Source organism: Lysinibacillus sp. FSL W8-0992, assembly GCF_038008685.1.
Classification (GTDB): Bacteria; Bacillota; Bacilli; order Bacillales_A; family Planococcaceae; genus Lysinibacillus.
Genome location: NZ_JBBOZQ010000001.1, coordinates 1,499,461 through 1,557,131, shown reverse-complemented (window position 1 = coordinate 1,557,131; position 57,671 = coordinate 1,499,461). Strand labels below are relative to the sequence as shown.

General features: G+C 38.2%; 53 protein-coding genes (2 of these 53 only partly in view). 20 read left to right on the top strand and 33 right to left on the bottom strand.

Going from position 1 to position 57,671, the window contains the following annotated elements; translation table 11 throughout:
* The 3 genes in view from yhaM to NSQ74_RS07530 are tightly spaced (each overlapping or abutting the next) and all read right to left on the bottom strand, a layout consistent with a single transcriptional unit that may run on beyond the window.
* Nucleotides 1–81 carry the start of a 3'-5' exoribonuclease YhaM gene (gene yhaM, locus NSQ74_RS07540; protein WP_340822449.1) on the bottom strand. 858 nt of this gene lie to the left of the window's left edge, so the window shows 81 of its 939 coding nt (coding positions 1–81); its start codon is at nt 79–81; its stop codon lies beyond the left edge, outside the window.
* Nucleotides 78–2,978, bottom strand: a complete 2,901-nt coding sequence (locus NSQ74_RS07535; RefSeq protein ID WP_340822448.1) for an ATP-binding protein — start codon at nt 2,976–2,978, stop codon at nt 78–80. Before NSQ74_RS07535 ends, yhaM begins: the two co-directional genes overlap by 4 nt.
* Nucleotides 2,975–4,189, bottom strand: a complete 1,215-nt coding sequence (locus tag NSQ74_RS07530; RefSeq protein ID WP_340822447.1) for a metallophosphoesterase family protein — start codon at nt 4,187–4,189, stop codon at nt 2,975–2,977. Before NSQ74_RS07530 ends, NSQ74_RS07535 begins: the two co-directional genes overlap by 4 nt.
* A 304-nt stretch (nt 4,190–4,493) precedes the next feature.
* Between NSQ74_RS07530 and NSQ74_RS07525 the strand changes: the two genes are divergently transcribed.
* Nucleotides 4,494–4,679 carry a YhzD family protein gene (locus NSQ74_RS07525; protein ID WP_173479813.1) on the top strand — a complete coding sequence of 62 codons (186 nt, stop codon included), beginning with the start codon at nt 4,494–4,496 and terminating at the stop codon, nt 4,677–4,679.
* Nucleotides 4,680–4,929: 250 nt separating this feature from the next.
* Here the strand turns inward: NSQ74_RS07525 and NSQ74_RS07520 are convergent, their stop codons facing one another.
* A complete protein-coding gene (locus tag NSQ74_RS07520; RefSeq protein WP_340822446.1) occupies nt 4,930–5,712 on the bottom strand; it encodes an enoyl-CoA hydratase in 783 nt (260 codons plus the stop codon).
* A 139-nt stretch (nt 5,713–5,851) separates the two neighbouring features.
* On the opposite strand from NSQ74_RS07520, the gene trhO reads away from it, so the two are divergent.
* Complete coding sequence (trhO, locus tag NSQ74_RS07515; RefSeq protein WP_340822445.1) at nt 5,852–6,814, top strand: oxygen-dependent tRNA uridine(34) hydroxylase TrhO; 963 nt, start codon at nt 5,852–5,854, stop codon at nt 6,812–6,814.
* Between the two features lie 157 nt (nt 6,815–6,971).
* Here the strand turns inward: trhO and NSQ74_RS07510 are convergent, their stop codons facing one another.
* Nucleotides 6,972–8,624 carry an FAD-binding dehydrogenase gene (locus tag NSQ74_RS07510; protein WP_340822444.1) on the bottom strand — a complete coding sequence of 551 codons (1,653 nt, stop codon included), beginning with the start codon at nt 8,622–8,624 and terminating at the stop codon, nt 6,972–6,974.
* 804 nt (nt 8,625–9,428) lie between these two features.
* Here NSQ74_RS07510 and serA point away from each other — a divergent pair.
* A complete protein-coding gene (gene serA, locus NSQ74_RS07505) occupies nt 9,429–11,036 on the top strand; it encodes a phosphoglycerate dehydrogenase (RefSeq protein WP_340822443.1) in 1,608 nt (535 codons plus the stop codon).
* Nucleotides 11,037–11,196: 160 nt separating this feature from the next.
* On the opposite strand, the gene NSQ74_RS07500 is transcribed toward serA, so the two are convergent.
* The 11 genes from NSQ74_RS07500 to NSQ74_RS07450 all read right to left on the bottom strand — a co-directional run bounded on the left by NSQ74_RS07500 (nt 11,197) and on the right by NSQ74_RS07450 (nt 22,613).
* Nucleotides 11,197–12,672 (bottom strand): aldehyde dehydrogenase, encoded by a 1,476-nt coding sequence (locus tag NSQ74_RS07500; RefSeq protein ID WP_340822442.1) that lies wholly within the window; start codon nt 12,670–12,672, stop codon nt 11,197–11,199.
* A 13-nt stretch (nt 12,673–12,685) separates the two neighbouring features.
* Nucleotides 12,686–12,883, bottom strand: coding sequence for a 2-hydroxymuconate tautomerase (locus tag NSQ74_RS07495; RefSeq protein WP_340822441.1), 198 nt, complete (start codon nt 12,881–12,883; stop codon nt 12,686–12,688).
* A gap of 16 nt (nt 12,884–12,899) precedes the next feature.
* Nucleotides 12,900–13,691, bottom strand: a complete 792-nt coding sequence (locus tag NSQ74_RS07490) for a 2-keto-4-pentenoate hydratase (RefSeq protein WP_340822440.1) — start codon at nt 13,689–13,691, stop codon at nt 12,900–12,902.
* Between the two features lie 20 nt (nt 13,692–13,711).
* Complete coding sequence (gene dmpG / locus NSQ74_RS07485; RefSeq protein ID WP_340822439.1) at nt 13,712–14,725, bottom strand: 4-hydroxy-2-oxovalerate aldolase; 1,014 nt, start codon at nt 14,723–14,725, stop codon at nt 13,712–13,714.
* 14 nt (nt 14,726–14,739) lie between these two features.
* On the bottom strand, nt 14,740–15,624 hold the full coding sequence (locus NSQ74_RS07480; protein WP_340822436.1) for an acetaldehyde dehydrogenase (acetylating): 885 nt from the start codon (nt 15,622–15,624) through the stop codon (nt 14,740–14,742).
* Nucleotides 15,625–15,626: 2 nt separating this feature from the next.
* Nucleotides 15,627–16,415 carry a 2-keto-4-pentenoate hydratase gene (locus NSQ74_RS07475; RefSeq protein WP_340822434.1) on the bottom strand — a complete coding sequence of 263 codons (789 nt, stop codon included), beginning with the start codon at nt 16,413–16,415 and terminating at the stop codon, nt 15,627–15,629.
* 10 nt (nt 16,416–16,425) lie between these two features.
* Nucleotides 16,426–16,905 carry a flavin reductase family protein gene (locus tag NSQ74_RS07470; protein WP_340822433.1) on the bottom strand — a complete coding sequence of 160 codons (480 nt, stop codon included), beginning with the start codon at nt 16,903–16,905 and terminating at the stop codon, nt 16,426–16,428.
* Between the two features lie 103 nt (nt 16,906–17,008).
* Nucleotides 17,009–17,974, bottom strand: coding sequence for a catechol 2,3-dioxygenase (locus tag NSQ74_RS07465; RefSeq protein WP_340822431.1), 966 nt, complete (start codon nt 17,972–17,974; stop codon nt 17,009–17,011).
* Between the two features lie 22 nt (nt 17,975–17,996).
* On the bottom strand, nt 17,997–19,535 hold the full coding sequence (locus NSQ74_RS07460) for a 4-hydroxyphenylacetate 3-hydroxylase N-terminal domain-containing protein (RefSeq protein ID WP_340822429.1): 1,539 nt from the start codon (nt 19,533–19,535) through the stop codon (nt 17,997–17,999).
* 169 nt (nt 19,536–19,704) lie between these two features.
* Nucleotides 19,705–21,489, bottom strand: a complete 1,785-nt coding sequence (locus NSQ74_RS07455) for a XylR N-terminal domain-containing protein (RefSeq protein WP_340822428.1) — start codon at nt 21,487–21,489, stop codon at nt 19,705–19,707.
* Nucleotides 21,490–21,824: 335 nt separating this feature from the next.
* Nucleotides 21,825–22,613 carry an HAD family hydrolase gene (locus NSQ74_RS07450; RefSeq protein ID WP_340822427.1) on the bottom strand — a complete coding sequence of 263 codons (789 nt, stop codon included), beginning with the start codon at nt 22,611–22,613 and terminating at the stop codon, nt 21,825–21,827.
* A 300-nt stretch (nt 22,614–22,913) separates the two neighbouring features.
* On the opposite strand from NSQ74_RS07450, the gene NSQ74_RS07445 reads away from it, so the two are divergent.
* Together NSQ74_RS07445 and NSQ74_RS07440 are read left to right on the top strand one after the other, a co-directional pair.
* Nucleotides 22,914–23,405: a hypothetical protein gene (locus tag NSQ74_RS07445; protein ID WP_340822426.1), complete on the top strand. Its 492-nt coding sequence runs from the start codon at nt 22,914–22,916 to the stop codon at nt 23,403–23,405.
* 7 nt (nt 23,406–23,412) lie between these two features.
* The gene (locus NSQ74_RS07440; protein ID WP_340822425.1) at nt 23,413–23,670 is read left to right on the top strand and encodes a hypothetical protein; all 258 of its coding nucleotides are present in this window, start codon (nt 23,413–23,415) and stop codon (nt 23,668–23,670) included.
* Nucleotides 23,671–23,827: 157 nt separating this feature from the next.
* Here NSQ74_RS07440 and NSQ74_RS07435 read toward each other — a convergent pair whose 3' ends face one another.
* From NSQ74_RS07435 to NSQ74_RS07420, 4 genes are all read right to left on the bottom strand, one after another.
* The gene (locus NSQ74_RS07435; RefSeq protein WP_340822424.1) at nt 23,828–24,073 is read right to left on the bottom strand and encodes a DUF3006 domain-containing protein; all 246 of its coding nucleotides are present in this window, start codon (nt 24,071–24,073) and stop codon (nt 23,828–23,830) included.
* Nucleotides 24,060–25,235, bottom strand: coding sequence for an MBL fold metallo-hydrolase (locus NSQ74_RS07430; RefSeq protein WP_340822423.1), 1,176 nt, complete (start codon nt 25,233–25,235; stop codon nt 24,060–24,062). The genes NSQ74_RS07435 and NSQ74_RS07430 overlap by 14 nt, the downstream gene beginning before the upstream one ends.
* A gap of 126 nt (nt 25,236–25,361) precedes the next feature.
* The gene (locus NSQ74_RS07425; protein ID WP_340822422.1) at nt 25,362–26,708 is read right to left on the bottom strand and encodes a GntP family permease; all 1,347 of its coding nucleotides are present in this window, start codon (nt 26,706–26,708) and stop codon (nt 25,362–25,364) included.
* Nucleotides 26,709–27,848: a glycerate kinase gene (locus NSQ74_RS07420; protein ID WP_340822421.1), complete on the bottom strand. Its 1,140-nt coding sequence runs from the start codon at nt 27,846–27,848 to the stop codon at nt 26,709–26,711. It lies immediately after the preceding gene.
* A gap of 205 nt (nt 27,849–28,053) precedes the next feature.
* Between NSQ74_RS07420 and NSQ74_RS07415 the strand changes: the two genes are divergently transcribed.
* Nucleotides 28,054–29,127 (top strand): CdaR family transcriptional regulator, encoded by a 1,074-nt coding sequence (locus NSQ74_RS07415; RefSeq protein WP_340822420.1) that lies wholly within the window; start codon nt 28,054–28,056, stop codon nt 29,125–29,127.
* Nucleotides 29,128–29,371: 244 nt separating this feature from the next.
* Here NSQ74_RS07415 and NSQ74_RS07410 read toward each other — a convergent pair whose 3' ends face one another.
* A complete protein-coding gene (locus tag NSQ74_RS07410) occupies nt 29,372–30,877 on the bottom strand; it encodes a coproporphyrinogen III oxidase (protein ID WP_340822419.1) in 1,506 nt (501 codons plus the stop codon).
* Nucleotides 30,878–31,066: 189 nt separating this feature from the next.
* On the opposite strand from NSQ74_RS07410, the gene NSQ74_RS07405 reads away from it, so the two are divergent.
* The gene (locus NSQ74_RS07405; protein WP_340822418.1) at nt 31,067–31,447 is read left to right on the top strand and encodes a hypothetical protein; all 381 of its coding nucleotides are present in this window, start codon (nt 31,067–31,069) and stop codon (nt 31,445–31,447) included.
* A gap of 68 nt (nt 31,448–31,515) precedes the next feature.
* Here NSQ74_RS07405 and NSQ74_RS07400 read toward each other — a convergent pair whose 3' ends face one another.
* The 3 genes from NSQ74_RS07400 to NSQ74_RS07390 all read right to left on the bottom strand — a co-directional run bounded on the left by NSQ74_RS07400 (nt 31,516) and on the right by NSQ74_RS07390 (nt 33,820).
* On the bottom strand, nt 31,516–32,178 hold the full coding sequence (locus NSQ74_RS07400; protein WP_340822417.1) for a ribonuclease H family protein: 663 nt from the start codon (nt 32,176–32,178) through the stop codon (nt 31,516–31,518).
* A gap of 136 nt (nt 32,179–32,314) precedes the next feature.
* Nucleotides 32,315–32,659 carry a YlbF family regulator gene (locus NSQ74_RS07395; protein WP_340822416.1) on the bottom strand — a complete coding sequence of 115 codons (345 nt, stop codon included), beginning with the start codon at nt 32,657–32,659 and terminating at the stop codon, nt 32,315–32,317.
* Nucleotides 32,660–32,677: 18 nt separating this feature from the next.
* Complete coding sequence (locus tag NSQ74_RS07390; protein ID WP_340822415.1) at nt 32,678–33,820, bottom strand: DUF445 domain-containing protein; 1,143 nt, start codon at nt 33,818–33,820, stop codon at nt 32,678–32,680.
* A 220-nt stretch (nt 33,821–34,040) separates the two neighbouring features.
* Here NSQ74_RS07390 and NSQ74_RS07385 point away from each other — a divergent pair, with 220 nt between their 5' ends.
* The 4 genes from NSQ74_RS07385 to NSQ74_RS07370 all read left to right on the top strand — a co-directional run bounded on the left by NSQ74_RS07385 (nt 34,041) and on the right by NSQ74_RS07370 (nt 37,576).
* Nucleotides 34,041–34,244 (top strand): YheE family protein, encoded by a 204-nt coding sequence (locus NSQ74_RS07385; RefSeq protein ID WP_340822414.1) that lies wholly within the window; start codon nt 34,041–34,043, stop codon nt 34,242–34,244.
* A 170-nt stretch (nt 34,245–34,414) separates the two neighbouring features.
* Entirely contained in the window at nt 34,415–34,825 is a 411-nt protein-coding gene (locus tag NSQ74_RS07380; RefSeq protein WP_340822413.1) for a hypothetical protein, read from the top strand.
* 423 nt (nt 34,826–35,248) lie between these two features.
* Nucleotides 35,249–36,592, top strand: coding sequence for a hemolysin family protein (locus NSQ74_RS07375; RefSeq protein ID WP_255639588.1), 1,344 nt, complete (start codon nt 35,249–35,251; stop codon nt 36,590–36,592).
* A 75-nt stretch (nt 36,593–36,667) separates the two neighbouring features.
* The gene (locus NSQ74_RS07370) at nt 36,668–37,576 is read left to right on the top strand and encodes a cation diffusion facilitator family transporter (protein ID WP_340822412.1); all 909 of its coding nucleotides are present in this window, start codon (nt 36,668–36,670) and stop codon (nt 37,574–37,576) included.
* A 72-nt stretch (nt 37,577–37,648) separates the two neighbouring features.
* Here the strand turns inward: NSQ74_RS07370 and NSQ74_RS07365 are convergent, their stop codons facing one another.
* A complete protein-coding gene (locus NSQ74_RS07365) occupies nt 37,649–38,389 on the bottom strand; it encodes an effector binding domain-containing protein (protein WP_340822410.1) in 741 nt (246 codons plus the stop codon).
* Between the two features lie 91 nt (nt 38,390–38,480).
* A complete protein-coding gene (locus NSQ74_RS07360; protein WP_340822409.1) occupies nt 38,481–39,407 on the bottom strand; it encodes a helix-turn-helix transcriptional regulator in 927 nt (308 codons plus the stop codon).
* A 410-nt stretch (nt 39,408–39,817) separates the two neighbouring features.
* On the opposite strand from NSQ74_RS07360, the gene NSQ74_RS07355 reads away from it, so the two are divergent.
* A complete protein-coding gene (locus NSQ74_RS07355) occupies nt 39,818–40,939 on the top strand; it encodes a response regulator (protein WP_340822408.1) in 1,122 nt (373 codons plus the stop codon).
* A gap of 971 nt (nt 40,940–41,910) precedes the next feature.
* Here the strand turns inward: NSQ74_RS07355 and NSQ74_RS07350 are convergent.
* Both NSQ74_RS07350 and NSQ74_RS07345 read right to left on the bottom strand, forming a co-directional pair.
* Nucleotides 41,911–42,558: a response regulator transcription factor gene (locus NSQ74_RS07350; protein ID WP_340822407.1), complete on the bottom strand. Its 648-nt coding sequence runs from the start codon at nt 42,556–42,558 to the stop codon at nt 41,911–41,913.
* A gap of 13 nt (nt 42,559–42,571) precedes the next feature.
* Nucleotides 42,572–43,687 carry a GAF domain-containing sensor histidine kinase gene (locus NSQ74_RS07345; protein ID WP_340822406.1) on the bottom strand — a complete coding sequence of 372 codons (1,116 nt, stop codon included), beginning with the start codon at nt 43,685–43,687 and terminating at the stop codon, nt 42,572–42,574.
* Nucleotides 43,688–43,922: 235 nt separating this feature from the next.
* Between NSQ74_RS07345 and NSQ74_RS07340 the strand changes: the two genes are divergently transcribed.
* From NSQ74_RS07340 to NSQ74_RS07330, 3 genes are all read left to right on the top strand, one after another.
* Nucleotides 43,923–44,348, top strand: a complete 426-nt coding sequence (locus NSQ74_RS07340) for a disulfide oxidoreductase (RefSeq protein ID WP_340822405.1) — start codon at nt 43,923–43,925, stop codon at nt 44,346–44,348.
* A 248-nt stretch (nt 44,349–44,596) separates the two neighbouring features.
* Complete coding sequence (locus NSQ74_RS07335) at nt 44,597–45,433, top strand: RluA family pseudouridine synthase (RefSeq protein ID WP_340822404.1); 837 nt, start codon at nt 44,597–44,599, stop codon at nt 45,431–45,433.
* 288 nt (nt 45,434–45,721) lie between these two features.
* Complete coding sequence (locus tag NSQ74_RS07330; RefSeq protein WP_340822402.1) at nt 45,722–47,896, top strand: 5'-nucleotidase C-terminal domain-containing protein; 2,175 nt, start codon at nt 45,722–45,724, stop codon at nt 47,894–47,896.
* Between the two features lie 50 nt (nt 47,897–47,946).
* On the opposite strand, the gene NSQ74_RS07325 is transcribed toward NSQ74_RS07330, so the two are convergent.
* Nucleotides 47,947–48,777 carry an aldo/keto reductase gene (locus tag NSQ74_RS07325; RefSeq protein WP_340822401.1) on the bottom strand — a complete coding sequence of 277 codons (831 nt, stop codon included), beginning with the start codon at nt 48,775–48,777 and terminating at the stop codon, nt 47,947–47,949.
* 515 nt (nt 48,778–49,292) lie between these two features.
* On the bottom strand, nt 49,293–49,463 hold the full coding sequence (locus NSQ74_RS07320; protein WP_173479841.1) for a hypothetical protein: 171 nt from the start codon (nt 49,461–49,463) through the stop codon (nt 49,293–49,295).
* Between the two features lie 419 nt (nt 49,464–49,882).
* Between NSQ74_RS07320 and NSQ74_RS07315 the strand changes: the two genes are divergently transcribed.
* Both NSQ74_RS07315 and NSQ74_RS07310 read left to right on the top strand, forming a co-directional pair.
* On the top strand, nt 49,883–50,728 hold the full coding sequence (locus tag NSQ74_RS07315; protein WP_340822400.1) for a VOC family protein: 846 nt from the start codon (nt 49,883–49,885) through the stop codon (nt 50,726–50,728).
* A gap of 12 nt (nt 50,729–50,740) precedes the next feature.
* Nucleotides 50,741–51,775, top strand: a complete 1,035-nt coding sequence (locus NSQ74_RS07310) for an LLM class flavin-dependent oxidoreductase (RefSeq protein WP_340822399.1) — start codon at nt 50,741–50,743, stop codon at nt 51,773–51,775.
* Nucleotides 51,776–52,004: 229 nt separating this feature from the next.
* Here the strand turns inward: NSQ74_RS07310 and trmL are convergent, their stop codons facing one another.
* The gene (gene trmL, locus NSQ74_RS07305) at nt 52,005–52,478 is read right to left on the bottom strand and encodes a tRNA (uridine(34)/cytosine(34)/5-carboxymethylaminomethyluridine(34)-2'-O)-methyltransferase TrmL (protein WP_340822398.1); all 474 of its coding nucleotides are present in this window, start codon (nt 52,476–52,478) and stop codon (nt 52,005–52,007) included.
* 14 nt (nt 52,479–52,492) lie between these two features.
* Nucleotides 52,493–53,623 (bottom strand): tRNA epoxyqueuosine(34) reductase QueG, encoded by a 1,131-nt coding sequence (gene queG, locus NSQ74_RS07300; protein ID WP_340822397.1) that lies wholly within the window; start codon nt 53,621–53,623, stop codon nt 52,493–52,495.
* A gap of 59 nt (nt 53,624–53,682) precedes the next feature.
* Between queG and NSQ74_RS07295 the strand changes: the two genes are divergently transcribed.
* The 3 genes from NSQ74_RS07295 (at nt 53,683) to NSQ74_RS07285 (ending at nt 56,751) form a co-directional block, all read left to right on the top strand.
* Nucleotides 53,683–54,372 (top strand): B3/B4 domain-containing protein, encoded by a 690-nt coding sequence (locus tag NSQ74_RS07295; protein ID WP_340822396.1) that lies wholly within the window; start codon nt 53,683–53,685, stop codon nt 54,370–54,372.
* Nucleotides 54,373–54,386: 14 nt separating this feature from the next.
* Complete coding sequence (locus tag NSQ74_RS07290; protein ID WP_340822395.1) at nt 54,387–54,896, top strand: hypothetical protein; 510 nt, start codon at nt 54,387–54,389, stop codon at nt 54,894–54,896.
* A 277-nt stretch (nt 54,897–55,173) separates the two neighbouring features.
* Complete coding sequence (locus NSQ74_RS07285) at nt 55,174–56,751, top strand: catalase (RefSeq protein WP_340822393.1); 1,578 nt, start codon at nt 55,174–55,176, stop codon at nt 56,749–56,751.
* 200 nt (nt 56,752–56,951) lie between these two features.
* On the opposite strand, the gene NSQ74_RS07280 is transcribed toward NSQ74_RS07285, so the two are convergent.
* On the bottom strand, nt 56,952–57,671 hold the 3' portion of the coding sequence (locus NSQ74_RS07280; protein WP_340822391.1) for a S66 peptidase family protein. 183 nt of this gene lie beyond the right edge of the window; 720 of the gene's 903 nt are visible here — the last part of the coding sequence; its start codon lies off the right edge, out of view; it ends in the stop codon at nt 56,952–56,954.

Sequence of the window (57,671 nt, the reverse complement as noted above, 5' to 3'; positions counted from 1 at the left end):
GGTAACCCCTTTTGTCGATTGTTTAATTAATAAAAATTGATCAACTGATTCTCCAACTTGGAGCGTCGTAATACCTTTCATGTTGACGTCACTCCCCTTTCATTTGCTAGTGCTCCTAGATCGACAATTTGCTCTTTTTGCCAAAGTGCGAGCATCTCTTCATGGCAAGTAAAATATAAAATTTGACGTTCATATCCTACTTCTTTCATTAATTGTACCATTTTGTTTGTACGGTTTCGATCAAAATGGACAAAAGGATCATCCATTATAAATGGAAATGGCGCTGACGTTGCAAGGGTTTTCGCTAATGCCATTCGCAATGAAATATAGACCTGCTCCTTTGTAGCTTGTGATAATTCTGCTACATGATAGCGTAAGCCAGAAACTGCTTGCGCCTCAAAATAGCCTTCCTCATGAATGAAAAGTTTATCGTAACGACCACCTGTTAACGAATGGAATATAGCATTTACCTGTGTAAGTACATGTGGTAATTTTTCTTCACGCAAACGGAATAATGTTTCATGAATAGCTGTTGCTAACGCTTTTTTAGTAGCCCATTGCTCCATTAGCTGTTGCAACAATGCCTTTTCTTGCTCAAACTGCTGCAACAGTAGACCATATTGTTCATCGTTAAGCAAATGTTCCTTTTCAATCTGCAAGGCAGCCCGCTCTTCTAAGCAATGTTCAATTTCTATTCGAACGGCATTGCGTACTTCTTCCAGTGCTTGTATTTTTTCATGAAGTTGATCCGCACTTAAAAAGCTTTCTTGCTGTTGCATATCTAATGAGGCTAATTGATATTGAATCGCTTGTAGTTCGGACTGAAGCTTTTGCTGATGTTGAAATTGTTCATATGCCTCGTAAAATGCGTTTTCTGATTCTACATTTGCGTCATGAAATAATTTTGCTATTTCCGATTCATAGTTTTCCAAAAGCGGTTGTACTTCTTGTTTTTTTGAATGTATTTGAGCGAGTTGTTCCTTTGTTTGCAACATTTGTTGTTGCTCCTTCTGAATTGCTAAATATGTTGAGCGTAGATGTACAAAGATTTCCTGCTCACTATACTCATTCTTTAAAACTTGCTGTAGCGTTTCATAAAGCTCATTTTTTTCAGATTGTATAGCATGTAAAAGCTTATATATGCTTGTTTTTTTGACTACCAACTCTTGTACACCACGAATACGCATAAATAACTCTGGTAAAAGTGACCGCGGTACACTTCCCTCTAAGCGAAAACGTTCCAAAAAGCTTTGCAGCATATGTGTTGCCTCGGCGCTTACTTGCTCAGCTTGTTGAATTTTATGTTCAAGCTGTGCATACTGTCGTTCTTTATCAAGCTGTTGCTCGTTAGCTAGCATCCAACGATCTTCAAGCCGTTGTTTTTTCACAAGTAACACTTGAACAATATTTTCTTCTTGCTCTAGTTCTCTCAGTAATTGGCTATTATGCTCAGGAGGCCCATCATCAGCTTGTTTCGCTTGTTTTAAATACAATAAGAATACTAGCGATAAGATGGCACCAATAACCATTACCGCCCAATTCTTTTCTAAAATACCGTAAATAAGCGCAACAATACTTATAGCTAACACAAGGATAACAAAAAGTGTTGGCTGCTTCTGTTTTGAGCGTTGCGATTTAACATGACGCAATTGTTCTAAGCGCCTTTTTCTCTGGGGCCACTGTGCTAAAATATGTTCTTCCTCAGCTGTTAATGACTCCTGCTGAAGGTGTTTTTTCTGTCGAGAAATGCTATCTAGTTCCTCATGTATTCGCTCTAACGATTGTAGATAAAACTTGAGCTCTTCCTCAGCTTCATTTAAGACAGTCAACTGTCGCTGAAATTGTTCCTCTTGTTGCAAAGATACAGTTCCCTCTAAAAGGGCTGCTTGAGCTTCCAATTCCTGCACGCCTAATAAACGAAACTGTGCTTCAATATCTTGCTCTAGTACAAACAGCTCGTCCTTCAGGTTCTGCTCTTTGACGAGGAGCTGATTCCAAGTTGCTTCTTTATTCATCAGCCTTGAAATCTCTTCAATTGCTTGTTCATCTGCTGTCAATTGAAGCTTCCTTTTTAAAGCTTGATATTGTTCTTCTAGTTGAGTCATCTGTAATGTTTCGTGCGTCAGTCGATCTTTTAATTGTTCGTAACGTCTAATTCCTTCTGGTGGAAATTGAACATGTGCATAACTTTTATATGATTGCTGTAGCGTTTCTTGCTGTTCTATAAGTGGCATTGCCTGTTTGATGACCGTAAGTTGCTGCCAATCTTGTTGCAGTGTCTTTTGTTGTTTATTTAAATCTTTCAATCTTTGCTCAAGTTGCTGTAATTTGAGTGATTTATCTTCGAATGTATGGATTGTAGCCTGTTCTTTCTTAATAGCCTTTTCAAGTTGCTTTAAATACTCGATTTTTTGATTAATGAGCGGAACTTTACCAGATTTTTTAAAAAGCTCTCCAGCGTCTTTTTCTAATTTTTTTTCAAGCGCAGATAGCCGATGAATGCCAGTTGTCCCTGATGCAAGCAATAGATGTGTCAATTCATCCTCTGACATTTTTTCGATACCTTGCAGTTCATGAATTGAAAATGAAAAAATCGCTTCAAATGATGCGCGTGAATAGCCATATAAAAACTTGGCTAAAAGCTCGTCATGCCCCTTCATACCATCTTCTGTATATACAGTAACATCACCAGTAGCCTTTCCTTTAACACGTTCAATTGTACATTGACCATATATTGGGTGGAGAATAGTCAGCTGCCCCCCAAATTTCGGTGATGTTTTTGGCTCGTATTTTCGCTGACTTTGTTGCTTTGTCGGAAATCCAAAAAGCATCTGTAAAATAAATTGCTGTATGGTCGTTTTACCAGCTTCATTCATGCCATAAAAAATAGTGACACCGTCTTGCAAAGAGATTGTGATATTTTCATGCTTACCAAAGCCGTAAATGTGGATTTTTTGTATCGTTAGCAAAGTTTTCACACCCTTTGAATTTCATCGGTTAATAACTCCTGAGCATCCAGCTTCAAATGTTCAATTTCTCGTTCTGTTAAAGGTTCTACAAATCTTGCACCACTCGCATGCTGGTACAAATCCTTTAAAATATCTTTCCAATCAGAAATATCCCACTGCTCCATTACACTGATTACTGATTCAGTCATAGTAGTCGACTCATGTGATGATGAAACTTTATGCAAAATAAGTTTTTGCACCCATCCCATTGGTTCAATCCCATCTTCTGACTCCCGAATTGTTTCAAGCCATTCTTCTACCGAAGCATGCTCAAATAATGCTGCAGCTTCTTCATCTATATTTTTTAAATGAAGCTCAATTACAGATGCTCCATACGCCATTCGATTATGAGCGATTGCCTCTTCACATTTTTGTAGTAACTCATTTGCATGAAGCACATTTGTGCAATCCACCTCCACCATATTATAGACAACAGCAGAAGTCGGCATAAATGTTAAATTAGCAGCTGTTTGCGATAAGGTTACATCATAAAATCCTTTCACTCCTTGTTCATTGCGGTGTCTACTTTGAATATTACCTGGATAAACAATCGGAGGTTCGTTGTGTAATAGCTGTCGTTTATGAATATGGCCAAGCGCCCAGTAATGATATCTTTTTTCAAGAAGTTGCTCTTTTTTAAATGGTGCATATACCGCATGTGTAGAATCACTTGCTTCACTGCCATGCAGCATACCTATATGAATTGCATGCTGATCCTGCGCAACAGGATAACGATCAATCATCGATTCCTTAACATGACGCTCACCATAGCTAAAACCATAAATATTTACTTGCTGACCACGTATTTTTAATTGTACAACACTCGTATCAGCTGGTAATTCGTAAACATTACTTGGCAAAGCAAAACGTGTCCAAGAACCATGTAAGTGGTCATGATTGCCATAGCTGACAATGACGGGGATATTATGTTCAAATAGCGTCTCCATCGCTGCCTGAAAACGTCTTTGTGCCTGTAAACTGCGATTTTCGCCATCATAAAGATCCCCTACAATGAGTAGGAAATCTGGTCTTTCTTCGATTGTCTTCTGAATAATTTTATCAAATGCTTCAAAAGTACTTGCTCGAATTTTTTTTAGATTCTTTTCAGGTAATCCAAATAAGCCTTTAAAAGGACTATCTAAATGTAAATCTGCCATATGGAAAAAACGAATTGCGGACATCCAATCACCTCTACTAATTAATTAAACCTTTGTTCATTATTTCGTCTAGATTTTCATTGTGCTTGTACAAAGCTTTGTAGCTTTATGCCCTGTACAAAAGGATCAATCGAAAGCGAATATTTGTTCTATTTTATCATACTTCATGTTAGTTGAGAAACGAAATCATAGAACTATTGATCTTCATGTTGTACTAAATTTTCCACATTTTTCGTAAATTATCGAAATATTCGCTAGATATACCGTGAAGTTTATATTTCTTCTATGTATAATAGATATATATTCAAGTAAAGGGTGGGGTTTGTTTATGAATAATTATCGTTTTACAGCTTTTGAAAAAACTGGGGAAACACTTTTTGATGAAACTTGGACTTTTGAAAGCGATGAAGCTGCAAAAGTAAATGGTCAACAGCAAATCGTAGAGAAGGGCGTTGCAGAAAAAACACATCGCCTTGTTAACTCTTCTGGGAAATTAATATTATTCCATGTTTAAACTATGAAATTAGAAAGACACGTAGAAAATACTCTAGGTGTCTCACACAGTAACAAAGTTTGCAAATAGTTATATAATTGATAAATCGGCAAGCCCCACCACTTCACTTTTGTGGACGAGATCGAGCATCCGAAATGGAATCTCTCTTTTCTCGTAACAGAAGTCTATGTGATGGGGCTTGCGTCGTATTAAAATCCATTGGGATTAATATTTAATGTTTGTATTCAGCTTGTGGACCATACTAAATACCTTAATGTCCTACAAAGACCGGTGTTCTTTTTTCAACAAATGCATGGATGCCTTCTAAATGATCAGCCGTTTTACGCATAGCAGATTGGCCTTGTGCTTCCATCGCTAAAACGCTCTCTAACTGCGGCAAGTTTTGTGCATGTAAAACCTTTTTAGTCATAATCATTGAAGCAATTGGTGATGCTAGCATCTTTCCAACTAATTGATCTGCCACTGCAAAGACCGATCCTTCAGGCGCAACATAATCGATTAAGCCTATATTGTGTGCTTCCTCGGCTGTTAGCACTTTGCCTTCCCAAATCATTTGTTTCGCTTTCACAGTGCCAAGTCTTTCCTTCATAAAGAAATGGCCACCACCATCGGGAATTAACCCAATCCCTATAAAATTCATAGCAAGCTTACTATTTTCACAGGCAACTACGATATCAGCACCTAGTGTTAAACTAAAGCCTAACCCTGCTGATGCACCATGAACCGCAGCAATAACAATCATTGGTAGTTGGTAATAAGCTTTGACGATACGTGTTAAATATACCATTGCCTCATCGATATTTAGCGGCTTATTTGGATCAAGCATTGCTTTAATATCACCGCCCGCAGAAAAGACCTTTCCTTCCCCACGAATAACTAAAACCTGTATTTCTTGCTCCTGCTGTAATGCTTCAAAACACTCTGCTAATTCACGCATCATCACATCATCCATCGCATTCATAGCATGTGGTCGATTTAGCGTTAAAGTAGCACGACGCTCTAATTTTTCTAATGTAATTGTTGAAAATTCCATGCCCTACACCCCCAAATATGAATAGTCATTCACTATGTACTATTCGTGTTTTTTCTGAAAACTCCTTCTCTCCTACGCAAAATAGTCGTTGTTATGCTATATTTAATGTCGAATAATGAAATTGAAGGTGGGTATTTTTGTGACACAAAAGGACTTTCGTGTATTACTTTATTATAAATATGTTGCTATTGAGGACCCAGAAGCATTTGCCGAAGAGCATTTAGCATTTTGTAAAGAAATTGGTCTACTTGGTCGTATTTTAGTAGGTTTAGAGGGCATAAATGGTACAGTTTCTGGTACGATTGAGCAAACTGAAAGCTACATGAATTATATGAAAGCGGACCCTCGTTTTAGCGATATTATGTGGAAAATCGATGAAGTAGAAGGGCATACTTTTAAAAAGATGCATGTCCGACCTCGTACGGAGATTGTACACCTCGGCTTAGAAAATGATATTAACCCTTTAGAAATAACTGGGGATTATTTAACACCAAAAGAATTTATGACTCGTATGCAAGAAGACAATACGGTTATTATAGATGCACGTAACGATTATGAATTTGATTTAGGACATTTCCGCAATGCGGTGCGCCCTGAAATTGAAAACTTCCGTGATCTTCCGGCTTGGATGGAGGAACATAAAGAAGACTTTACTGGTAAAAACATCTTAACTTACTGCACAGGCGGCATTCGCTGTGAAAAATTTTCTGGCTGGTTAAAACGTGAAGGCTACGGTGAAAGTGTCGGTCAACTACATGGTGGTATTGCAACGTATGCTAAAGACCCTGAAGTAAAGGGACAATTATGGGATGGCCAAATGTTTATTTTTGATCGCCGCCGCAGTGTGCCTATTAATCAGGTCGAGCATGTGGTGATTGGTAAGGACTATTTTACAGGCGAACCAACAGAGCGCTATACAAACTGCGCTAATCCTGAGTGCCACAAATTAATGCTATGTGAGGAAAAGCACGAGGCATTCTATATGCGTAGCTGTTCAGACGATTGCCGTCGCGCAAAACGTAATTTTTTCGTTGAAGAAAATGAATGGACAAAAGAGCAAGTAGAAGAACAAATAGCAAAAATTGCACAAGTTCAAAAATAAAATTGTTTGGGTGCCTGGCACTTCACGCAGCACATCGTAAGCCGCAACCGTCGCAATCGCGCCGTCTGTTGTGGCTTACTTTGCGTGCGTTCCCATAGGATTTTTCTTAGATTATGGCTACGCCATAAGAATTCAAAATTGTTTGAGTGCCTGGCACTTATGATTGTTGTGCTAAAAAGCGGCCAACTTGTCGTCCGCTAAATAAACATCCTCCGACAAACGTTCCTTCCAATGCGCGGTAACCATGTACACCGCCCCCTCCGAAACCACTAACTTCTCCTGCTGCAAATAACCCTGGTACCGGTTGTCCATCCATGCCAAATACAGCTCCATCTAAATTCGTCTGTAAGCCCCCTAATGTTTTGCGGGTTAAAATATTTAATCGTACTGCAATAAGGGGCCAATTTTTTGTATCTAAAATTTTATGTGGTTTTGCAACCCGCACTACTTTATCACCAATATAATTTCTTGCTCCATGTATTGCATTTACCTGTATATCTTTCGTAAATTTATTGTCCATTTCACGATCCCGAGCTAATATTTGCTCTTTAATTTTAAGAAAATCAAGCAATTCATTTCCTGCAAGCTTGTTCATGCCATCTACTAGCTGCTTTAAATCGTTTGCAATAACAAAATCCTCACCATGATTTTTAAATGCTTGGATCGGTGCAGGTGGACCCGGTAAAATGCGTTTCATTAACTCTGATATGCTTTTATTCGTTAAGTCGGGATTTTGTTCTGAACCTGATAAAGCAAACTCCTTTTCAATGATTTTTTCCGTTAAAATAAACCATGAATAATCATAACCTGTTTTTTGTATGGCCTCTAACGTACTTAATGTATCAAACCCTGGAAAGTTCGGTGCTCCAAAGCGATTTCCCTCAGCATCAAACCATAAAGATGATGGACCTGGCAAAATACGAATACCGTGGTTTGGCCAAATTGGATCCCAGTTTTTTAAACCCTCTGTATAATGCCACATCCGATCACGATTGACGATACGACCACCCGCATGTTCAGTAATTTCTAACATGCGACCATCTACATAAGCTGGTACGCCGCATACTATATTTTTTGGCGGAGTGCCAAGTCGAGCTGGCCAATTTTTGCGTACTAAATCTATATTTGCACCAATGCCCCCACTTGCGACAACGACTGCCTTTGCTTCATAGGAAAAAGCACCTACCCCAATGCGTGAACTTTGCTCTCCTCGTTGTGCAAAGCTTTCAGCTAAAATTGTGCCACTAATGCCAGTAATTCGACCATCCTGTTGTATAAATTCATCCACACGATGTCTCGGTTTAAAATCAATAATTCCTTCCTTTATCGCTTTTTTCACTTTATCTGCAAAAGGCTTTACAATCCCTGGCCCAGTTCCCCACACAATATGAAAGCGAGGAACCGAATTACCGTGTCCTCCCGCTAATGAACCACCTCGCTCAGCCCAACCAACAACAGGGAAAAACTTTATACCTAATGATTTAAGCCATGCGTATTTTTCACCTGCAGCAAAATCTACATAAGCCCTTGCCCATTTGTAAGCCCATGAATCCTCATCTTCTAAACGATCGAAGCCAGCAGTCCCTAGCCAATCCTGCCATGCAAGCTCTTTACTATCTTTAATACCAAGCCTTTTTTGCTCTGGTGAATTTACTAAAAATAGCCCACCAAAAGACCAAAATGCCTGTCCTCCCATTGAATTTTCAGGCTCTTGGTCCACCAGTAGTACACGTTTCTTTGCATCGATTAACTCACAGGCTGCAACTAGTCCCGCTAAACCAGCTCCGACAATTGCTACATCATATTTCATCCCAACACCCCCGAAAAATCTAAATCTATCTTTCTTTACATACATTCTTCTCTTATTGGCACTTTACCTCCTTATCGTTTTATAATTTCGACAAATATGTGGCATTAACGAAATGTTCGCATTCCGTCTTAAATCAAAGGAAGTTTTATGTAAATAATCTAATTTAATATAATTATCCTCCAAAAACTTTTTATCTTTTTACACTCGCTAAACCCCTATATTCTCTGTCTTGACACATTCGTTAGCGCTTACAATGTCCTCTGTAAAAAGACGAACAATAAAAACGTATAAATTATAAATAGTTCGTATATAAGCAGTTTTCAGACTTTTGAAGGGAGTAATTTTAATCTTTTTTTGAATAATTGTTGACAAAGGTGAACAATAGGGATTATGATGTTAACAAATTTAATCACACAAAAATATAACGACGGAGACACGCTAGTCGAAAGAAAATCCCAAGAGAGCTGATGGTTGGTGTAAATCAGTGATTTCTACGATATAGTTCCACTCCCGAATAGACGAGCCGAAAACCAAAAGTAAGCCTGTCCGTCACATGCACGTTACGCATATAGCTAAGACTGCAACGAAATTCTTTCGAGCAGTAATTAAGGGTGGTACCGCGAACCTATATTTTTCAGCCTTTCGCCCCTTACGACACAATATTTGTGTTCGTAAGGCGCGGAAGGCTTTTATATTTTTCGATAAAGAAGATTGTTTGCATGATGTAGAACCCGCAATTTAACAAAATGCGGACTGCACATATAGACATCACTAATAATTTTATTTAAAAGGAGCTAATTACAAATGACTACTGTAACAAAAACAATTAACGTATTTATCGCTGATCCACTAAGTGAAGATGGTATTTTCCCATTACGCCAAGAAAAAGATTTAGATTTAAACGTAATTATCGATACTGGACTAGCACCTGAGGAATTAATGGCAAAAATCGCTGATATTGATGTCTTACTCGTTCGTTCTCAAACAACAGTAACACGCGAAGTAATTGAAGCGGCAAAAAGCTTAAAATTAATCGGACGTGCTGGTGTAGGTGTAGACAATATTGACCTAGCTGCTGCAACAGAACACGGTATTATCGTTGTTAATGCACCAGATGGTAACACAAACTCTGCCGCTGAACATACAATCGCAATGATGACTTCTCTTGCTCGTCACATTCCACAAGCTTTCAATACATTGAAAAATGGGAAATGGGATCGTAAATCATATGTTGGGGTTGAGCTTAAAAATAAAACGCTTGGTGTTGTTGGCTTCGGTCGTATTGGCGTAGAAGTAGCTTACCGTGCAAAAGGTCAACGTATGAACATTATGGCGTACGATCCATTCTTAACTGATGAACGTGCAAATGAGCTAGGTGTTACAAAATCTACTGTCGAAGAAATTTGTGCTGCTGCAGATTTCATTACAGTACACACACCATTACTACCAGAAACACGTAACCTTATTAACAAAGAAAAGTTTGCAATGATGAAAGAGGGCGTACGTATTATTAACTGTGCTCGTGGTGGTATCATTAATGAGGATGACCTATATGATGCTATTGTTGAAGGTAAAGTAGCAGGCGCAGCTCTTGACGTTTTCGTTTCTGAGCCAGCGACTGACCACAAATTACTAACTTTACCACAAGTAATTGCAACACCGCACTTAGGTGCTTCTACAATTGAGGCACAAGAATCTGTAGCAGTTGACGTATCAAACGATATCATTAAATTCTACAAAACAGGTACGGTAACAAACCCAGTAAATATGCCATCAATTCCGAAAGAACTACTTGCACAAGTAGAACCTTTCTTTGAATTAGCTGAAAAACTTGGTTCATTCTTATCTCAAATAACAGCTGAGCCAGTTAAAGAAATTAACCTATCTTATGCTGGTGAAGTTGCAAACTACGACGTACGTCCTTTAACTTCTAATGCTTTAAAAGGTTTATTAGCTAAAAACCATGGTAATCACGTTAATGACGTCAATGCTCGTTATTTATCTGAACGTATTGGTATGAAAATTAACGAACATAAAACAACTACTGCAAAAGGCTTCACAAGCTTAATTACAGTTGAAGTAAAAACGGCTACTGAAACACATACTGTTGCTGGTACATTATTAAATGGCCTTGGTGCACGTATCGTAAAAGTCGAAAACTACGTAGTAGACGTTGTACCAGAAGGTCACCTTCTTTACATTAAAAACACAGATAAACCAGGTGCGATTGGACGCGTAGCAACAAAACTAGCTGAAAAAGATATCAACATCGCAACAATGCAAGTTGGGCGTGCTGAAGTTGGTGGAACAGCTGTGATGATGCTAACAGTCGATAATGTTGTTACAGAAGAAGATTTAACATACGTTTCACAACTTGAAAACATCGATGAAGTAAAAGCAATTGATCTTTAATCATTAAATTTTCGTTAGCAGAGAGTTTCGCGCTCTCTGCTTTTTTGTGCACTTAAAAGCTGATGCTATTAGATACTTTTTATTTTTCATTAAAAAAAGTACCTCAGAGAGACGATTCTGAGGTACACACTTTTAAATTGGACTGATGAATAGTTGTACATCATTTCAATGCAATACAAATATTTTTGGCTTCCGTGAAAAACTCTAAGCTATGGTGACCACCTTCACGCCCTACACCACTCTTTTTAAAACCTCCAAACGGTGTACGTAAATCACGTACAAACCAGCAGTTGACCCAAATTGTTCCTGCACGAACATCGTGCGAAATACGGTGTGCTCGTTGTAAATTTTCTGTCCAAATTACAGCATTCAATCCGTATTCTGTGCCGTTTGCAATGGCAAGTGCCTCTGCCTCTGTATCAAATGGAATAATCGTAACAATGGGACCGAAAATTTCCTCTTGGCAAATGCGTGCTTGCGGGTTTTCCTGTAAATAGATAGTCGGTTGTAAGTAATAGCCAGTACTCAAATGGGCTGGTAATTCAGGGCGCTCCCCCCCGTAAATAAGCGTAGAGTTTTCATATTCAGCGATGCTTAAATAGCTCGTTACCTTGTTATAATGTGCTTGACTTACGACTGGCCCCATATTCGTCTTGGCATCTTGAGGATCGCCAACAACTAATGCTGATGCCGCTTCTTTAAAACGTCTAAGGAATTCATCTAAAATATTACGCTGCACTAAAATGCGTGACCCAGCTAGACAAACTTGACCAGAATTCATAAATGCCGCCTGAATTGATACAGGAATGGCTTTGTCCAAATTCGCATCTTCAAAAATGATGTTCGCTGCCTTTCCGCCTAATTCAAACGATACCTTTTTCAATGAATCTGCCCCATTTTTCATTATGGCTTTACCTGTTGTTGTTTCCCCCGTGAAAGAAATTAAATCGACTTCAGGATGTGTAGTCATAAATTCTCCTGCTGACTGTACACCAAAGCCATGCACAACATTAACGACCCCATCCGGGATTCCAGCCTGTTGTGCAATCTCACCAAGCAACGATACAGTTAATGGTGTAATTTCTGCTGGTTTTATAACTGCTGTATTTCCTGAAGCTAAACATGGGCCAAGCTTCCATGTTGTGAGCATAAAAGGTAAATTCCACGGTGTAATTAATGCAGCAACCCCAACTGGCTCATAGCGCGTATAATTTAAATACGCATCGTCCATTGGGTATACTTCGCCACCTTGGTGCTCCATAAAATCCGCAAAAAATTTCAAGTTTTCCGCTGCCCGAGGTATTTCACGTTCTAATGCAACCTGGTAAGGCTTCCCTACATCTAATGCCTCTAAGCGTGCTAACTCCTCTTTACGTTCAACAATGATTTCAGCCATCCGCCGTATTTTTGCACAGCGCTCCGATAATGGCATTGTTCGCCAAGGCCCTTCTTCAAAAGCTTGACGCGCAGCTTCACAAGCACGATCTACATCCTCAAAACTTGCTTCGTGTACCTGTGCAATAATTTCTTGAGTAGCAGGATTTTTCACCTCGAACAATGTTTGAGAAGAAGATTCTACATATTCCCCATTAATAAATAGTTTTACTTCTTTCAATTTCGTTTGTATATTCGCCATGATAGACCACTCCTTACTCTTCATTTTGTCGACGTTGGATGGACTTTCCTGATATTCCCCAATGAGAACTTGGGATTTCATTTAAACATACACGAATCGTTTCAAGCGGTGCATCAAACACCGATGAAACCGTTTTACTGATTTCTTCAATTAATTGTTCCTTTTGTTCAGATGTACGGCCCTCAATGAATGTTACTTGAATAAATGGCATATCGTCTCCTCCTTATCTATAGCTCAACTTGAACAGATAATGGTTCCATACCGTCAAAACTTACGCTAAAGCTATCGCCTGAACGCATTGTCGCAGAGCCTGTTAGTGCACCACTAAGTACAACATCTCCTGCTCGAATGTGCTGGCCCCGAGCAATTAATTTATTTGCCATCCACGCTATTGCTCTTGCTGGATGCCCCATAACAGATCCTGCCGTACTCGTTGCAATAATTTCATCATTTTGTGAAAAAATACACCCCATATTGACTAGATCAACTTCACTTACCGTATATTTTTGCGAACCCACTATGTAGCGAGAGGAAGAGGAGTTATCAGCAATTACATCCGGTAATGTAAAATTGAAGTTCAAATAGCGACTATCAATTATTTCCATGGCAGGAGCAATATACTCAGTCGCGGTCAGTACTTGTGCCACAGTAACTACCGGACCAATTAAATCCTGCTTAAACACAAAGGCAACCTCAGGTTCAATTTTCGGATGAATGAGTGATTTTAACGATATCGGTTGTTGTACATTTAACGCCATATTCGCTAATAGCACACCGTATGAAGGCTCATGAACACCCATCATTTGCTGTTTAGCTTTACTTGTTAAGCCAAGCTTGAATCCTGAAATGGTTGTCTGCTCATGTTTACACTTTAGTTCAATTAGTTTGGCTTGAATTTCATAGGCAGTTTCTACAGTCAATTCTGGATATTGCTCAACAAACTTCGTAACCTCATAGACATCCCGCTCTGCTAGATACAATTCATACGCAATTTGCTCAAGCGTATCGGTTTTCATCATGGCGAGTTCCTCCATTCTACTTATACTGTCTGCTTAGCATTTGCTATATTACGAGCTATTTCTGCTATTAAATCCTCTTGACCACCAACAGCTTTCATTTTGCCAAGCTCCACTAAAATTTCACGCTCATCTACGTTATATTTTTTCGCAGCTTCCTGAGTAAATAATAAAAAGCTTGAATACACACCAGCATAGCCCATCATTAAGCTAGACCCTGTTATTTCCTGTGACCGTGGCATAAATGGTGCTACTACTTCATTCGCAACATCTATTGTTCTATATAAATCAATGCCAGTTTCATAACCTAGACGATTAAAAACTGCCACCATTACTTCAGTTTGAGTATTGCCACTTCCTGCTCCCAAACAGCGTAAACTACCATCCACATACGTAGCACCTGCTTCAACTGCAGCCATCGTATTTGCCATAGCTAGTGATAAGTTATTATGCGCATGAAAGCCAATTTCACAAGAAACATGAGATTTTAGCGCAGCTACCCGCTCCTTCACTTCATGGGGTAGCATAGCACCTGCTGAGTCCGTTACATATATAATTTCAGCCCCATAGCTCTCAAATAATTTCGCCTGCTCTACTATTACTGATGTTGGAGCCATATGTGCCATCATTAAAAAGCCGACTGTTTTCAATCCTAACTCTCGACTTAAATAAATATGTTGACCAGCAACATTTGCCTCGGTTACATGAGTTGCAACGCGCGCCATTTTAGCGCCAGCCTTCACTGCATTTTTTAAATCTTCCTTTAGCCCAATGCCAGGTAATATTAATACTGAAATCGCAGCATCACCACATTCTTCTTTTGCTGCTTCAATTAGCTTCAGTTCATCCACTTTTGAAAAGCCATATTGCAAAGAAGAGCCACCTAATCCATCGCCATGGGAAACCTCAAAGTACTTCACTTTTGCTTCTCCTAAACCTCTAGCTACGTCTCTTACTTGCTGCTCTGTAAATGCATGTCGCATAGAATGACTGCCATCCCGCAATGTAACATCTAACACTGTTAGTTGTTTTGTCATCATGCTCACCTCCATTAGTTCGACTTAACTGTTTCATGTTGCTGCTTAGCCATTTGATTACCAACTTGAACAGCTGCCGCCGTCATAATATCAAGATTTCCTGAATACGGTGGGAAGAAATCCCCCGCCCCCTCAACTTCTATAAAAATCGAAATTTGATTACCGTCAAAAATTGGCGCACTTGTCATGCGATATCCAGGTACATATTGCTGTACAGCGCACACAATATCTTCAATCGCTTTTGTAATCTCTTCTTCCTTGCCCACTTCATTTACTAATACATGTACAGTGTCGCGCATCATAATTGGTGGCTCCGCAGGATTTAAAATAATAATAGCTTTGCCTTTTTTTGCTCCGCCTACTTCTTCTATTGCCCTTGCTGTTGTCCGTGTAAATTCATCAATATTAGCCCGTGTGCCAGGTCCTGCACTTTTACTTGCAACTGTAGCAACAATTTCTGCATAAGCGACATCCGCCACTTCGTTAATGGCATAGACAATCGGAATCGTTGCTTGCCCCCCGCAAGTCACCATATTGACATTGTCAACGTCCATATATTTTTCTAAGTTTGCACAAGGCACAACAAATGGCCCGATAGCTGCTGGCGTCAAATCGACTATCTTTTTGCCAAGAGCAAGCACCTGCTCACTATGCAACGTATGCGCATTGGCAGTTGTCGCGTCAAACACAATATCAAAAAGCTCAGGACATGCAACTAAGCCCGAAATCCCATTTGTAATTGTATGATAACCACGATCCTTCGCCCGTCGAATGCCTTCCGATGTGGAATCTATTCCAACCATGACACTCATCGTTAAATACGCACTACGCTCAATTTTGTACATTAAATCTGTACCAATATTACCGGAGCCTAAAATTGCGACTTTCAATTTGACCATCTTTACTTTTCCTCCTTCCTTCTAAACGTAGCAGACACAGCCCCAAGGTGAGCGAACTCAGCTCTAAACGTATCTCCATCCTCTATCGTTACTGCCGATGTTAATGCGCCTGCCAAAACGATTTCACCAGCCTGCAGCCCGATATGATATTTGCTAAGCTTGTTGGCAAGCCAAGCTACTGCACGTAGTGGATTTCCCATTACAGCTGCCGCAGCCGCACTATCAAAAAGCTCTCCATTACGGTAAACATTCATGCCTATATGAGGTAAATCCACCTGCGTCAATTCCGTTGGTGTTCCTCCAATAATGACCATAGCGGAGGAACCGTTATCTGCTACCGTATCTTCAAAGTTAATTTTCCAATCGATAATACGACTATCAATGACCTCTAGGGCTGGTACAATATAATCTGTCGCCTCGATGACATCATTCACAGTAATAGTCGGTCCATACAAATCTTTCTTCAGAACAAATGCAATTTCAAATTCCAATTTTGGCTGTATGAAATGATTGAGTAATATTGTTGCACCGTCCACCTCTACCATATCCGATAAAATATGACCGTAGTCTGGCTCTGTTACTTGAAATTGTTGCTGCATCGCCTTACTTGTTAAACCAATTTTTTTACCAATTATTCGCTTTCCCTGTTGTTGCTTTGAAGCAATTTGAAGTAATTGGATTGTATAAGCGTCATCTACAGTTATGTCCGGCACAGTGGATGTTAATGGCGCAATAGGTTGCTTTGTTTCCTCAGCTACTAATAATTTCTTTGCATAAAGTTGTGTATCCATCCCCAACCTCCTATACCTGCATTGTTGTTTCCGCTGCGAGTGTGCCATATCTTCCATTAAAGAATAGTAATGGCTCTCCTTCTTCTAATTGAATGTTCTTTACACTGCCAATAAATAACGTATGGTCACCTTCAACGTATGTGCTTGCTACTTCACAGCTTATTTGCGCAATCGCACCATCAATTGTCGGTGCGCCTTGTAAATCGCTGAAATTCACATTCCGTTTTTCTTTGATTTGGCCCGCAAATAACATAGACAATTCTTGTTGTTGTGCCGATAAAATATTGACAGTAAAAGTCCCACTTTGCTTGATATGCTCAAGCATTGAAGCCTTTTCGCCTATAGAAATTACAACTAATTTTGGATCAAGTGAAACAGACATGAACGCATTCGCAGTCATGCCATGAATAGTACCATTTACATTTGTTGTAATTACCGTTACACCTGTTGCAAATTTCCCCATTGCATTTCTAAACAGACGATCCTCCATTACATAACCTCCTCATCATATAGTGCTGTCTCAAATTCTAGGAAAAAGCATTTAAGACAGCAGTTTAGACACGCTTACTTTATTAAAAGACGTTACTCGTAATCTATTTCACAGGAACTTTTACTGCACGATCAGGAGTACCATATAAAAAATACTCATTAGGCAGAGGTGAGCCGTACCAAATAATCGCTTCGTCTAACTCATTCTCACGCCAAGTTATTGGCTTCCAATCAGGATCAAAAATGAGATAACCTGAATCTCCGAATAATTCAACTCGGTTTCCGCCTGGCTCCATTACATACATGAAATAAGCTTGACTCACCCCATGTTTACCTGGTCCTGCTTCTATTTGAATTCCGTTTTCTACAAAAATATCTGCTGTATCCATTAGGTGCTGAGGATAACCATACCAAAACGCAATATGATGGAAGCGGCCACTATTGCCTGTTTGGTCGTTCATTAAGGCTACTTCATGTACTAACGGGCTAACGCTCATCCATGCGCCAATTTCTTCATTATTATTCAATATAATTTGTTCTCGTAACTTAAAGCCTAAATGCTCAGACATAAACTCACGATTTTTTGCTACATCTCTACACATTAAGTTGATATGGTCTAAACGTCGTGCAGGAACACCCATTAACGGACGTTTTTGTGGACGGCTTTTTAATAATGTTTTTTGATCTTCTGCTGGCTGGAAATAATCCACTTCCCATAATATTTCTTGATTATGTCCATCTGGTGTAACAAATTGATAAGCACGACCATGACCTAAATCTCCATCAATCCAGCCTTTCCCGTAGCCACTTTTTTCTAAAGATGCGACGCGGCGTTCTAACGCCTCAGGTGAACTTGCCCGCCATGCGGAATGTCCAAGACCCGCTTCTTTGCCTTCTGTAAGCTTTAATGTGTGATGATAGAAATCCTCGTATCCTCTTAAATATACTGATTGCCCTTCACGCGCTGTAATTTGTAAACCCATATAATCCGTAAAAAATTTTAAAGATTCCTCTGGTTTCGGTGTAAAAAGTTCCACGTGCGCTAATTGTGCTACATCAAAATTTGACATTAATCATTCCCCCTTAATGTTTTTATTTATTTGCAAAATAATTTACATCATCTGGATTTACCCAAGTTGGATCTGTCCAGCCTGTTAAATCGTAATCTGCCATGCACTGCTCTGCAAAAGCTATAAACTCATCTGTTTTACCGCTTCCTTGTGCACCAAACAACGTTTGTAAGCGAATGTCTTCATGATTTCCTGCATAATTACGTTCATATAACTCGCTACGGCCACCAAATTCTGTTCCAATTGCATCCCACAATAACTTGATTGTTTTAATTTTTTCAAGTGCCTCAATACCGTTTGAACCACGATAAAGCTTATCTAATGTAGGGCGGAATTCTTCGTTTAAAAAATCTCTTGCACTAGAAGGCTGAACAATCAAATTCCCTGCTACAATTTGTTGAATAATACCTTTAATCTTCGGCCAGCCTTCCTGTAAAAATACGCGATACGCTAATCCGCCATTTAAATTTGGAATGACAATGCCATTCTCTTTTTTCTCTGGGTTTAGCGCCATCGCATCACTTAATGACCAGAACATATGACGCCAAGCCATAATTTCACCTATATGCACCTGAACACCACGGAACTGATCAGTACCTGCTGTTTTTAATGCCTTTAATAATACACCTATAATAAAATCTAATTTCACGGCTAAGCGTGTGACACCTTGGAACGTAAAACGATTAATGAAACCGCTTTCTACAAAAAACGAAGTCGTCTTTTGCATATCTTCATAAATTAAAATATTTTCCCATGGTATAAGAGCTTTTTCAAAAACAAGTACTGCATCATTTTCATCGAAGCGACTACTTAATGGATAATCGAATGGACTTCCCATAATCGCTGATGTCATTTCATACGACGCACGGCTAATTAACTTCACTCCAGGAGCGTCCATAGGTGCAATAAAGACAACAGCAAACTTTTTATCTTTAATAGGTAAACCATACGTTCCTACAAAATTGTAGTTCGTAATAGCTGAACCTGTAGCTACCATTTTTGAGCCGCTAACGATTAGGCCCTTATCCGTTTCACGTTCTACTTGAATAAAAACATCCCCTACTTCGTGGACGTCTTTATGACGATCTACTGGAGGATTCACAATGGCATGATTGAAAAACCAATTGCGTTCTTGCGATTCTTTGTACCAACGCTTTGCATTTTCTTGAAAAGGTGAATAGTATTCGGGATTCCCACCAAGTGTGGCAAGGAATGAGGCTTTATAGTCTGGTGTACGTCCCATCTGTCCGTACGTAAGACGTGCCCAAGCAACGATAGCATCTCGCCCTTGAATTAAATCATCCGCGCTCCGTGCTGCACGGAAGTACTTATGTGTATATCCCCCGCTACCCGTATCCGTTTCACAAGTTAAAATATCTTTGTATTGCGGGTCATGCATAGCATCATATAAACGTGATATTGATCTTGCTGAATTTCGAAAAGCTGGATGTGTCGTGACATCCTTAACACGTTCACCATGTAACCAAATTTCTCGACTATCTTTTAAACTTTCTAAATATTCCTGCCCTGTCAATGGCTTCGTGCTTTGCTGAACAACCATTCCCTTCCCTCCTACAAATATTTTTTCTTGTTTGACATGTCTATTTCAATTTAATACTTTTTGAATTTTTAGATAATTAATAAAAAGTATAGTATTCTCTATTTTTTCTTTAAAATTTGAAAGGGATTTGCGCACAAAATAGAAAAAACCAGCGAAATCGCTGGCTTTTCTAGTTTTTATGTTCTAGCGTTTTAATTGCATAATAAATTTTTAAAGCTAAATGACATCGAAAACGTCCATCTCCTGTACGCATATCTTCTTGTAATAATGACTCAATCTTTTCCATACGATACCGAAAACCAGGAATCGATAAATTCAAAGCTTTTGCAGTTTGATTTACGTTGCCACTATGGTCTAAAAAAACTTCTAACGTATGGACAAGTGTTGCATTATTTTGTTCATCATATGTTAATAACTGACCAAGTACCTCTTTATAAAACTGTAATAGCTCCTTTGGATTTGTCGTTTTTAAAAATAACATGATGTGCTGAAAATTTTCATAAATTGCAGATTGTGTTTGTTGGGGTGCTGCACAATGTAGAAAATGGCATATTAATTTTGCATCGTTATAGCTACTTCCGATTTCTTCTAATTTCTCAGCATTTTTTCCTACTCCAATTTGGAATGTTGCTTGTTTGAATCTCTCCTTTAGCCTTTTCGATAAGACGGTAAGGAAGTTCGACATATACTTAACATCTTTCTCACAATCTTCGAGAATAAGCAGTACTTCTTGATTTTTAATAAAGCACTCTACATTTAAATATTCCGTCACTAAAAAGCTGTGCACTATTTCTAGGTCTTCTTTTTCTGTTGTTATGACAATGACACGATTATTCTTACTCGGATCAAAATAAAATATATTTCGCGCTTTTTTAATAAGCTCCTCCGTTGAAGATTGGTGGCTCATAACTTCATCTAAAAAGTCAGATTTTTTCTTCCACTGAGATTGGGCAATTTGTATTTGTGTATATAAATAAATAGAAAAAACCGTCACGGCACGTTCAATAATCATTTCCTGTTCACGCGTTAATTCATTGTGACTTAATATCACTAATATTCCCAATTGTTTTTTCATCGTCATAATATCATATTCATGTCGAAATTCTTTTTTCTTACGACTAGCCTCTATATAAAGCTGCTCATCGCTGTCATGTATAAAATAGTAACCAATTGGCTTCATTAAGTATCTACGTTCAACTGTTACACTGCATTGTAACGCATCACTTAAAAGATGTAACAGCTGATTTAATGTATATCCTTCCAGCATTGCATGAGTCATCTTCTTATGGATAGTGTCTGAATGTACAATAGAATTATTGAGCCTTTTTAACTCATTAAAGGTCGCATCCAATTCATCTGCTAAAGATGTATCTTGAAAATATCGTAATATCTCCAACTGTTCTGCTGTAGCATGCTCCTTTGTGCGAACAACAAATTTACAATAATCATCGCATTTCCCACGACACTTTTCTTCAAAAACGACAATCTCTTTAGGATAGGTTTTTGCAAGAAAGCCTGCTACATAGCCGATTAATGTCCAACATACACTTTCATCGCTAAAACCAAAATGGCGGACATGTTCCTCTGCTTCATAAGAATGGAACCACTTGCCTTCCATTTCAAATTTATCATCACTTATTTCCAAAACATCAATCTGTACACTTACAACGCCCTCTAACGTATGAATTGCTGCACCGGCTCTAATTAACTCTTTTAATTCTTTCCAATTGTACATTTTTTCAATAGATCCACCAGCACTATAGCCGCATGCCCAACCATACCGTAATAAAAAACCTTTCGCACGCTCCATATTCAATGTTTGAATAATATCGCGCCTAAAAAAACCAAGCGCTTCAGCAGATTTTAAAATCATTCGGTTGCCATTAAACTTAATAATGCCTGAACGTGGATTAATATCTATAGCATTTTCAAACACTAAACGATTTGCTTTCATTAATATGCACCCCCATAAACATGCTAATTTCCCCCAACATGTTACTAACTGTGTTCCTATCTTCCTTACTGCTACAAGCATTTTTTCTTAATGAAATAAAGTAAGCGCTTTCTCTAAATAAAGCAAATAAGAGTACATAGAAATTATAGTAATGGCAAATAATCATAAGATTTTAAAGTGTTTAATTTACTATCAATCATAGTACATTTTTAGTTTTCAGACAATTTAAATTACTAGACGCGAAAATATATAAATGTTCATGAAAAAAAGTACTGATAAATTAAAAATCAGTACCTCATCTTTAAACCGCTATTAAGTTTATATAGAAATGTATCTTAAAGCTCTTTCACAAGTTTTAAAAAAGCTGTTAATGAATCTACCTCATAAGTTGGTGTGACAACTCCTGTTGGTACATTGTTTTCACGGTTAATCCAAACATTACGCATACCAACTCTAGATGAACCTAAAATATCAGTGTTTAAGTTATCGCCAACCATAATTGCCTCGTCGGCAGTAATGCCCGCCTTTTCCATCACATGCTCAAAGATAGAAGCATCTGGCTTCCCTTTTCCAAAATCACCAGAAATGATAATATGGTCAAAATACGGAGCAATTTCCGGAGTAATTTCTAATTTTAAATTTTGTAAGCTTGGTGCACCATTCGTTAATAATATAAGTTGATATTTACCTTTCAGCTCATCTAAAACAGTAAACGTATCTTCATATAAAAGTGGTGACACTTTGCGTTCTGCTACAAAGCGTTCTCCTAGTTCGGCTCCAAACTTTGCATCGTCAATTCCAAGTGCCGCTAAGCCCTTTGTCCATGCTTCTGAGCGGTATCCAGGTACAATTTCTTTCATCTTTTGGAAAGAATCAGTTGGATCATCGAATGTTCCCCAAAGTCCTTCGAATGGGTTAATACCGATTAACACCGTATAGTCATATGTTTCGTAGCTCTCATAAAGTGCACGTGCTTCTTTGCGCACAGCTTCCTCTAATTCAGCTGAATCTACCGTATGTATTGTTGCAGCATATTCACATGTTTTTTCAAATGCTGTTTTAACAGATTTTTTATCCCATAACAACGTATCATCCAAATCAAAAATAATTGTACTTATTGACATTGTGTCAGCTCCTAGCTTCTTTTCTACTTGAACAAAAAGCATTCATATCGCTTATTTTAGCATATTTTCAAAATAGTTAGCATAGTTTTTGTGCATAGTTCCTGCTTCTAAAAGTATCGTTGATTACTAGGAAGTGATTTAAATGTCCTGATTTTTTAATGTTTGCAGTTAGTGAATTGGGTGAACATTGTTAAATATAGTGCCATTACACGCTAGCAAGAAGTGGTTTCCTTTGTTTCCTTTTCAAAATAAATTATGATATATTCAAGAAGAATACAAGTAAACGGAGGTGCGTATACTATGATTACCATACAAGAAATGGAACAAACGATAACAGTCGATGTAGATGATTATCAAATTCACGAACAAGGCGAAACAAGCTACATCAAAGAAGTAACTGATATTATTGAAGAAAAAATAATAGAATATGTTCGTCGCGGGAAGAAAATTAAAATTGAAATCAAAGTTCAGCCAAAAGAGGACGTGGAGATAATGAAAGTAATTCCTATTCCTAAAAAAATTGGTGTTAGCCATGCTGCTAAGATTCTCGGTGTCAGTCCACAAATGATTAGACGACACTGTGCCAACGGTAAACTTAGCGCACAACAAACTTTTGAAGGTAGCGGGAAATGGACAATTAGTGTCGATGAAAAAATTACCACTGCTCCATATTGGAATGAATTTATCACTGCTCTAAGAGGCCGTCAATCACAATCTCTAGAACTTATAAAATCACTAAAAGAAGCGACAGAAGAGAGAATATCGGAACTCGAAGGCGAATCGGAGGCGTAATTTTCAGATGTTAATTTATTTATTAGACACTAATGTTATTCGTTATATTACGAAAACTTCTGATAGTGATAAACAAAAAAGCAAAGAGTCGTTTCGAAAAACAAAACGCTTTTTGGATAAAGTAGAAGAAGATATTATTGACGGAAACGCTGATTTTCGCATAACTGATGTTACAAAATCAGAACTTGCGATTCAGCGTTTTTCAATTGGTGAGAAAAAATCATTGGAAGTTCAGAGTGAAATAAATAAAACGGTTCTCCGCTAGATACTGAGTATTTAAATACGGCTATAATTAACGCAGCTAAAGAAATGATTACCTATCTGGTAAGTACATACAATTCAAAGAAAGATGCATATAAGCCGCAGGAGTCTTCATGGTGCCAGTCACTGAAACAATTCAGAATTGTTTCAGTGACTGGCACTTAATTTTTTCGGCGTAATTTGTCCATCAAACTTTGTACTTCGGCTTTTTTTTGCGCTGTTTCTTCTTTTAATATGTCGATATGGTAGTTGTTATCGATTTCTTTAATTAAGACGCGATCACCGGCTTGTAACGATTGATCAATGGTATTGATAGGTAGAATAAGTTGCTCAATTTCCTCTGGATATTTTAAAAAAATTGCATAGCCATCTTCAATGCGGTCTAATGTGTATTTAGTCGAGTTCACTTACAACTTCCCCTTTCGCATTAAGTAATTGTGCACTATCCCCGTCATTCAGCCAAATCTGTCTTGTTGTCCACTTTAAATAATTTTGCCCCTCACGCGCTGTCGTACCGCTTGTAACATAAATGGTTTTGCCAGGCTGTAACGATACATTTGGAAAATTAAAAACTTGATTACCTTCTATTGATACAAGTTGCCAATCTTTTAAAGAAACCGTATCTTGACCGTTATTTTTTATAGCAACAATTTCCCCTATTAAATCCTTGCTAATAATTTCTACATCTTGCTTCATTTTTAGCTTTTCGGCAATCGCTCCTGACCACTCTTTGGCACTTACTTCATAGCTTACCCCGTCTGTCGCAACCGTAACTGTGCCCGTTTCTGCTGTTGCATAAATTTTACTGCCAATCGCCTGTAAACGCTCTACAACTTCAGCATGTGGGTGTCCGTATTTATTGTCCTTACCATAACTCAAAATGGTTACTTCTGGTTGCACTTCCTGTATAAAGCTTTGAGAGCTACTTGTATTGGAACCATGATGGCCTGCCTTTAAAACCGTCGCCTTAACATTTTGTTGTAGCATTTCTTTTTCTAAAGCTACACCTGCGTCACCCGTTAATAAAAAAGAAATATTTCCATAGGTAACTTTTAACACAATCGATGCATCATTATTGTCTGAAGCATTTTCATTTGCATTCAGCACCTTTACGTCAAGTTCATCATCTAAAGCAATACTATCACCTGTTTTTGGCACGTTATACGGAATATTATTCGAATCGATAAGCGAAAGCATTTCTTCAAATGTTTGTGATGTATGTACTTTCCCAGAATCATAAAACTGTTCAATAGGAATCGAATTTAATACAGGAATTAAACCACCAATATGATCGGCATCAGGATGTGTCGCGACAACTACATCAAGCTTTTCAATACCAAGTTCATTGATATATGAAACGACCTGTTGCCCAGCCCCTTTAACACCTCCATCAACGAGCATCGTTTTGCCATTCGGTGACTCAATTAGTATTGAATCGCCTTGTCCTACATCAAAAAAATGCACACGCATTTCATGACCTGCTGCCACTGGTATTTTTTCTGTTTCTAATGCTGAAGTACAACCTGCTAATACAAAAATACAAAGGAGCACTGCGAGTAATTTTTTCATAGAATAACTTCCTTTCTATTTTCTATTATACAAAAAAAGAGAGCGAACCCGAAGGCTGCTCTCTGTTTCTACTCTATCTAATAAAATTGCAGCTAATAATAATTCGAAAACTTCTGCTCAAGCAAGTTAAACTAATATCCACCACAAAATCATCGTAATCACAATTGTAACAAGCCCCTGCAATAATGTCGCAACAGTTTGTGCTTTATAGGCTTGCGTAACTTCCATCCCACTGTATTGCGTAATAACCCAGAAAAAGCTATCATTCACGTGACTAACCGTCATTGCACCTGCACCAATTGCCATCACAACTAATGCTAGGGGAACAGCGCCTTCAATGCCAAGCGTAATAAGCATCGGAGCTACTAGTGAAGACGTAATAACTAATGCTGTAGTTGACGAACCTTGTGCTGTTTTTAAAGCAGCTGCTACGATAAATGGAACAACTAGGAAAAGACCTCCAGTTGCAAACATACCTAAATCCATCTCCTGCAACATTTCTCCAACGCCAGCATTTTTAATAACCGTTCCAAAAGAGCCGCCCGCACCAGTAATTAATAAAATCGGAGCAGCCTCTTTTAAGCTGTCACCAATCCAACCAGTTAACGTTTTTTCACTGACTTCAGGTAATAATAACATCGCTGCTGCAACACCTAAAAATAAGGCAACTGTTGGTGACCCTAAAAAACGACAAATCATATTAAATGTAGCTTCACTATCCCCAACTAATGCTGCAATCGATCCTATACCGATTAACACAATTGGAAGCACAATCGGTAAAAATGATTTAAACGTCGAAGGCATTTTACCAAATGATTTAATAATTTCTTCATAATCCAATGCCTCTAAGTCATCTTCAGGTACACGAATTTTTGTCGCTACTTTAACTGACCATAAATAACCTACAAATGTCGCTGGAATCGCTACTAACAATCCAATAACAATCACAGTTCCTAAATAATCTGCCGCCCCTATATTACCAGCCGCTGCTATCGGCCCTGGTGTTGGCGGTACTAAAACGTGTGTAGCAAAGAGCCCTGTTGCCAACGCAACAGCCATCGAGGCAATCGTAACATTTGCGCGCTTTGCTAATGATTTTTGTAAACTCGATAAAATAATAAATCCTGAATCACAGAAAACTGGAATAGATACGATATAGCCGATTAAAGACATAGCTAATTGTGGACGCTTTGGACCAATGATTCGCAATACAACTTCTGCCATTCGATAGGCAGCCCCTGATTTCTCTAAAATTAACCCGATGATTGTTCCAGCTATAATGACTAAACCAATGCTTGTCATCAAGCCTCCAAATCCAGTATTTATACTTTCAACAACAGTTAATAATGGCATACCAGAAGCAATACCTACAAAAAATGCACTAATTAATAATGCTAGAAACGGATGAAGCTTTAGCTTTGCTGTTCCGACTACAACAAATAATACCCCTATTAAAATAATAACGAACAACATTTACTCATCCCCCATATTTACATAATTCTCAATCATTTTTTTCGTTTTTAGACGAATCAAACGATAAGGCTCTTGCATTGCTTGCTGGACAGTAGTCGATTCATCTACTAATGATTCCACAACAGAAAAGTAATTGAGCAAAACAGGCTTATCCTCTTCATCAATGGCTCCAGACAATAACATAGCCTGTATGTTTGTTGTTTTTGCAGCCATTGCCACCCCCAATGGCGCCTTTCCATGTAATGTTTGACGATCCGATTTACCTTCACCAGTAAGAACAATTTGTGCGTCTTTCAAATGTTTTTTTAACTGTACAGCATCTATAACAATATCTATGCCTGCATGAAAAGTGCCATTTAAAAAAGCAATTAATGCGCCACCTACACCTCCAGCAGCACCTGCCCCTTTATAATCATGTAATCGAATGTGAAATTGCTTTTCCACAATAACTGCAAATTGCTTTAAGCAATTATCAAAAAAAGTAATTTCATGCTCTTTCACACCTTTTTGCGGGCCAAAAATGGCTGTAGCTCCGCGCTCTCCAATCAATGGATTATCGACGTCACACGCAATTGTAAATGTTGCTTCAGACAATCGTGCATCAAGTTGACTATTATCAATGGATGCTAAATCTAGCAATGCTGACACGCCATTCGCAATAGGAGTCCCATCATCTTTTCTAAATTGCAAGCCTAGTGCCCTTAATAGACCAATGCCAGCATCGTTTGTTGCACTGCCACCTATTCCAATAATAAATTTACGAAACCCTTTATTAAGTGCAGCCTTTATTAACTGCCCAGTCCCATATGTCGATGCAAGCTCAGGGTTTTTTTCACTGTCCTGCAACAGCGTAATGCCAGATGCCTGTGCCATCTCGATAACACATGTTTCATCATCCCCAAGCACACCAAACTTTGCTTCGATTGTTCTGCCTAGCGGATCAAGTACATTTTCTGAAATATACTTCCCCCCTGTTGAAGCAATGAGTGACTCTAACGTACCTTCTCCACCGTCTGCCACTGGTAAAATAACTGTTTCAATCGATTGATCAGCATCCAAGATTCCTTCCTGCATTGCATTCGCTACTTCAAATGCAGATAAAGTACCTTTATAAGAATCCGGACAAATTATGACTTTCATGTTATACCCCCACTTTACATCCATTCATATTTACGTTGGTGCTCAGCTGTCAGACGATATAGTTTTATCGCATACAAGAAATTTCTTCTACTCAAAGTTAAGCGCTTACAAATTATTATAATGACAATAAATTCAGAAAACATTATAATGAATGTACAAATTAACTGTCATATAACAGAGGTTTATTTATGCGAGGTGTATAAGCATGTTAACAAAAAAATTAGCAGAAGAAATAGTGCATCAAACAATGTTACGATTACGTCGCAACATTAATGTCATTAGCCCAACCGGAGTTATTTTAGCATCTGGCGATAAAATGAGAGTTGAAAATATTCACGAAGGCGCACTTTACGTGGCAAAAACGAAAGAGACACTCATCATTAATGGGGAAAATATTGATGCTTATCCAAATACAAAACCTGGCATCAATATGCCAATTATGTATCAGGATGAGGTCCTTGGAGTGATCGGCATTACAGGCGATTCTGAGGAAATTTTAGAAATTGCCAATCTCGTACAACTAACAACTGAAATCATGACACACCAAGCTATTGTGGAATCAAAAAGTGAGTGGCAACGTAAAAATAACGATTACATATTCGAAGCGTTGGTGCATGGTAGTAAGATAGACGCTGCCTTACAAGAACGCATTCAAAAGCTTCCGTTCATTTTAGAAGCACCCTTTCAAATTATATTACTGAGCATGGATGCACCGTCATCTGCGGAAAATAGCCTCCCTCTGTTTTTTGAAGATTTATTTTATAAGCAATCTGTTCTTTCAGGTCATAGCCAACTACATGAATATTATATTTTACTAACAAACTACGATGAACAGCAAAAGCTGCAAATGATGAAAGCATTACGTAAAAAAAAGCACAAGCTACCTTCATTACAAATTGGGGTGGGACCGACTGTACCCAATTTAGCGCAACTTCCACATTGTTATAACGGCGCTAAAACAGCACTTGAATTTGCCTTAATTAATAAAGAAATTACGTTTTTTGAAGATGTCGAGTTATTTTCTCTTTTTAAAAAGAGAGATTCCGAGGAAGTACAAGCATTCCAAAATCGCGTTCTAAAAAATATGAATGCTAAACAACTCGAAACATTACAAACCTTTTTTGATTGTAATTTACAACTTAAACTTTGTGCACAACAACTGAATATTCACCGTCACACGCTTACCTACCGATTAAATAAAATTCGGGAGCTTACAGGCTACGATCCACAATATTTTGAGGATGCCGTCATCTTAAAAATGGCCTGCACTTTACGGTAAATCATTTACGGCAATGTTGACGAAGGTTTAGGGTGACAGGCACTCAAACAATTATCCGAGTTGATGGTAGCGGAGGCGGCGACTCCTGCGGGAACGCACGCAGCGTAAGACGCAACAAACCGCGCGTTAGCGAGGGTTGCGGCTTACGGTGTGCCCGCGGAAAGCGCCCGCCGTAGCGGACATCAACGTCAAAAAAAAGTGTCAGATTGATTGCAGTCAATCTAACACTTTACTCTTTTGCCCTTTAAACATTATATAATTCATTTAATAGCTCAATTTTTTTGCCAATCGCATCTTCAAACGTCATGATGTAAGCTGCAGGATCTTTTGGATTATGGAATTGTGTAATCTTCCCTGTCTCAGGATGAACAAATTTTGAAGATGCTCCACAACCAATACCTAAAATAGTCTGCACTTCCTCCATGATCACAATATTATAAATACTTTCTTCGCCAGCTTTACTGTAGCCTACATTTTCTAAATTACCTAAAATATTTTTTTGACGGTATAGATAGTAAGGAACATAATCATTTTCCTTCGTCCATACTTGCGCCATCTGCATCATTTGTGCGACCGTATCACGATCTGCCACCTTGTATTTATCTTTATTGCGCGTCATTTCGGATGCACGTTTAAAGGATAGTGTGTGGACTGTTAATGACTCTGGTTGCATTTTTGCAGATTCCTCTAATGAATGTTGGAACTCTTCCGTCCCTTCATTTGGCAAACCAATAATTAAATCCATATTAATGTTATTCATACCTGATTCGCGTGCTAGCCAAAACTTATCAATCGTTTCTTGCACCGTATGATGGCGTCCTATTGCCTTTAATGTTTCATCTGTATAAGATTGCGGATTGACACTAATACGATCAATGCCCCATTTTTTTAGTACAGCTAATTTCTCTGGTGTAATCGTATCTGGACGACCTGCTTCCACCGTTACCTCACGAATCGTTTCTGGGTTCGGGAAGGCGTCATACATTGTTTGATACAATGCATCCATTTCATGTGCCTCGATCGAAGTAGGTGTACCACCGCCCCAATAAATTGAAGTGATTTTCATATTATTTTCAGTCAGCCACTTACCCATCTCACGTAATTCAATGTGCAGTCCATCTAAAAATGTCTCTACGCGACCTTGTTTACGGTTACTACCAATCGCATAAGCAGGGAAAGTACAATATGCACATTTAGTTGGACAGAATGGAATGCCAATATAAACACTAATCTCTTTTCCAATACTATCTAAGTCAGGTATAGTAACTAGCTGACGAGCTACAATCTCCTTCAACAGCGCTACCTTTTCCTCTGACAATCGGAAGTCACGTACGAGCACTTCAGCAATTTCTACATCATCCATACCTGCCTGGCGGAATTTATGATAGAGCTTTGTCGGGCGCACACCTGTTAAAATACCCCATTGCTGATGCATCCCCGTATGCTGCTCTAACACATCTAAAAACACGTGCGATAATGCACGTTTCATGCGAATATTTTGCTCACGACCAACCGCCTCTATCTCATATTCAATATGGTAATCATTCGTATAACGTTTACCTTCTACCTCTAGCACCGCTCTAGTATAGATAGAAAAATTTTCTTCAACTCGGTAGCTGAAAGCAACGGACATATCCGCTTCCTGCGCAGTCGTACTTAACTTCGAATCCTCAAAAAATAAATTCGCAATATGATTTAATACGCGAATCCAATCCTCAGGATATTTTTGATCTATTTGAATAATTTTCATTGTTTTCGCTCTCTTCTTTCAATATTCCAATGTACATTACTAAATTAATGATTGCCTCAATAGTTTAACAAATTTTTATAAGTTTAAGCAAAGCTACTAATTGCAAGATTCCATTAACAGAATATTTAGACTAATTATAGACAAATTATTTAATTATACTTATAATTTTTAGTAAAGGTGGTGTTGATAGTGGTTGTAATAAAAGAAAACTTTTCTGCTGTTTCTCGCTTTATTCAGAAATTAGAAGTTGCCTTCCATCATTTTGATTTACAACGTTGTGACGAAAAGACATTGTATGTCACTATATTTTTAAAATACCGCGGGCAAAAGGTGCTTTGCGATTTTATTTACATTATTAATCACCAAGAAATGTATGGTGCTATCTCTATTAACGAGCATTATAAACATGCAAGAAACTTTATTCAACAGCATTTCCACCATATCCTTTTATACTCTGATGAATTACGATTAGCACGAAACTTTATGAATACATTTCATTTCAAGCAAAGCTTACAGCAGTTTGCCAAAATATATCCTAGATTTCTGGCTAATAAACCGCTTTTGGCATAGGACAAGTGTAAGTTATTTTCTAACAAGAAGGGAGGCGTCTGTAGTATTCGACGCCTCCCCTTTCAATGTTATTCCTTTATTATTTCACTCAGCCCTGTAATATCAATTCCGTTTAATGCTTGTGTTGCCAGTCTATCTGCTTCTGCATTCTCTTTCCTCGAAATAAATTTGTAGTCTGGTCGAAGGTTTAGCTCACTTAATTTCGCGTCAATTTTGTCCGCCCATCCTGCTAAATCCTTCTCCAATGCAGGCCATTCCCCATTTAGCTGATTAATCACTACTTGTGAATCCCCAATAATGCTTATCGGCAAATGATGAGCATTTAATAATTCAAGCTCCACTAAACCTAAATAAAGGGCTGCATATTCTGCCTCATTGTTCGATTTGAGCTCTGCGGAAAAGGCATTTTTTCTTAGCCTATATGGTTTACCATTTTGCTCATAATAAATGGCACACCCGAGTCCTGATTGAGTAGTTGCACGATCAAACCCTCCATCAAAATAAACAGTAATATTGTGGGGTTCTGTGTCAACTTCTTTTAGATATGCCTTTAACTCCTTTATAGACCAGTTCGTATCTTGTCGATCAATAAATTGTAGCGATTTGACACGTCCTGTACGTTCCATATCTTCCGCCAACATTAATGCTTGAGCTGCTGGCATTTCTTCTGATCGTAAAATCGTCCCTGCACCCTTTGGTGTTTTATAAGTCCATTCAATTACAACATGCATGACATTCCCTCCATAAGTGAAAACGTGTCTCGAATAGCCGAGACACGTTTTCCTTCTTACTTTGTTATATGTGCAAATATTCGTTTATTTATTCCTCACAAAATATTAAACGGTATATGCTGATAAAGATGCTTGCTTACATGCCCTCGTACAACGATTGAATAGGTTTTACTAAAATACGGTTTACTTCTTCGATAACGCCACTTAGCTTCATCTCTGCTTCAAGCATAGCTACAATTTTCTCATTTTGTTGCGCGAGCTGCGCTGTTTTTTGAGCATAGAGTAGCTCATCTTCCTGTAAATCTTCCCCAGCCATTTGTTTTTGCTGTAAATCTATTTGAATCTTACGGAAGTTTTGGAATAGCTTTATTGCATCCTCATCCGCTTTGACTACTGCTACTGCCTCTTCTAATGTTTTAAATTCCGCCGTTTTGCGGAAAGTTGCCTCCAAAGCATTAATTTCATTATAAATATTAACCATTATTTCTTTTTCCCCTTTCTAAATAAAGTAGACGATTAAACCTTGCACAATACCAATTAGTCCACCAAGAACTGCACCAAGAACAGTAATCATTTTAAATTCACGCTTCGAAATACCAAGGACAAGCTCTTCAAGTTTTGATACTGGGAACGAATCAACTTGTTCACGTACTATTTCTTGTAAATTTAAGCGTTTTAACACATCTTCTAATTTGTCTTCTGCTCTATCAAATGCTTTTTCAATCATTTGTGGCACTACTGTTTCCCTCATCCAAGTACTACCGTTAGGCCAGTAATATGAAATAGGATGCTGTAAGCGTTCTGTAACTGCTAATTGATCTTTTACATAGCTTTGTAAATTTGCTAATATCGGTTCAAAGTCAATATCCCCTAAATAATCCATTGCTGGACGATCCTTTAATTTTTCCCACTCCTGTGTGAAAATGTTCGTTAGTAGTGCTGTTGTTCCAGGAGCCTGTATAAACTTCACAAGCTCGCGTTGTACTTTGCCCATAAGTGACGAGGAATCACCTAAAAACATATTAATCATACCGCCAAGTGATCCTTTTGACGATAAAAAGTCATCAATCATCGCCTTTATCGTCATTTCACCAGCCGGCGATAAAAAATAATCTTCACCTTTCTCTAAAATATGTCCGACTGCTACTGGAATTTTAGCATCAATCGTATTTTGAATGTCCTCCGATAACAGTGTACGAATTGATCTCGTGGATAATGTATTCTTAACTGATTCAAATTGTCCGGCTACAATTAGCTCTACCTTTTGTTCGATAGTAGCAGGCATATTGGAGAAACCAGCTAAAGATAACCAATCTTGAATCGTTTTAGCATCCGTAAAGAAAGTTTCTTCTACCTTTGTTTGTACAAATTGCTCTACTTTATCTTGAATGTCCTTTGAAAAAAACTTCTTCCTAAAGGTCTCAGGTGTCAGTAGATAATTTACAACTGTTAGGCCAAGCTGTTTCGCTAATTCATCACGTCTTTTTGGAATAAGACCCGGTGTAAATGGCACACGCCAATTTTTAATATAAATCGCTTCATGAGGTCGAAAAAGCATTTTAATTGCTAGATGATTTGTTATACCCCCGATTGCAGCACCGATGATTGCCATAAATAATAATGTCACTATAAAATTGTCCATTAGCATCCTCTCATTTCAATCGTATTCACATTTGGCGTATTTTGTCGCCTATTGGACTCATTATAGCAGAGCAATGAAATCCAACGAAAGAATACCCTCCATTTAATTACGACAAAGCATAATTGTACCTATCTTTAATTAATGACAATTTGTTTAGTTGCAAAATTACCGCTATGCTTGAATAATATTAAATACATATAAATAGAAATGGGGTTAGTATATGATTCAGCATTTTAGCTTTAAACCTTTATTTGAAAATACACAGCTTCCTGGATGGGCCATTTCATTTTTTTATCAGCGTGAACGCTACGCTGCAGAATATTTAAAAGATGGCGTCATCCAATGGATTGGACCTATTCCTCCAGATGAAGAAGATGTTAAAAAAATGATTCACGAACTTATGCTTTTCCATATTTATGACTAAAAATATCGATACTTTTTTGCTTTCACCCACTTAAAAATACCTAATATTTACTAGGAAAATCACTGCTATTATACGAAAAGTGCTTGTTTATATTGATATTCCTGTATTTTTCTTATACATTTAATAAATGAATTTATTTCTAAATGTTTTTTATGCAGGAGGCTATTTCAATGAGTAAAGTCGCACTTTCTGATGACTTAAACAACTATAATTCAAAAGCATTAATTCGTGCAAAAGTAAAAGAACTTTTTTCTGAATTTTCGGCAAAAATTTTTGGGTTAGTCGATGAGGCAAGTACTATCGATAGTAAAAAATTTGAAGCACTATCTGGCTTTAGTAGTAATTTTTACAGTGAGTATTGCAACCAATTAAAAGCTATTTTTGAATCCCCAACTGGAATCGGGAAACGTGCCAGTAAACAAATGTACTTAATTTATAATGGCAATCATTATATCCTTACACAACAAGGGTTGACAGAAAAAGCACCTATCACCATCTCAACTTTTACAGACGCAATCCCTTCAAAGGAATCTGTGCATGATGTGGAAAAGGCTTGTCTTAAGTTACGCTTTCAACAATAATTTTTCCGATACATATTGACGCAAAAAAGAGGTTGTCTCCTATAATTGAGACAACCTCTTTTTGTTGCATATTAAAAATAATTCATTTAAAAAAATCCACAAGTAAAGCACTCTTGAGATTTTTGACGTGTCGTTTTATATGAGATGCAAATGCTTCTTTCTCTAAATAAACTATCCTTGCTCCATATAAAGTTAGCATAATGCATATTGATTTTCAATCATTTGTCATCTAGATAATGTCCATTTTTTTTAAAGCAAAGCCTTCTAAAAATAGTATAAAAAAGTCGTTGTCAATATTTGTGTTTTAGTTATAAATAACTTATGATTAAAACATCCAACAATTTTTTAAATCATAGGAGGTGTACACTTTGTTTACTTCCCTCATTCGGGCGGGGACAAAGGAATTATTTGGACGGAGACATATTGGAAATAACCATAAGGTTGGCGGCATTCGCCCTACTAATCATAATGACAGGATTTTTCGTTGCAACTGAATTTGCAATCGTAAAAGTAAGAACTACCCGCATTGATCAATTAGTCGCAGAAGGCCATAAAAAAGCGAAAAATGCAAAACGTGTTGTATCGGATTTAGACGAGTACTTATCCGCTTGTCAGTTAGGTATTACAATTACAGCACTTGGACTAGGGTGGCTAGGTGAACCAACGTTTGAAATCATTTTACATCCAGTGTTCGAGTTTCTAAATCTGAACGGTAGCATAACATCTATCCTTTCATTTATACTTGCATTCTCAATTGTAACGTTTATGCATGTAGTTATCGGGGAATTGGCGCCAAAAACTTTAGCCATCCAAAAAGCAGAATTTGTTACATTAAACTTGTCTGGTCCGTTAATTTTATTCCATAACATTACGTATCCAATCATAAAATTATTAAATGGCTCTGCTCGTGGTTTAACAGGTCTATTTGGTCTTAAAATGATGTCAGAATCAGAAGTTGCGCATACTGAAGAAGAATTGCGTATGATTTTGTCGGATAGTTTAAAAGGTGGAGAAATTAATAACGCAGAATATGAATATGTTAACAGTATCTTCGAGTTCTCAGATCGCCTTGCAAAAGAAATCATGGTGCCACGTACTGAAATCGTCGGAATTGAGAAAGAGCTTACTATTAAAGAAGTTTTTGATTTAATGGGTGTTGAACAATATACTCGTTATCCAATTATCGACGGTGATAAAGACCATATTATTGGTTTAGTCAATATGAAGCATTTATTAACTGCTTACATTAAAGACCCAGCAAATGGTGATAAATTAGTGATTGACTATATGCAACCGATTATTCGCGTTATGGAAACAACGCAAATTAATGAATTATTACTCAAGATTCAACGTGAACGTATTCATATGGCTATTTTAATGGATGAGTATGGTGGAACATCGGGTCTTGTAACCATTGAAGATATTATCGAGGAAATTGTCGGGGACATTCAAGATGAGTTCGATGAAGATGAAATCCCAGAAGTACAAGAAGTTGCAGAAAATCATTTTATTTTAGATGCAAAAATGCTACTAGAAAACGTCAATGATATGCTAGGTACTGACATAGAAGATGATGATATCGATACGATTGGTGGTTGGTTCATGACGAAGCGTTTCGATGCTGTCGAAGGTGATAGTATTGAAGAGCAAGGTTTTGAATTCACAGCTAAAGAACTAGACGGTCACCACATATTATACTTAGAAGTTCTGAAGTTACCTGAACTTGATTTAGTAAATGACATCGAAGAATCGAAAGACTATAAATAACACAGCTAAGACGGCTCCCTTTCATATAAGGGGGTCGTTTTATAATGCCCGAAAGTTTTGCGAGGAGGAAACAAAATGGAGCTCTATACAAATTTACGTCAAGGGGAAAAAGGCGCTTGGTTATCTATAGCTACCTACTTAATACTGAGCTCAGTAAAGTTAACTATTGGCTATATCGGAACATCTGAAGCTTTAAAAGCAGATGGATTAAATAATACAACTGATATCATTGCATCTATTGCCGTTTTAATCGGCTTACGTATTGCCCAAAGACCGCCAGATTCAAATCACCAATATGGCCATCTACGCGCTGAGACTGTTGCATCACTTGTTGCATCTTTCATTATGCTTGTTGTTGGCTTACAAGTTTTGATTGCTTCTTTACAAGGACTGTGGGAGCCAACTGGCACAACCCCATCCATGTTAACAGCATTTGTTGCAATTGGGAGTGCCGTAGTAATGTATATTGTTTATCGCTATAATTTAGCTCTATCAAAAAAAATACGAAGTGCTGCTGTAAAAGCTGCCGCTTATGACAATCGTTCAGATGCACTTGTCAGCATTGGTACAGCTATCGGGATATTCGGTGCAATTTTCGGCTTCCCGATTATTGATACATTGACAGCTCTTGTTGTAGCTTTTCTTATACTAAAAACTGCTGTAGAAATATTTTGGGAAGCTGTTCAAAGTCTTACAGATGCCTTTGATATTGATGAAGTCGAGACTTTGTCAGTACTAATTCGCAATGTAAACGGGGTTATTGAGCTTTTAGATTTCAAAGGACGCGCACATGGAAATATGTACTTTATAGATGTAACAGTGACTGTGAATCCTTATTTAAATGTCTTTGAAAGCCATCGTATTACAGAAGAAATTGAACGTACAATTATGCGGGAAAATCGCTTCTGTCATGTGCTCGTGCATATTGAACCACACATCGAAGATTTGCCTCCTACAAACAAAAGCCAGTCTCCTACCACTTGATGGTAAGAGACTGGCTTTTTTGCTTTATGCCGCTTCGCAAGCAAAGCAATTCGCATTTAACTATTATCATACTTATTTAATTGCAATATAAATATCGACCTGAGACTCATTAGGTTGGCATCGTTCATCATATATTTCAAAGTCACCAGTATATGTTCGTTCTACATCTGAGTTTGCAAACCAAGTCCATATATCTTGCCAAGCTTTAATGACAATCTCTGGCATTGACCCTTTTTCTGAAGTAAAGACTAAATATTTTGAAGCAGGAATTGTTTTGATGGACATCCCATTTGGCACTTCTTTGTCAGTTGATACTTCCACTCCAAGGGTAATCGAGTAATCTCCATTAACATCTGTTTCATAATCCGAATATAGTCCATACATAACGCCCTCGTTCACTTGATTTATCAATTGACCAGTTACATTTTGCTGAAAGTAACTTGTCCATAATTGGGGTATTTTCGCTGTTGGAGTAATTTCATTCGCATTATTTGTGCGCGCTTCTATTCCTACTATTTGAAAGCTTTGTTTTTCTTTCACAACAGGAGGATTGACTTCGCCTGTTCTCCATCTTTTTAAGCTAGGTAAAAACGAAGCTAACATTTGACGTGCCTCTTCTTCTGCCATGCCCTCTTCCTTTAAATGAGGTACACATATGTTAATCATTTCATTGACAGTTATATTTGGCTGTTTGAACTCTCCTAATTCGTAGCAATATGTGCAATAGTCCTGACACACCTGCCCATCTTTTTCAGTTCCTAATAGTTTTGCATCCTCTAATGGCATTCCACAGCTTTGGCAATAAGTTTGCATAATTTATATCCACCCTTCGTTCATTTGTTTTCACTATAACAAAGCAAACTTGACAACTGTATGTCATCAATTGAGCGTAATAAATCACCAATCACCCTTTGTTTTCTACATATAATGCTACAATTTCTTGTGCCCGTCTTTTCACAATATCAACTAAATAAGGAGGATTAATAAGCTTTATTCGATTCCCAAAGCTCAGCAAAAATCCATATAGCCATTCATCTTCAGGCAATGAAACTTGCACGATCGATTTTTCATTATCTATATGTTCTGCTCCAAATGTTTCTTCCACCAATGTTCGAATAGTTTCATCAAATGTCAGTGTGATTTCCACTAAGTTTTTCGGTTGCTGCCAAGCTTTATCCCAAGGCAGTTCTGCTAAATGAACGCTCTTCCGTTCAAAACATATTAACTCTTCTTTAATTTCCTTCATTCTAGAGATTTTAAATAACCGAAAACCATCTCTTAATGTGCAATAACCATATATATACCATACTTTCCCCTTCTGTACTAAAGTATGCGGCTCTATCAAGCGCTTTGTAAGCATCCCATGCGCGGTTGAATACAAGAAGCTTACACAATGCTCATCTTCGATTGCCCTTTTTAATAGGGTTATTTGTTCTTTTAATATAACATTCTGTCCCCAAGGGCTTAGGTCAACAAATAAATGATCAATAGATTTTTTCACTTTTTCATCTGCTATCCCTGTTAGTTTTTCTAAAACAGCTGTGGCGTGAGCATCCTCATATGATGTTAAGGCACTTTTAAGAGCAATTGACAGTGAGGTTAGTTCCTCCTTCGTTAAAATTTGCTTATCCATTCTATAACCATCAATTAAACTAATCCCTCCGTTTACCCCTTGCTGACTCACAACTGGTACCCCTGCACAGCTAAGGGTTTCAACATCGCGATAAATTGTGCGAACTGATACGTCAAATAACTCTGCCAATTCTTGAGCCTTTACTTTTTTACGATTAATTAAAATCATTGTCATCGTTAGTAAACGATCTAATTTCATTTGTCTAATCCCTCAACTTTGTACATATTTTTAAAACACACACTACTTTTCCACAACAAAGTAATTTTCAATTACTTATATCCTATTATTTTTAAGTATTTTTTAAGTACCTTTTGAGTTTTCTTTAAGTCAAATGTACTATAATAACGGCTATTACATAATACATTCATTAGAATGTTTTACAAAATAAGAAAATAAGAAACTTTAAATCCCTTCAGTCAATTTTCTAGCTTAACTATCGATACTTTCTTTTTTCAAAATAGTTTAATAATAAACGCTTATACAATTATTTCAATTCTCTTAACACTACATAAAAAACTTTTATCCTCTATATAATGGGGAGACCTTTTCAAAAACAATGTACTAGAGTTTAATGGTTTTCAATTTAATTGTATAAAGGAGATTTTGATGTGATTCGAGCCGTTTTAATAGACAATGAACCTCTAGCTTTACACTATTTTCAAAATAAGCTACAAAACTTTCAACAAATAGAGGTTACCCAAACCTTCACTAGTGTAAAACTATTCTTAAATAGCCTTCCATCACTGGAATTTGAAGTAATATTTTTAGAAATAAAGCTTGATGAACTGAATGGACTTGAAGTAGCTGATATTATAAAAAGCAATCGCCCACATGTAATTGTTATATTTATAACTTCGTATTCAGAATTTGCAATCCAAGCATATGAAATTGGAGGACTTGATTATTTACTTAAACCGATTAGCCAAGCACGCTTAGAAAAAACAGTATCACGTATTGAACATGAATTTTCTATGCAACAGTTGGTACAACAAACTTCAAATACGATTTTAAACGTCCAATGCTTTAATCAATTTGCTACCTATAGCAACAATAGTCTCGTTTCCTTCAAAACTGAGAAAACAAAAGAATTATTTGCTTATTTTATATTGCACCCTAACATGCCTATTCATCGGGATGTTTTAATCGAAATTCTTTGGCCTAATTTAGATTATGTTCGTGCTAAATCTAATCTTCATACAGCACTATCTTATTTAAGAAAAACATTAAACAATATGGGCTATGCCAACTGTATAATATTTTCTAACAAATATTATATTTTTGAAAAACCTAATATTTTGTGTGATTTGTACGAATTCCAAGATTGTTTTAGTGATTTTAAGAAGTCTGATTTTCCTCCGATTTCATTAATCAATCAATGTCTTGCTATTTATAAGGACGGCTTACTCATATTTGATGATTATGAATGGGCTACCTCAGATAGAGATAAGCTTACTAAATCATACATAGAGTTATTAGAGAAAGGGTTTCAAACAAGCATTGGAACCGAAACGGAAAAAGCTATTGACTATCTCAATCGTTTATTAGAGTTTGATCCTTATAATGAACATAAGCTTGAACAATATTTACAACTGTTAATCGAGGCAGGGTTGCATACACAGGCATACATTATTTTTTTAACTTATGAGCAAAAACTAAAAGAAGACTTAGCACTCACTCCAAGTTCTACTTTACTAGAAATGTCTAACAAATTATTTAGTCATAATCAATAATTTATATGGAAAGAGGCGACAAAAGAGAAAAAGTGTTAGATTGACTGCAATCAATCTAACACTTTTTATGTTATGCCGTTGTTGTCCGCTACGGCGGTTGCTTTCCGCGGGCACACACGTAAGCCACAACCCTCGCTAACGCGCGGTTTGTTGCGTCTTACGTTGCGTGCGTTCCCGCAGGAGTCACCGCCTTCGCTACCAACAACTAGTACACGCTGCTAATTTCTTATTCTTGCAAAAGAAAGAATTGCTGATTCCAAACAATCTACCACTTTTTAGCTATGCCGTTATTGTCCGCTACGGCGGTTGCTTTCCGCGGGCACACACGTAAGCCACAACCCTCGCTAACTTGCGGTTTGTTGCGTCTTACGTTGCGTGCGTTCCCGCAGGAGTCACCGCCTTCGCTACCAACAACTAGTACACGCTGCTAATTTCTTATTCTTGCCAAAGAAAGAATTGCTGATTCCAAACAATCTACCACTTTTTAGCTATGCCGTTGTTGTCCGCTACGGCGGTTGCTTTCCGCGGGCACACACGTAAGCCACAACCCTCGCTAACGCGCGGTTTGTTGCGTCTTACGTTGCGTGCGTTCCCGCAGGAGTCACCGCCTTCGCTACCAACAACTAGTACACGCTGCTAATTTCTTATTCTTACCAAAGAAAGAATTGCTGATTCCAAACAATCTACCACTTTTTAGCTATGCCGTTGTTGTCCGCTACGGCGGTTGCTTTCCGCGGGCACAACGTATACCGCAACCCTCGGTAACGCGCGGTTTGTTGCGTCTTACGCTGCGTGCTGTTCCCGCAGGAGTCACCGCCTACGCTACCAAAAAGTGCTATCTTCTAATATTTTATTAAATACAAAAGAAAGAATAGCTAAGTTTTCATTCATTTTACATAGCGGATAAACTAACACGTTTGTTTATCTTTTTAAAATTTTAAAGTTTTGTCATGGACACGTTTATTTATTGCCTACTGGCCGCTGCCTTCTGTCAATCCATGCTTTACTGCATAGAGTGCTGCTTGTGTCCGATCTTGTACTTGTAGCTTCGTAAATATATTGGAAATATGTGTTTTTACTGTTTTTTCAGTAACAAATAATGATGATGCAATTTCTCGGTTACTTTTTCCCTTTGTAAGCTCTGCAAGTACGTCTTGCTCACGTGGAGTTAGCGGATTTAACACATGTAGTGCATTTTCTGATTCTTGACGATCCATCTCAAGTGTTGACGTCGCTTCTGGGTGTAATGTATGTTCACCCTGCATAATGCGTCGAATCGATGATACTAGCTCATCTGGTTCAATATCCTTTAGCTGATATCCCGCTGCTCCAGCTTCCATCGCTGGCACAACATGATCTCGATCAGAGAAGCTTGTTAACATTAAAATTTCGATGTGCGGAAACTTAGACTTTATGCGCTTCGTTGCTTGAATACCATCCATTTCAGGCATGACTAAATCCATTAATATAATATCTGGCTGTATGCTTTCAGCTAGCGCGACTGCTTCCACACCATTTTTCGCTTCCCCCACAACCTCAATATCTTTCTGTGTCTTTAAAAAAAATAATAATCCTCGTCGGACTACATGATGATCATCTGCAATTAGTACACGAATCATTTTTACTCCCCCCTCAATATGGCAGGCGGATTAGCAGCTCCGTTCCCTTGCCAATTTCGCTTACCCAGTCAGCTGTACCCCCCACCGATTTAGCTCGGTCTTTTATCGATTGTAAGCCTATCGATAGGAGCTTTGTATTATGATCAATTACGAAGCCTCGTCCCTCATCACGAATGACTAATAATATATCAGTAGCTGTTACCGTAATATAAAGTGCCGCTTCAAGCACACCAGCATGGCGACGCACATTATTAAGCGCCTCCTGTGCTACACGAAACAGTGTTTCTTCTATACGAGATGGAAATTGTAAAACACCAGATACAGTTACATGAAGCTTTAATCCGAGCATTTCAGCATACACTTTTATCGCTTCTAACAGTCCATTCTCTAAACCTTTTGGTCGTAGTTGCCAAATGAGTGCACGCATTTCTGTTAAAGCATCTTGCGTTAAATGCTGTATCTCCTTAAATGTTTCCTTTACCTCAGTGTCGTTACTCATCTCAATGCCAGCCCTCGCCGTTAATGTTACGGAGAAAAGAAGCTGATTAACAGAATCATGTAAGTCCCGCGCCAGACGATTGCGCTCCTTCACTAGTGCCATTTCCTGCTCCTGCTTTGTCAATAATATACGCTTAATGGCAGAGCCCATTTGAAAGGCAACCGATTCCAGTAATGCTAGCTCTTCCTCTGAAAAACGCACCGTATTCTTCGATGCTACATTCAAAACACCAAATCGTTCCTGACCTGATTGCAGAGGGACCGTTGCATGATGTGTAATTCCTTCGTGATCGCCAACATTTGCAGCAATTGCACTTTCGATCCTTTGACATTCAATAATATTAGAAGCTTTTTTTAATTCTTCATTGCGATAACGGGATACACACCAGCAGCCTCCCTTTTTTAAATAGTGGCAATTTTTATGTTCGAGTGCCTCTGGTAAATTTTCATGGACAACAAGCTCTGATCGTCCTTTTTCATCAATAAAAAATATCCAGCCCGTTTCAAAATTTGTACCATTTAAAAACTTCACAAGCGCGCCTTTTAAGGTAGTGATTATTTCTGTTTCTTCATTCAGTAACTCAGCAATTTCTTTTAAGATACTAATATTGGAGTGCTCGTTCTCTCTCACAAAAACACCTCTTTTTATTGGCATTACTTAGTTTAATGATAACATTTCCAAGTCAAAGGTGTCTGCCTGAGCCGTTCATACTTTAGACTGAATTTCCATTGTTTTTTATAAGTAATTGTTTGAACGTACTGACTAGGGAGCAATAGAAAAACTCAATAATTGAAACATTTTACTTCTAAATTCAAAACACATATAATCGTAACAAGTACATCGTTAATATAAAGGGAGTTTTTATATGTCAAAAAAAGAGGAAAATACCTTATTGTTTATTTGGATTGTCTCTGTCGTTGCAACACTAGGCTCACTATACTTTTCTGAGATTCGTCACTACGAGCCTTGTAAAATGTGTTGGATTCAACGTATTTTTATGTATCCAATAGCAATAATGACCACTATTGCCCTTATTCAAAAAAATCCACGTATAGTTGTAACAACGGCAGTATTCGCCGTTATAGGTGGCTCTGTATCACTTTATCATTATGGAATTCAGAAACTAAGCTTCTTAGCTGCTTCTGCTCCTTCTTGTGGTGCCGTATCTTGCACCGGTCAATACATAAACTGGCTTGGTTTCATTACAATCCCGTTTTTAGCATTAACAGCGTTTATTTTAATTGCAGGCGCAAGCTTCTATTTAATCAAATCGTTAAAAACTGCAAAATAAAATAATGTAACAAGAACGATAAGTACGTTTTTTGGTTTACAACATAATATCCGACAAAAAATTCGCGATATGCCTGTGAGATAGCGATTCAAGCCAGCCAGATTATCCAGTGGCTTTAACATCTGGTATCTTGTGAATCGTCCTTTTACAGAAAGAGAGCGGATTTTTTTGTACTAAATCTTTTAAAAAAGATGCTAAAAAAATGAGCAAGGGTGTTTTGATAGCCCTCATTCCACGGAGGAAAATAGATGTTTCAATATGAAATAAAAGACAATAATACAACGGTCGAGGAGCTACTACGTAATCATTGGCGACTAGGGAAAAAGTTAGTTCATGAATTACGTATGGAAAAGGCAGTCACTTCACTTGATGGAGAGCCACTACTATGGAAGGAGCCACTTCCAGCAGGAACAATCATTAAATTTTCATTTCCTATCCCTGCCTCTAGCTATAAGCCGACACCTGTTTGTGCGATTGATGTTGTGTATGAGGATGATCACTGTTTAATTGTTTCTAAACCAAAGGGCATGTCTACTCATCCTAATGATGACCGCGATACTCACACTTGTATGAATCATGTAATGGCACATATGAAAGAGCAAGGTCGAGACTATGCAGAGCATGTTCATCGCCTTGATAAAGGGACAGAAGGTTTACTTTTAATTGCAAAGCATCCACTGGCAAAATCAATTTTTGATCGTATGATTGAAGAAAAAACAATTATTCGTACGTACGCTGCAGAGGTGCAAGGAAATCTTCGTACTACATCGGGGACTATCGCTGAATCTATTGGTAAAGACCGCCATCACCCAACACGACGCGTCGTATCAAACACAGGTCAACATGCTGTAACACACTATGAAGTTGTTGCACGCTATAAACATTCTTGTGTTGTCCACCTTGTTTTAGAAACAGGCCGTACACACCAAATTCGTGTACACATGGCACATATCGGGCATCCTATTATCGGAGATACGATGTATGGCGCGCGCGAAACAGCTAGCGATGATTATGAACTACATGCCATTCAATTAGAATTCGAACACCCATTTTTAAATAAATTAATTATAGTAAAAGATAAATAATAGGCACAAAGCATTAGTACAGACCAAAGTCATGGTTTGTACTTTTTTTTATGGAAAATATCACTTTTTGATAGATTTATTGATTATGAGCCGTTTTAATAGAATCCGTTTTTTGGTTTTTCTACTATTTAAAGTATAAATTTACGAATTCGTATTTTCTTCATCTATTTTTTACAATAATTTTAATATTGATTTTCCAATATTGGTAATGACGATAGATTTCTTTCATGTTAGAATAGAGTAAATTGTCAGTCATCTGACATATAAATGAGGGAGGAAATCATTATTATGAGATGGGTTAAAAGTATTGCGGCAACAACTCTAGTTGCAAGTTTACTAGCTACACCTGGATTTGCTGCACATGCGGCTGAATCAGCACCAACAACTACTAAAGAGGGCTTTAATTTAACAATTTTGCACTCTAATGACACACATGCACACGTAGAGGCAGCACCACAACGAGCTACAAAAATTAAAGAACTACGTGCTGCTAATGCAAACTCATTACTATTAGATGCAGGGGACGTATTCTCTGGTACTCTATACTTCAATCAATTCACTGGAGAAGTTGATATGAAGTTAATGAACTTAATGGGCTATGATGCTATGACATTTGGTAACCATGAGTTCGATTTAGGGTCAAGCCCAGAAGGACATGCTGCTCTTGCAAATTTTGTTAAAGGTGCAGAATTCCCATTACTAGGCGGGAACCTAGATTTCTCAAAGGATTCATTATTTGATGGCTTACAATTCAAAACAGTAGCAGAAGATTTCCAAAATGGCAAAATCTATAACGGTATTATTAAAGATATAGATGGAGAAAAAGTTGGTATTTTCGGCTTAACAACTGAAGAAACACCTTCAATTTCAAGTGTTGCAAACGTACAATTTGCTAACTACATCGACTCTGCGAAAAAAGCAGTAGCAGATTTTGAAAAACAAGGCGTAAATAAAATTATTGCACTTACACACATTGGCTTTGATGACTCTAAAGACTTCGATAATGACCAATTACTTGCAGCAGCAGTAGAAGGTATCGATGTAATCGTTGGTGGTCATACACATACGAAATTAGATAAAGCTGTGAAAGCAGAAACATCATTCAAAAACCCAACAATTATCGTACAAACTGGTCAATACAGCGAAAACTTAGGTGAGCTTGATCTAACTTTCGACGATAACGGTGCTGTTGTTGAATACTTCGGCCAATTACATGCTTTAAATGATAAAGAAAATCCTGTAGCAGCAGACGCTGAAGCAGCTAAATTATTAGCACCATATAGTGCAAAAATCGAAGCAGTTAAACAACAATCAACAGGCAATACAGCTGTGTCAGTTCTTGATGGTAAACGTGGACTTTGGGGTGTTCGTGCTGGTGAAACGAATCTAGGTAACGTTATTACAGACGGTATGCTTGCTGGTGCTAAAAAAATCGATCCAGAAGTACAATTTGCTTTCCAAAACGGTGGCGGTATCCGCGCTAGCATTGACGCAGGAGATATCACTGTTGGTGAAGTAATGACAGTAATGCCTTTCGGTAATGCACTTGGTATCGTAAAATTAACTGGTGCTGAACTATATGAAATTGCTGAACATAGTGTTAAAGAATTCCCGAAAGAATCAGGTGGCTTCTTACATTTCTCTGGTCTACAAGTAGAATTTGATGGTAAAGCACCAGCTGGTAAACGCGTTAAATCTATTAAATTAAATGGTAAAGAGCTTGATAAAGCAGCTTACTATAAAGGTGCAACAAACACATTCACTGCTAAAGGTGGCGACGGCTATGAAACACTAGCAAAAGCTTACGCAGATGGTCGTGTAAGTGAACCTGGTACAGTTGACTTTGAAATGTTCATCGATCATTTAAACACACTTAAAAAAGTAGACGCTAAAGTGGAAGGTCGCATTATCGCTACAATTCCATTTACTGATATTGCAAAAGGCTCTGAAACTGAAGGTTACGTTCGTGATCTTTACTACCGTGATTTAACTCAAGGTACATCTGCAACAACATATTCACCAAATGCTAACTTAACTCGTGCACAAGCTGCATCATTTATTGCTCGTGTATTAAAACTTGAAGCTAAAGGTGAAGCAACATTCTCAGATATTACTAGTTTAGAAGCAGCGACACAAAAAGAGATTACTGCACTTGCAGAAGCAGGCATTGTACAAGGTCAAAATGGCAAATTCAATCCTACAGCAAAAGTAACTCGTTCTCAACTTGCTTTAATGTTTGCACGTGCTTATAACTTACAGCATGATGCAAAAACTGGATTAACTGCTGATTTCAGCGATATTTCTAAATACAATGAAGAAACACAAAACGCTATCGCACTTATGCAAGATTTAAAAATTGCTAGCGGTTCAAATGGCAAATTCATGCCTAATAACAATGCTACACGTGCACATATGGCAAAAATGCTTTCAAACTACATTCCTTATGTAAAAGAATCTAAATAATACTACACAAAATCCCGCTTCAACAAGTTTGATAGCGGGATTTTCTATGGTTAAAAATTAAATTTAAAATTATCTGGATCTTGACCAAAACGTTGATTACGATTTAACGTTGCCATTTTATCCATCTGTGCTTGCGTTAATTCAAAATCGTATATTTGTGCATTTTCCTCAATACGACTTGGTGTTACTGATTTTGGAATAATCAGCGTATCCTTTTGCAAATGCCAACGAAGCACTACTTGTGCAGCTGACTTCCCTAGCTCTTGTGCAATTTCAAGAATTGTTGGATTATCCAGCACCCCTCCGCGCCCTAACGGCGACCATGCTGTAACAGCAATTCCATGCTCTGCACAAAATGCCTTTAATGCATCTTGTTGTAAGTAAGGGTGCAATTCTACCTGATTGACCATTGGCGCGATATTAGCTTTTGATAATAGTTTTTGCAGGTGATGTTCATGATGGTTTGACACACCTGTTGCTCGTAGTAACTTTTCATCATACAAACGTTCAATCGCTCTGTATGTTTCCTCATATGTTTCAGGCACTACCCAATGCGTTAAATATAAATCTAAATAATCCATATTTAATTTTTTCAATGATACTTCAAAAGCACGTAGCGTCGCATCATATCCTTGGTCAGTATTCCAAACCTTTGTTGTCACAAAAATATCCTCGCGTTTAATGCCTGAGTGGCGAATTGCCTCACCCACCTCTGCCTCATTACCATATAACGAAGCAGTATCAATCGCACGATAGCCCACTTTCAACGCCTTATCAATAGCATGTAACGTTTCATCACGTTCTGTCATTTTGTATACGCCTAGACCAAAGCGAGGCATCTCAATACCATTTGTTAACGTTTTTGTTGATTGTAAATTCAAAAACATCAGCCCCTTTCTTTTCCTAGTTTCATTATACAAAAAATTGGATTAAAAATAATGTTTTTCTTGCGCGGGTATTTTGCCCTACTTCGCGGAATCCTCGCCTTGCTCCGCGGTATTCTCGCCCTGCTTTGCGGAATCCTTCCTCTGCTCCGCGGAATTCTCTCCTTGCTTCGCGGAATTCTACCTCTGCTTCGCGGAATCCACTCCCTGCTCCGCGGAATCCTCACCTTGCTTCGCGGAATTCTACCTCTGCTCCGCGGAATCCTTCCTCTGCTCCGCGGAATCCTTCCCCTGCTTCGCGGAATTCTCGCCTTGCTTCGCGGAATTCTACCTCTTTTCCGCGGAATCCACTCCCTGCTCCGCGGAATCCACTCCCTGCTCCGCGGAATCCTCACCTTGCTCCGCGGAATCCACTCCTTGCTTCGCGGAATCCTCGCCTTGCTCCGCGGAATTCTCGCCCTGCTCCGCGGAATCCACTCCCTATTCTCACGCCTGCTTTGCGTGAGGCTTTCCTATTGTTTGTCTTCGGGTTCTTCATCTACCTGGATCGGGTCTGCAATACGGTCATCCTCGGCAAGTTCTTGACCATCACGGAGATGCTCCATTTGTTTACCTAGATCTTGTAACTCTTTAAAATTTCTCGCCATTGTGCCGTTTTCTATATTCGGAACCTTTTTTTCCATTTTATCACCTCTATAATAGTTTTCCCGAAATATTAAAGTCTGAACCATTTCTGACATATTTTATTTAGCAAGGACGTTTCATTTTTATAATAGATAGGCTATACTAAAAAGAGATTTGCTTATAAACATGAGGAGGGTTCTTCCATGAAGTTATTATTAATTATTGGTGTAACTGTTGCTTTCTTAGCTGCTATTTTCACTGCTGGGTACGAAGGCGACTACAAAGCGGACAAATAATGCTCAAGAAAATCACTAAGTATGATACTTAGTGATTTTCTTATTTTTTAGAAGTAGCCATTGCGGTTACTTCTTTTTTTTCGGCTTCATAATTACTTGACTTCTACTACTTTATTAAATATACTTACTTACATAAAGTAACTTGATGATTAATAATAACTGGAAATTGGAGGTTTTCTTCTATGCATTTTCATGAAAAACCGAACACATATGTTACTAATGTTGAAATTAAAGTAAGTGATTTACAACGCTCACTAACATACTATAAAGAAATTATTGGCTTTAAAATTTTACAACAGGAATCTAATCGAGCTACCCTAACTGCTGATGGTAAAACAGCATTGCTAACTATTGTTCAACCGGAATCGGTCGAACAAAAAACGCGTACTACAAGTGGACTTTATCACTTTGCATTACTGTTACCAACACGTCGTGATTTAGCAAATATAATTACTCATTTCCGTCAATCAAGTGTGTACTTTGGCGCATCTGATCACGATGTAAGTGAAGCACTTTATTTACGCGATCCAGACGAAAATGGTATTGAAATTTATGTAGATCGTCCTGAAAATGACTGGACTTGGCAAAACGACCAAGTGCATATGGTAACTGAGCCGCTTAATATTCCTGCAATATTAGTAGAAGCTAATGGTTCATGGGAAGGTCTTCCTGCCAACACGGTAATGGGGCATATTCATTTATCTGTATCCAACTTAGCTGCTGCTGAGGAGTTTTATACGAAAGGCTTAGGCTTTGACATTGTCACACGCTATGGCGAGCAAGCATTATTTATATCTACTGGACGCTATCATCATCATATCGGCTTAAATACATGGTATTCTGAAGGTGCTCCAAAGCTTGGAGATAATCAGATTGGTCTAAAATCATATTCGCTTCGTTTGGATAATGAAGTGCAGGCAAATAAAATAAAAGCAAACTTACGCCAAATTGGAGCGTCTGTTATTGATATTAATGGCGGTTTCCAAACAGTGGATCCTGCTGGTAATGCTATTTTACTAAAATTTTAAGGAGGCTATCTTATGGAATTTGGTGTATATACATTAGCAGATATCGGGAAAAATCCAGTGAATGGCTATATGCCAAGTGTTAAGGAACGACTAGATGAAGTTATGCAATATGGGCAACTTGCTGATGAAGCAGGTCTTCAAGTATTTGGTGTTGGAGAGCATCATCGTTTAGATTATGCCATTTCAGCCGTACCCGTTGTATTATCAGCGCTATCACAGCGAACAAAAAATATTCATTTAATGAGTACGACAACTGTGCTTAGTACGGTTGATCCAGTACGCTTATACGAAGATTTCGCAACACTCGATTTATTATCAAATGGTCGAGCTGAAATTGCCGTTGGACGAGGAGCCTTTATCGAATCTTTCCCGCTGTTCGGCTATGATGTGGATAATTATGATGCACTCTTTGAGGAAAACTTAGCATTACTTTTAAAATTAAACAAAGAAGAGCGTGTAACTTGGAGTGGACATTATCGCAAACCGCTTCAAAATGCTGAAATTGCACCACGTGCTAGTCGTGAAATTCCTATTCATGTTGGAGTTGGTGGAACACCAGAAAGTGCTATTCGCGCGGGACGCTATGGAGTTGGCTTAAACTTAGCAATTTTAGGTGGAGATCCAAGCCGCTTTAAGCATTTAGTTGATGTGTATCGTGAAGCATTGCACACAGCAGGACATGATATGAATAAAGCGAAAATCACGGTATCCGGTCACGCTTACTTTGCCGAAAGCTTAGTGCAGGCTAAGGAAGAATTTTATCCGTATTACTCAAATTATTGGCATTATGTAAATGCACAGCGCGGCATGCGTTATCATTTATCTAAAGAAGGTTTTGACGGTATGACGGCTGGCCACAATGCGCTATTTGTTGGTAGCCCGAATGAAATCATTGAAAAGATATTAATGCAGCATGAAATATTTGGTCATTCCCGCTTTATGGCACAGCTCGATATTGGTGCAGTACCATTTAAACAAGTAGCTAAATCCATTGAGCTGCTAGGAACTCAAATTATGCCAGCGGTCAATAAAGCACTAAAAGAGTAATTTAATTAGCAAAGAAGTTCGTCATTTTTGCTATCGTTGATGTCCGCTATGGCGGATACTTTCTGCGGGCACACCGTACGCAACCCTCGCTAACGCGCGGTTTGTTACGTCTTACTTTGCTTGTGCGTTCCCGCAGGAGTCGCCGCCTTTGCTACCACCAACTTGTGCACTCTGCTGAAGCAAAAAAGTGTTAGATTGATACAGTCAATCTAACACTTTTTCTCATTTCTTAGTGTAAACCTGGGTAGCCCTGTTGTCGTAAAGCCTCGTAAATAACAATCGCAGCAGTATTTGATAAATTTAATGAACGTACATGTTCACTTTGCGGAATTCGTAGGCACATATCTTTGCGTTCATAGGCAAAATCTTTAGGCAAACCTGTCGTTTCTTTTCCAAACATAAAGTAGATATCCCGATCCTTATCACTAAAATCATGTGTAGTAAACGGTTCTTCACTATATGTTTCAATTAAATACACGTCACCTTTTTTAGATGCTTCTAAAAAATCCTCAAGTGAATCGTGGTACACCACGTTGACACTATGCCAGTAATCCAAGCCAGCACGTTTTAGCATTTTATCATCCGTCGAAAAACCAAGTGGACGAATTAAATGTAGTGAGGTATTAGTACCAGCACAAGTACGTGCAATATTCCCTGTATTTGCTGGAATTTCTGGTTGATATAAAACGATATGCAATGGCATAACGAAACACTTCCTTAGCTAAAAAATTGTAATCCTTTGTTTATCTCAACGAGTACTTCCTCGTCTTGTTCCTTTTTCTTTGCAGCAAGTAACGCTATTTCTGCTAGCTCCCCGCCAATCTTGCCTAATGCCCAAGCAGCCGTTCCTCGAATAACTGGTCGTTCATCTTTTTCTAGAAGCCCAATTAAATCAGGTACTGCCGCTTCCTCTTTAAAATGGGCTAATGCTAAAATGGCATTGCGTTGAATTGGCTTTTTACCGCGCCATGAGCCAGAAACATGTCCAAACTTATCTTTGAACTCCCGATTGGAAATTGTTAAAAGGGGTGTTAGTAATGGCTTTGCAAGCTCTGGATCAGGCTTGAATTCCTCATGTATCCAATTGATTTTCCCTTTATTTTTTGGACAAACTGTTTGGCAAGTATCGCAGCCATATAAGCGGTTCCCTAGATGTGAGCGGAATTCGTCTGGAAGATACCCTTTTGTTTGTGTTAAAAAGGCTATGCAACGCTGTGAATTTAGCTGCCCACCTTCGATTAATGCACCTGTTGGACAAACATCCAAGCATAAACGGCAATCACCGCATTCATCCTCCATTGGCTTATCGGGCGCAAACGGGATATTTGTCACTAGTTCTCCTAAATATACATATGAGCCAAACTCCGGTGTAATAATTGAGCAGTTTTTCCCGCTCCAGCCAATACCTGCACGCTCTGCTACGGCCCTATCAACAAGTGCACCTGTATCTACCATTGACTCAATGCGCACATTGGGCACTCGTTCTTCTAGCCAAGCTGCTAGTAATGCCAAGCGCTCTCGTAATGCAGTATGATAATCGACGCCCCAAGATGCTCTGCAAAATATGCCCCGTCGTGCCCCCTTTTTACCAATAGGAGCATCTTTCATCCGTGAAGGATATGCGACGGCTATAGCAACAATACTTTCTGCACTGTCTAACAATTGAAGCGGTTCCGTTCGTTTTTCAATATTGCTCTCTTCAAAACCTGATTGGAAACCAAGCTCCTGTTGACGACGCAGTCTATTCTTTAATTCTGTAAAGGGAGCTGCCGTTGTGAAACCTATTTTATCAACGCCAATGGACATTGCATACGCCACAAATTCTCGTTGCAGGTCATGTATGTTCATTTTATTTCCAACTCCTTACATGATATAATAATTAAAATAAATAAAGTAGGTGATTTTTTATGGAAGTATCACTTAATCCATCGTTGTTAACGCAACTTCCAGAGCTGAAAATCGGCATTATTCATTATACCAAAATTGTCGTAGCAGAATCGCCCCAAATGATTAAAGGTCGCTTGCAATTGTATCAGGAAAATCTCTATTTAGAAATGCAGGAACAACCTGTAACTGAACGTAAAGGCATTGCAGAATGGCGACAACTTTGGAAAAAGCTTGGCGCAGATCCGAACCGTTATCGTCACTCGACCGAAAGCCTCATGCGCAGAGTTAGTAAGCAAAATTATTTAACACCGTTTCATTCAGGTGTGGATGTAAATAATTTTTTCTCCCTTCAATATGAAATTCCAGTTGGCATCTATGATCTAGCTCATCTTAAAGGTAACGTAGAAATTGCACTTGGCAATGAAGAAACCGGCTATGAAGGCTTAAATGGACGCTTTAATACGTTAAATCATATACTTTGTAGTCGTGATGAGGAGGGACCATTTGGTTCACCGTTCGTCGATTCAAAACGTACGGCAGTCTCCGAGGCGACGACTGAAGCTTTACATATTTTCTATCTTCGTCCTTCCCTTTCAACTGAAGATGCCCAAAAGCTTCTTGCGTCTGCCGGTAAAATGTTCAATCAAATTCATGGCGGAGACTATCAAATTGCCCTTTTAACGAATACAACACCATCTACTACTCTATAAAAGGACGTGTTTTCATGATTAATCTTGCAGAAGCAGTTAAACTTAAAAGCATTTTAGCTAAAAAGGTTCAGGAACTTATTAGTGAGTTACATCGTAGTGCCTTTGTGACTGTTGAAAAAGGACAAACTCCTAAAACGAGCAATCGTCCAATGACTGTTGTTGAAGGTGAGCTGGCTCAAGTACGTCTTGATATACGGACATTAGATCGTCTTGTCTATGAGGCGAATATAAATAATACAGTAGACTTTAAGGGTGAGAAGCTCGCACTTGTAGAGGCCATAGAATTGGCTTCACAGCTTCGCGCGGAAGCTGAGCTATGTAAACATTTTGGCACACATGAGAAAGAAAGTGTACGCATGGGTTATGGTGAAGGTACAATGCTTTATGATATTGCTATGTACGAACCGGATGTATACCGGGAGCGTTCTCTTCAACTTGAGAAAGAAGCACATAAGCTCTCTAATTTAATTAATGCCAAAAACTACAGCGTTGAAATACAATTTGACGATTCTCGCTATTTCTAAGCTCGGGGCGGTGAGACTCCAAACCGAGTCGGATGGCTGTTTTCAAAACTACTTAGGTAGACAACTAGAATAAACCAATAACATGTGACCTGTTACTTTATGACCGATGACCTATAACCAACCATTGGCAAAGGCATAACAAAACTCGAGCATATAATGATTTCAAAACGCCATCCGAAAACTCTCTTGCACCTTGTGTGTAGGAGAGTTTTTTTATGTCTATTTTGCCAATCAATTGGACAAACTTTATTTAGTACAATTGGAAGGAGCAATAGGTATGAACCATTCTCATGAAGAAAAAGATGATACATTAACAAATCGCCAAGGCCACCCTATTACAAACAATCAAAATTTACGAACTGTCGGAAATCGAGGACCAGCGACGCTTGAAAATTACGATTTCCTTGAAAAAATAAGTCACTTTGACCGTGAGAGAGTTCCTGAACGTGTCGTACATGCTCGTGGAGCAGGTGCACATGGCTACTTTGAAACATACGGAGTTGTCGGCAATGACCCTATTTCTAACTATACAAGAGCAAAAGTGTTTCAAGAAAAAGGCAAACAAACACCCGTATTCGTCCGCTTCTCTACAGTTATCCACGGAGGGCATTCTCCAGAAACTTTACGAGATCCACGAGGCTTTGCTGTAAAGTTTTATACGGAAGATGGAAACTGGGATTTAGTTGGAAATAATTTAAAAATCTTCTTTATTCGCGATGCTATGAAATTTCCTGATATGATACATGCTTTTAAGCCCGATCCAATTACAAATATTCAAGATGTCGAGCGCTTCTTCGATTTCTGCGCAAGTTCTCCCGAATCCTTCCATATGGTAACCTTTGTTTATTCACCTTGGGGTATTCCAGCTAATTATCGAATGATGCAAGGCTCAGGTGTCAATACGTATAAATGGGTTAATAGTGAAGGCAAAGGTGTACTTGTTAAGTACCACTGGGAGCCATTACAAGGCATTAAAAACTTAACACAAAAAGAAGCAGAAGAAATCCAACAAAAAAATTTCAACCATGCAACACAAGATTTATACGATGCTATTGAACGTGGCGAATATCCTGAATGGGAGTTAAACGTGCAAATTATGGAGGATGGTCCTCATCCCGAGCTTGATTTTGACCCACTAGATGATACGAAACTTTGGCCAAACGACAAGTTCCCATGGTATCCAGTAGGAAAAATGGTGTTAAATAAAAACCCAGAAGACTATTTTGCTGAGGTGGAACAAGCTACTTTCGGAACAGGTGTCCTCGTTGATGGTTTAGATTTCTCCGACGATAAAATGCTCCAAGGACGTACTTTCTCTTATTCTGATACGCAACGTCACCGAGTTGGTGCCAACTATTTACAACTTCCTATCAATGCACCTAAGAAACGTGTAGCGACCAACCAAAACGGTGGGCAAATGCTGTATAAACGAGATTTAGCACCTGGACAAAATCCACATATCAACTACGAGCCATCAATGTTAAATGGTTTAAAAGAAGCCGCTCAAACAGCGAAGGAATACACACCATTTATTGAAGGGAATCTTGTTCGAGAATCCATTGATCGCCAAAGCAATACGAAGCAAGCAGGTGAAACCTATCGTAATTTTGAGCAATGGGAACGCGATGAACTGCTGGAAAACTTGATTAGAGATTTATCGACTTGTAATATGGCGATTCAAGAGGCAATGATTGCATTAGCTTCAGAGGCAGATGAAGAATATGGTCGCTTATTAAATGAAGGTTTACAAATGGCACAAACCAATGCATCCTCTGCAAAACCTCTCGGTAATATTGACGGTGATAACGCACCTAAAGAGGCTATCGAAAAAGGACATGATGCCGAACCATATTAAAAAAAAGTGACAGGCACTCAAACAATTTTTAATTTTCAGATAACAATAAAATAAAAATCCACTTATACTCCTTTCGGGAATGTACAAAACGTAAGTTGCAACAAGCCTCGCTTTAGCGAGGGTTGCGTTCTTACTTTGTGCCCGAGAAAAGCAAAGTGGATTTTTCTTTTTTTTAAACTAGTGCCAGGCACTCAAACAATTTAATGAACACCTGGTAAAAGACGAAGCGTTTTTTCCTGTGCATCTAAAATTGCATCGACCCCTAATGGAATAGCAATATTCGTTGTTTCATGCCCGATTTTAAAACCTGCTACGACAGGTATTCCTAAATCGCTAAAATACTCTTTCATTAACGTTAGAAGAGCATCATCACTTGCTTCTGTTTGCGTAAATGAACCAATAACTACACCTGCTAATTGTTCTAGCTTTCTTGCTTGCTTTAACTGCTGTAACATAGAATCAATCCGTGGAATCGTTTCTGCAATGTCTTCTATCACTAAAATTCTACCTTCAGTATGGACTTCAAATTTTGTGCCCAAGGTGCTGACTAAGCGACGTAAATTACCGCCTATAATTGGTCCACGTGCTATCCCAGGTGCAATCGTTGTTAACGGCGAAATAGCCTCAGTATACTGTATTTCCATCGGAGTAAACAACTGTAAAAACATCTTTTTCGATAAATCATCCATTTTATCTGTAGCCATTAGCAAAGGTCCATGGAAGGTCACTATATTTGCATATTCATTAATTGCACAATGCAAATATGTAAGATCAGAGAAGCCCCAGAAAATTTTTGGGTTTTCTGCTAGTAGCTCATAATCAATTTTACTAGCAATTCGCGCAGAGCCATATCCACCTTTTACACAAAAAATTGCCTTCACCTCAGGGTCTCGAACCATTGCATGAAAGTCTGCAAGTCT

What these genes read in the sequence shown, in the direction of transcription:
- NSQ74_RS07340 (WP_340822405.1), top strand. Translation starts at nt 43,923, where the DNA reads ATGTCAAAAAAAGAGGAAAATACCTTATTGTTTATTTGGATTGTCTCT.
- queG (WP_340822397.1), bottom strand. Translation starts at nt 53,623, where the DNA reads ATGAACATACATGACCTGCAACGAGAATTTGTGGCGTATGCAATGTCC.
- NSQ74_RS07400 (WP_340822417.1), bottom strand. Translation starts at nt 32,178, where the DNA reads ATGCATGTTGTAATTGAATGGACTTATAAAACACCAAAGGGTGCAGGG.
- NSQ74_RS07440 (WP_340822425.1), top strand. Translation starts at nt 23,413, where the DNA reads ATGTTAATTTATTTATTAGACACTAATGTTATTCGTTATATTACGAAA.
- NSQ74_RS07445 (WP_340822426.1), top strand. Translation starts at nt 22,914, where the DNA reads ATGATTACCATACAAGAAATGGAACAAACGATAACAGTCGATGTAGAT.
- NSQ74_RS07490 (WP_340822440.1), bottom strand. Translation starts at nt 13,691, where the DNA reads ATGATGAAAACCGATACGCTTGAGCAAATTGCGTATGAATTGTATCTA.
- NSQ74_RS07350 (WP_340822407.1), bottom strand. Translation starts at nt 42,558, where the DNA reads ATGATTCGTGTACTAATTGCAGATGATCATCATGTAGTCCGACGAGGA.
- NSQ74_RS07290 (WP_340822395.1), top strand. Translation starts at nt 54,387, where the DNA reads ATGATTAATCTTGCAGAAGCAGTTAAACTTAAAAGCATTTTAGCTAAA.
- dmpG (WP_340822439.1), bottom strand. Translation starts at nt 14,725, where the DNA reads ATGACAAAACAACTAACAGTGTTAGATGTTACATTGCGGGATGGCAGT.
- NSQ74_RS07525 (WP_173479813.1), top strand. Translation starts at nt 4,494, where the DNA reads ATGAATAATTATCGTTTTACAGCTTTTGAAAAAACTGGGGAAACACTT.
- NSQ74_RS07420 (WP_340822421.1), bottom strand. Translation starts at nt 27,848, where the DNA reads ATGAAAGTCATAATTTGTCCGGATTCTTATAAAGGTACTTTATCTGCA.
- NSQ74_RS07385 (WP_340822414.1), top strand. Translation starts at nt 34,041, where the DNA reads ATGATTCAGCATTTTAGCTTTAAACCTTTATTTGAAAATACACAGCTT.
- NSQ74_RS07315 (WP_340822400.1), top strand. Translation starts at nt 49,883, where the DNA reads ATGCATTTTCATGAAAAACCGAACACATATGTTACTAATGTTGAAATT.
- NSQ74_RS07370 (WP_340822412.1), top strand. Translation starts at nt 36,668, where the DNA reads ATGGAGCTCTATACAAATTTACGTCAAGGGGAAAAAGGCGCTTGGTTA.
- NSQ74_RS07330 (WP_340822402.1), top strand. Translation starts at nt 45,722, where the DNA reads ATGAGATGGGTTAAAAGTATTGCGGCAACAACTCTAGTTGCAAGTTTA.
- NSQ74_RS07430 (WP_340822423.1), bottom strand. Translation starts at nt 25,235, where the DNA reads ATGAAAAAATTACTCGCAGTGCTCCTTTGTATTTTTGTATTAGCAGGT.
- NSQ74_RS07335 (WP_340822404.1), top strand. Translation starts at nt 44,597, where the DNA reads ATGTTTCAATATGAAATAAAAGACAATAATACAACGGTCGAGGAGCTA.
- NSQ74_RS07455 (WP_340822428.1), bottom strand. Translation starts at nt 21,489, where the DNA reads ATGAAAGCAAATCGTTTAGTGTTTGAAAATGCTATAGATATTAATCCA.
- NSQ74_RS07520 (WP_340822446.1), bottom strand. Translation starts at nt 5,712, where the DNA reads ATGGAATTTTCAACAATTACATTAGAAAAATTAGAGCGTCGTGCTACT.
- NSQ74_RS07530 (WP_340822447.1), bottom strand. Translation starts at nt 4,189, where the DNA reads ATGTCCGCAATTCGTTTTTTCCATATGGCAGATTTACATTTAGATAGT.
- NSQ74_RS07380 (WP_340822413.1), top strand. Translation starts at nt 34,415, where the DNA reads ATGAGTAAAGTCGCACTTTCTGATGACTTAAACAACTATAATTCAAAA.
- NSQ74_RS07475 (WP_340822434.1), bottom strand. Translation starts at nt 16,415, where the DNA reads ATGGATACACAACTTTATGCAAAGAAATTATTAGTAGCTGAGGAAACA.
- NSQ74_RS07320 (WP_173479841.1), bottom strand. Translation starts at nt 49,463, where the DNA reads ATGGAAAAAAAGGTTCCGAATATAGAAAACGGCACAATGGCGAGAAAT.
- NSQ74_RS07425 (WP_340822422.1), bottom strand. Translation starts at nt 26,708, where the DNA reads ATGTTGTTCGTTATTATTTTAATAGGGGTATTATTTGTTGTAGTCGGA.
- NSQ74_RS07310 (WP_340822399.1), top strand. Translation starts at nt 50,741, where the DNA reads ATGGAATTTGGTGTATATACATTAGCAGATATCGGGAAAAATCCAGTG.
- NSQ74_RS07360 (WP_340822409.1), bottom strand. Translation starts at nt 39,407, where the DNA reads ATGAAATTAGATCGTTTACTAACGATGACAATGATTTTAATTAATCGT.
- NSQ74_RS07495 (WP_340822441.1), bottom strand. Translation starts at nt 12,883, where the DNA reads ATGCCATTTATTCAAGTAACATTCATTGAGGGCCGTACATCTGAACAA.
- NSQ74_RS07415 (WP_340822420.1), top strand. Translation starts at nt 28,054, where the DNA reads ATGTTAACAAAAAAATTAGCAGAAGAAATAGTGCATCAAACAATGTTA.
- NSQ74_RS07470 (WP_340822433.1), bottom strand. Translation starts at nt 16,905, where the DNA reads ATGGAGGATCGTCTGTTTAGAAATGCAATGGGGAAATTTGCAACAGGT.
- NSQ74_RS07295 (WP_340822396.1), top strand. Translation starts at nt 53,683, where the DNA reads ATGGAAGTATCACTTAATCCATCGTTGTTAACGCAACTTCCAGAGCTG.
- NSQ74_RS07395 (WP_340822416.1), bottom strand. Translation starts at nt 32,659, where the DNA reads ATGGTTAATATTTATAATGAAATTAATGCTTTGGAGGCAACTTTCCGC.
- NSQ74_RS07510 (WP_340822444.1), bottom strand. Translation starts at nt 8,624, where the DNA reads ATGAAATATGATGTAGCAATTGTCGGAGCTGGTTTAGCGGGACTAGTT.
- NSQ74_RS07500 (WP_340822442.1), bottom strand. Translation starts at nt 12,672, where the DNA reads ATGGCGAATATACAAACGAAATTGAAAGAAGTAAAACTATTTATTAAT.
- trmL (WP_340822398.1), bottom strand. Translation starts at nt 52,478, where the DNA reads ATGCCATTGCATATCGTTTTATATCAACCAGAAATTCCAGCAAATACA.
- NSQ74_RS07410 (WP_340822419.1), bottom strand. Translation starts at nt 30,877, where the DNA reads ATGAAAATTATTCAAATAGATCAAAAATATCCTGAGGATTGGATTCGC.
- NSQ74_RS07285 (WP_340822393.1), top strand. Translation starts at nt 55,174, where the DNA reads ATGAACCATTCTCATGAAGAAAAAGATGATACATTAACAAATCGCCAA.
- NSQ74_RS07460 (WP_340822429.1), bottom strand. Translation starts at nt 19,535, where the DNA reads ATGGTTGTTCAGCAAAGCACGAAGCCATTGACAGGGCAGGAATATTTA.
- NSQ74_RS07390 (WP_340822415.1), bottom strand. Translation starts at nt 33,820, where the DNA reads ATGGACAATTTTATAGTGACATTATTATTTATGGCAATCATCGGTGCT.
- NSQ74_RS07365 (WP_340822410.1), bottom strand. Translation starts at nt 38,389, where the DNA reads ATGCAAACTTATTGCCAAAGCTGTGGAATGCCATTAGAGGATGCAAAA.
- NSQ74_RS07480 (WP_340822436.1), bottom strand. Translation starts at nt 15,624, where the DNA reads ATGGTCAAATTGAAAGTCGCAATTTTAGGCTCCGGTAATATTGGTACA.
- serA (WP_340822443.1), top strand. Translation starts at nt 9,429, where the DNA reads ATGACTACTGTAACAAAAACAATTAACGTATTTATCGCTGATCCACTA.
- NSQ74_RS07450 (WP_340822427.1), bottom strand. Translation starts at nt 22,613, where the DNA reads ATGTCAATAAGTACAATTATTTTTGATTTGGATGATACGTTGTTATGG.
- NSQ74_RS07465 (WP_340822431.1), bottom strand. Translation starts at nt 17,974, where the DNA reads ATGTCAAATTTTGATGTAGCACAATTAGCGCACGTGGAACTTTTTACA.